Origin of the sequence: Erwinia sp. OLFS4 (assembly GCF_002752165.1) — a bacterium.
Taxonomy (GTDB): Bacteria; Pseudomonadota; Gammaproteobacteria; order Enterobacterales; family Enterobacteriaceae; genus Izhakiella.
In genome coordinates this window covers 1-57,531 of record NZ_MOMB01000055.1, presented here as the reverse complement: position 1 = coordinate 57,531, position 57,531 = coordinate 1, and the positions used below count along the sequence as shown (strand labels likewise).

Here is a 57,531-nt window from a genome sequence, read left to right as displayed (position 1 = left end):
CCCGCCAGCTGGATTAAGTGCTGGCGGTTGCGTAATACGTGTCCGTCATCGTCTCCGACATGCATTCCCAGGTTAAAAGAATCCCACGGTGGCAGGCTGAATCCCCCCTGCCGCATGGTACTACAGGCATGGACGGAGGCCGGTGCGTCCCACTGCGGAAAAAGTAAGCTCATAGCCAATCCAGCTGATCTTTGAACGCCTCAGTATCTGCCTTCAGTGCGTCAATCAGATCAACCATATCCTGAGGTATCGGGGCATGCCACTCCATTTCAATACCGCTAACAGGGTGGTAGAGGCGCAGCATCGTTGCATGCAGCGCCTGACGGTCAAACTGCCGCAACGTAGTGATAAAAGCGTCAGATGCTCCTTTTGGCGGCCGTGGCCGACCACCGTATAGCGGATCACCCACCAGAGGATGATTAATATGCGCCATATGCACACGAATCTGATGGGTGCGGCCAGTTTCAAGACGCAGACGTAAGCGGGTATGTGCGCGGAAATGTTCCATAATGCGATAATGCGTGACCGCCGGTTTGCCCATCGGATGAACCGCCATATGGGTGCGTTTGCTGGCATGACGGCTAATCGGCTGTTCAACCGTCCCCCCTGCCGTCATGTTACCTATTGCCACCGCTTCATATTCGCGAGTGATTTCGCGTAATTGTAATGATTCCACCAGATGGGTTTGTGCAGGCACACTTTTAGCAACCACCATTAATCCGGTAGTGTCTTTGTCAAGCCGGTGAACAATGCCAGCACGCGGAACCTCAGCAATCTGCGGGTAGTGATATAACAACGCGTTCAGTACCGTACCATCGGGATTACCGGCGCCAGGATGCACCACAAGATCGCGGGGTTTATTAATTACCAGAATATCATCATCTTCATAGACAATGTTAAGCGCGATATTTTGCGGCTGCCAGCGTGTTTCTTCTTCTATCGCCGCATCAATTTCAATATGCTCGCCGCCAAGCACCTTCACTTTTGGTGTGTCGGCAACCGTGCCATTTACCCGGATGCGGCCATCCAGAATCCACTCTTTTATGCGTGAACGTGAATAATCAGGGAACAATTCGGCCAAAGCCTGATCTAAGCGTTGTCCAAGTTGTGATTCGGATACCGTTGCGGTGAGTTGTACTTGTTGTGCCATAAACAGCTTCTTCGTTAACGTTGGGTTTTCACGGCATTGCCGTTAATATATTGTGCTATCGTACTTGGTCACTTCCGGAAGCTTAACGGATAGCTTCCGCAATAACACTCTGAGGATAATCAAATCGTCATGACGCGTATGAAATATCTGGTGGTTGCAGCCACGCTTAGCCTGGCACTTGCCGGCTGTTCCGGCTCCAAAGAGACGGTGCCAGACAGCCCGCCTGCTGAGATTTACGCCACGGCCCAGCAAAAGCTGCAGGACGGTAACTTTAAAGGCGCCATTACGCAACTGGAAGCTCTTGATAACCGCTATCCGTTTGGTCCTTATTCCCAGCAGGTGCAGCTGGATCTCATTTACGCATATTACAAAAACGGCGATCTCCCGCTGGCACAAGCCGCTATCGACCGCTTTATGCGTCTGAATCCCACGCATCCCAATATTGACTACGTTATTTACATGCGTGGTCTGACCGACATGGCAATGGATAACAGCGCCCTGCAGAACTTCTTTGGTATCGATCGTTCCGATCGCGATCCGGAGCATGCCCATGCCGCATTCCGTGATTTCACGCAGTTGCTACGCGGTTATCCAGGTAGCCTGTATGCCAATGACGCCAGAATGCGTTTGGTTTCGCTGAAAGATCGTCTGGCGAAATATGAGTTATCCGTGGCACGATTCTACACTAAGCGCGGCGCTTATGTCGCCGTCGTTAACCGCGTAGAACAGATGCTGAAAGATTACCCGGATACTAAAGCAACGCAATCTGCGTTGCCGTTGATGGAAAACGCCTATCGCCAGATGCAGCTTAACGGCGAAGCAGACAAAGTCGCGAAGCTGATTGCAGCCAACCGCACCCGCTAATGCGGTCTGTGCCAGCAAAAAGGCAGCCCGCGGGCTGCCTTTTTGCTGCTTAATACACCGGTTTTTCATATAAAAAACAGCTTATCCCGTCAACTATGTCAGTGCGGGACATGAAGTTCAAGGGCTAAAACCGGGTTAACCGAGCCTTTTCACATATTTCATTTCCTTGACAAAAAGTGACCTCATTTTTTGATCAAGATCAAACATTTGCCTGTTTCTGGCGCTATTCTGGCTTTACCCGGACGGAAATGACAGAGAGGTAAGTACAATGATTCTGAACATTACCAGTAAACAAATGGAGATTACTGAAGCTATCCGCCACCATGTCGAGGAGCGCCTGGCTAAACTGGAAAAATGGCAAACGCAGCTGATCAATCCACACATTGTTTTGTCGAAAGAATCTAACGAATTTGTTGCAGATGCCACTATTAATACCCCCAACGGCCCGTTGGTTGCCAGTGCCAAACATACCGACATGTACTCTGCCATTAACGATCTCATCAACAAGCTGGAAAAACAGCTGAATAAAGTGCAGCACAAAGGTGAAGCCAGACGCGCTTATAGCAGCGTTAAGGATCTGAGTCTGAGCGAATAGCTTGTTTACCGTCATGCAACGCGCCTGCGGGCGCGTTTTTTATTGACAGCTGTTTTTTAACAAGGTTATTGTTCCCTACCGTCACCACAAAAAACGTCAGACACATGCAACTTAACCTGTTCTTCTTCGCATTGTTTTTTACCTTCCCCTGAACGGGAGGCCTTTCGTCGTGAAAGTAACAATGCGAAGACGAATAATAAAGCCTCCCACCAGGGAGGCTTTTTTTTGAACAGCTGGAAGGTAACTAAACGCTATGAGCACAGAAAAACCCTTACTGTCATTACGCGATAAAATCACTGCGCTGGATGAAAAATTACTGGCACTCCTTGCCGAACGACGCGCACTGTCGGTTGAAGTGGCAAATGCCAAAATGCTTACTCAGCGTCCGGTACGCGACATCGCCCGGGAACGTGAACTGCTGGAAAAGCTGATTGAAAAAGGAAAACGACAGGGTCTGGATGCACATTACATTACCCAGATTTTTCAGCAGATTATTGAAGATTCGGTGCTTACTCAACAGACTCTGTTACAACAACACCTTAATCAGACAGGTACGAGCAGCGCACGTATTGCGTTCCTCGGTCCGAAAGGTTCCTGGTCGCATATTGCGGCCCGTAAATATGCTGCACGCCATTTTGAACAGATCGCAGAATGCGGATGTCTTAAATTTAATAAAATTATTCAACAAGTTGAAACTGGTCACGCCGATTATGCCGTTGTGCCGATTGAAAACACCAGTTCCGGATCAATTAATGATGTTTACGATCTGCTGCAAAATACCAGCCTGTCCATTGTTGGTGAACTGACGCTTCCCATAGACCACTGTGTGCTGGTCTCTGGTGCCACCGACTTGCAACAGATTTCAACCATCTACAGCCATCCCCAGCCCTTTCAGCAATGCAGCCAGTTTATTAGACGTTTTCCGCAATGGAAAATTGAGTATACGGAAAGTACCGCAGCGGCAATGGAAAAAGTCGCCAGTATCAACAGCCCGCAGGTAGCAGCACTTGGCAGTGAAGCTGGCGGTGCGCTATATGGCCTGCAAGTGCTGGAACGTGATCTGGCAAATCAGCAGCAGAATATCACCCGTTTTATTATTCTCGCGCGCAAAGCAGTAGAAGTGACCTCGCAGGTGCCGGCTAAAACCACACTGCTGCTGGCGACCGGTCAGCAGGCCGGGGCGCTGGTTGAAGCGCTGCTGGTGCTGCGTAACCATAATCTGATTATGAGTAAGCTGGAAAGCCGGCCAATCCATGGCAATCCGTGGGAGGAAATGTTTTACATTGATGTGCAGGAAAACCAGCGCTCAGAGGCCATGAAAAAAGCGCTGCATGAGCTGCATGCTATTACGCGCTTTTTGAAAGTCCTCGGCTGCTATCCCAGCGAGAACGTTGTACCGGTAGACCGGGGATAATTCGCCGCGGTGCGGACGCAGAAAGCGCACTTTTATCACTGGCGGCTGTCATTAGCCGCTCGTAACATCGCCCTGCTTTCCATCATGAAACGGGGCGCATAATCGCCAAACCAGCGGGCAACTTTGCGGAAACTGTGAATAAAAGCCTGCTTATCGCCTTTTTCAAGCAATGCAATCGCCTCGCCAAAACGCAGATAATAACGCTTTATCAGCGCCAGATTGTTTTCAGACGACATAATAATATCGGCATAAAGCTGGGGGTCCTGGGCGAATAATCGGCCGACCATCGCCAGTTCCAGACGATAAATCGGTGATGACAGAGCCAGCAGCTGTTCCAGTTCAACATTCTCTTCCGCAAGATGCAGGCCATATGCAAAAGTTGCAAAATGGCGCAGTGCCTGGATAAAGGTCATATGCTGATCGTGTTCACTGGCGCTGATACGATGCAGACGCGCGCCCCATACCTGAATCTGTTCAAGAAACCACTGATACGCTTGCGGTTGACGTCCGTCACACCAGACGACAACCTGCTTTGCCAGGCTGCTGGTATCCGGGCCAAACATTGGATGCAACCCCAGTACCGGTCCAGCGTGGGCGGCCAGCATCGCCTGCAACGGCCCATTTTTAACAGAAGCAATATCCACCAGGATACAATCTTTGGCTAACGGCGGTAACTGAGCAATCACTTGCTCGGTCAGATGAATAGGCACGCTGACAATAACCATGCCGGCCTGCCTTAACAGGCTATCTGCGTCATCCCACTGATCTTTATCGAGGATGGCAACCTGGTAACCTGACAACGTGAGCAATTTCTCAAATAATCGCCCCATTTGTCCTTTGCCACCGACAATAACCACCCGACGCAGCGCCGGATTCATGGTTTTAAACCCTTTGTCATTTTCGCTGGCGTAGGATTCACGCATGACGCGTCTGAGCACATCCTCAATCAGGTCAGGGGGAACACCCAGTCTCGCGGCTTCCTGACGACGTGAAGCCAGCATTGTCGCTTCACGTTCCGGCGCATAAATAGGCAGCCCGGCCTTGCTTTTCACTTCACCGACTTCCGCAACCAGCGCCAGGCGCTTTGCCAGCAAGTCCAGCAAAGCCTTGTCAACCTCATCGATCCGATCGCGCAGTGCGGTTAATTCAGCCACCATTTTTATGCCTCTTATGCCAGACGTGCCGTCAGGACACCTTGTAAATCCTGGTGAATTGCTCGCAGTAGTGATTCGGTTGTCTGCCAGTTAATGCAGGCATCCGTCACCGAAACACCATATTTCATGTCACAACGTGCTTGTTCAGACGACTGATTACCTTCATTAAGATGACTTTCCAGCATCAGTCCCATAATCGAACGATTACCATCTTTGATCTGCGCGACGGCAGATTCTGCTACGCCGGGCTGACGACGATAGTCTTTATAAGAATTACCGTGACTGCAATCTATCATTAAGGCCGGACGCAATCCTGCCTGTAACATCTCTTTTTCGCACTGCGTAACCTCCTGCGGACCATAGTTAGGGGATTTCCCGCCGCGTAAAATCACATGACCGTCAGGGTTCCCCTGGGTTTGCAGCAGGCAAACCTGACCAGACTGGTTTATTCCAACAAAACGGTGCGGCATGGCGGCAGCACGCATTGCGTTAATCGCTGTTCCCAGACTGCCGTCAGTACCATTTTTAAAACCAACCGGCATTGAAAGACCGGAGGCCATTTCTCTGTGGGTTTGTGATTCTGTTGTACGCGCGCCGATGGCCGACCAGCTGAACAGATCGCCAAGGTACTGCGGGCTATTAGGATCCAGGGCTTCGGTGGCCAGCGGCAGACCCATACTGACCAGATTAAGCAGAAGCTGGCGTGCTATGTGCAAACCGGCTTCCATATCAAAAGAGTTATCCATGTAAGGATCGTTAATTAACCCTTTCCAGCCTACGGTAGTGCGGGGTTTTTCAAAATAAACGCGCATGACAATATACAGCTGATCCTGCAGCTGATCAGCGAGCGTTTTTAACTGGCGGGCATAATCAAGAGCAGCGTCTGTGTCATGAATAGAACAGGGCCCACACACGACCAGCAGACGATGATCGCGCCCGGCAATGATATCAGCAATAGTCTGGCGCGAAGCGGTGATCTGCGCTTCAAGTCCGGCACTGAGCGGAAACTTATTTTTTAGCTGCTCAGGTGTGATTAAAATTTGTTCTTCAGCAATATGGATATTATTCACTGCGTCTTTCTGCATGATTGCGGCCCTGTCATTAGGTGTTATGCCTTTACCCTTGCCCCCGATGGGATAAAGAAATGTACCACAATTGATACAATATCGGCCAGATATATGTACATAAAAATGGCCACTTTTATAGAAGCAGATAAATTATAAATTAATTTCATTAAAAATCATAATGATAATTGAGTACACAAAAAATGATGGTGTAAAATTTATTTTACAGTTATGGTTTTGCTATTTTTCGCCCGCCCCTGCGCCTGTCCAGAATCGGATCGCCTCAGCGGGCGGCTGAGGCGAAAGAGGTATCTGGCGCCGCGTAACAATGCCAGAGAATTACTGGCCTGATTGTCTGCGGTTACCGATAAAAAAAGGGGCCAGCTTAAGCTAGCCCCTTTTTGATTATTAACATTGAGATGTCGCTTACGCGCGCTCTTAGTTAAGACGCTCTTTAATACGAGCAGCCTTACCAGTACGCTCACGCAGGTAATACAATTTGGCTTTACGCACGGCACCACGGCGTTTAACGCTGATGCTGTCGATGACCGGTGAGTGCGTCTGGAATACACGCTCAACACCTTCGCCATTAGAAATTTTGCGAACAGTGAATGCAGAATGCAGACCGCGGTTACGAATTGCAATAACCACGCCCTCGAATGCCTGCAGACGTTTTTTAGAACCTTCAACAACCCATACTTTCACTTCCACGGTATCACCCGGACGGAAAGAAGGTACGTCCTGCTTCATCTGCTCTTGTTCAATTTGCTTAATAATGTTGCTCATAATTTAATCTCATATCCTGGGTAAACTGATATTCAGGTTGGATCAGGCTTCGCCTGTTCGTCCCTCTCATCGTTATGCTGTTGCTGATGTTCACGCTGGAACTGTTGCAACAACCTTGCTTGCTCTTCAGTCAGAGCCAGGTTTTCCAGAAGTTCAGGTCTTCTCAGCCAGGTTCGGCCCAGCGACTGTTTCAGGCGCCAGCGACGGATATCCGCATGGTTTCCCGACAATAATACCGGCGGTACCTCCATGCCTTCCAGCACTTCAGGGCGGGTATAATGCGGACAATCTAATAACCCCTCAGAAAAGGAATCCTCTTCTGCTGACGCTTGTTTTCCCAGGACCCCCGGAATAAACCGGGAAACCGAGTCAATTAACGTCATCGCGGGAAGTTCGCCGCCGCTGAGCACATAATCACCGACTGACCATTCTTCGTCAATTTCGGCGTGAATAATGCGCTCGTCAATACCCTCATAGCGACCACAAACCAGAATAATCTTCTGATTCGCCGCCAGTTCGCATACGCCGGACTGATCCAGCTTGCGCCCCTGAGGTGACAGGTAGATCACCTTAACACCTTCCCCTGCCGCCGCTTTCGCTGCATGAATTGCATCCCTTAAGGGTTGCACCATCATCAACATTCCCGGACCGCCGCCATATGGACGGTCGTCCACAGTACGATGCCGGTCATGCGTAAAGTCACGAGGACTCCAGCTTTGAATGCTAAGCAGGCCATTTTTTACTGCCCGGCCAGTTACCCCGTAATCCGTAATCGCGCGAAACATTTCGGGAAAAAGGCTGATAACACCAATCCACATTGTCTGCGCCGCTTTACCATTGAATCCGGAGGTCAAAAACCAGGATCCCAATCTACTTCAATAGAACCAGTAGCGAGATCGACTTTCCTGATAACCTGTTCATCAAGAAACGGAATTAACCGCTCTTTTGCACCAAACGCATCTTTGAGATTTGCCTTCACCACCAGAACGTCGTTAGAACCGGTTTCCATCAAATCAACGACCTGACCCAGTTCATAACCTTTTAGCGTCACTACCTTGCAACCAATCAGGTCTTTCCAGTAGTAATCACCCTGTTCCAGTGAGGGCAACACCGTTGCGTCAACGACAATTTCACAATTGGTCAGCAGCGCTGCTGCATCACGATCGTCAATGCCCTTGACCTTAATGATGATCTCCTGACTGTGGCGTTTCCAGCTTTCCAGCTCGACTTGCTGCCACTTACCCGCACGCTGAATGAACCAGGGCTGGTAATCAAAAATGCTTTCGGCGTCTTCGGTGGAAGAAAACACTTTGAGCCAACCACGAATGCCGAATGCGGCTCCCATTTTGCCCATTACGATGGGCTCTTCAGGAGACAAATCGGTTTGTTGCTTGCTCATTACTACCACCGTAACAGATTAAGCTGCTTTCTTTGCTTCTTTGACCAGCACGTGAACGCGGTCAGAAAGCGTAGCGCCCTGGCCAACCCAGTGCTCAATACGGTCCAGATCCAGACGCAGTGTTTCAGCCTGACCGGAAGCGATCGGGTTGAAAAAACCTACGCGCTCGATGAAACGACCGTTGCGAGCATTGCGGCTGTCAGTAACGACTACCTGATAAAACGGACGCTTTTTAGCGCCGTGACGTGCCAAACGAATTGTTACCATAACATCCTCTTCAGTTAATAAAACAACCGGGCCCCATCGAGGAACGGGGCCCGGGTGTCATATAAAAAGCCCGAAAATTTTACTCATTTTGGCGAAAAAAGCAATCTCTACGCTTTGCTTTTTCACGCCAGAACGGATTATGCTTAACGTCCGGGGAATCCCGGGGGCATCATGCCCTTCATGTTACGCATCATTTTCGCCATACCGCCTTTTTTCATTTTCTTCATCATGCGCTGCATATCATCAAACTGTTTTAGCATGCGGTTAACATCCTGCACCTGCATACCGGAACCGGTAGCAATACGGCGCTTGCGCGATCCTTTAATAATCTCCGGCTTTGCGCGCTCTTTGTTGGTCATGGAATTAATCATTGCTTCCATACGCACCAGCACTTTGTCGTCCATTTGCGACTTAACCGTATCCGGCAGCTGCCCCATACCTGGCAACTTACCCATCAGGCTGGCCATACCGCCCATATTGCGCATCTGCTTAAGCTGTTCGAGAAAATCATTCAGATCAAACCCGTCACCTTTTTTCAGCTTACTTGCCAGTTTCGCGGCTTGATCGCGATCCACTTTACTTTCGATATCTTCAATCAGCGACAGGACATCGCCCATTCCAAGAATACGTGAGGCAATGCGATCAGGATAAAAAGGTTCAAGCGCCTCGGTTTTTTCTCCAACCCCCATGAATTTGATAGGTTTGCCAGTGATATGGCGAATTGACAGCGCCGCACCACCGCGCGCATCACCATCAACCTTGGTCAGAATAACACCCGTAAGCGGCAGCGCTTCATTAAATGCCCTGGCCGTATTCGCCGCGTCCTGGCCGGTCATGGCATCAACAACAAACAGCGTTTCAACCGGATTTATAGCGTGATGAATTTGTTTGATTTCATCCATCATCGCTGCATCAACATGCAGCCGACCAGCGGTATCAACCAGCAGGATGTCGTAGAATTTCAGCCGGGCCTGCTGCAACGCATCCGTTACGATAGCAACCGGTTTCTGATTGAGGTCTGAAGGAAAGAAATCGACTTCAACCTGTTGTGCCAGCGTTTCTAACTGTTTGATTGCAGCGGGACGATAAACGTCCGCGGAAACCACCAGCACTTTCTTTTTATGCTTTTCACGCAGGAATTTACCAAGTTTACCCACGCTGGTGGTTTTACCCGCCCCTTGCAAACCCGCCATCAGCACCACTGCCGGCGGCTGAGCATTGAGGGCGAGGCTATTATTTTCGGTCCCCATCGCCGCTTCAAGCTCGTTGCGGACGATTTTGACAAACTCCTGTCCCGGGGTCAGGCTTTTATTGACCTCATGACCCACCGCGCGCTCTTTCACCCGATTAATGAACTCACGCACCACAGGTAAAGCGACATCAGCTTCAAGCAGCGCCATACGCACTTCACGCAGCGTCTCTTTAATATTTTCTTCAGTCAGACGGCCACGGCCGCTGATATTGCGCAACGTTTGCGACAATCGATCGGTTAAATTATCAAACATTGTCTCTCGCTCAGTATATGCAGAATAGGCGCTATAGCGACATAATGACGGATTATAACATGAAGGCATGGCAATCTCAGCCATCTGCATTGAGATCGTTTGGAGCCAGACGGTGCTGGCGCTATACTGTTTTTTTCGTTATCTGGCGAGTACCTGACAACTTTTATGTTCGTATTTGCGATTGTGGCGCTGTTTGCCTACTCAACCAGCCTGGCATTAATTATTCCCACGCTGTTGCGTAAAAACAGTGGCTGGCGACGACTGGCTATTATCTCAGCGATTCTGGCGCTGATTTGTCATGCAGTGGCGCTGGAACAGCGTATCTTTGCTTTTGGCAATGGTCAGAACCTTAGCCTGCTGAATATTGGCTCGCTGGTGAGCCTGTTGATTTGCGCCATCATGACTATTGTGGCATCGCGCAATCGCGGCTGGCTTTTATTGCCTATTGTCTACAGCTTTGCGCTGATAAACCTGGCTTTTGCCACCTTTGTTCCCAATGCATTTATCACCCATCTGGAAACAACCCCCGGCATGATGGTCCATATTGGCCTTGCGCTTTTTGCCTACGCTACGCTGATTATTGCTGCGCTTTATGCGTTGCAACTGGCCTGGATTGACTACCAGCTAAAAAACAAGCGTCTGGCGTTCAGCAGCGATATTCCACCGCTGATGAGTATCGAGCGTAAAATGTTCCATATCACTCAGGTCGGGGTGGTTCTGCTGACGCTGGTACTGTGCACCGGCCTGTTTTATATGCACAACCTGTTCAACCGGGAAAATGTTGATAAAGCCGTGCTCTCTATCCTCGCCTGGTTTGTCTACGTGGTATTACTATGGGGTCATTATCATGAAGGATGGCGCGGTCGCCGCGTTGTCTGGTTCAATTGCAGTGGTGCATTTCTGCTCACCATGGCTTATTTTGGCAGCCGTATGCTACAACACTTCCTGACATCCTGATGATCGACAGCATGGAATTATAGCCTTGGAACATATTTCGACGACCACACTGATTATCACGCTGGTAGTGATGGTTATTGTGTCCGCCTGGTTTGCCGGTTCGGAAACCGGCATGATGACACTGAATCGCTATAAGCTGCGTCACCGGGCAAAGAATGGTAATCGCGCCGCACGCCGCGTTGAAAAATTACTGCGCCGGCCGGACCGTCTGATAAGTCTGGTGCTGATTGGTAATAACCTGGTAAATATTCTGGCTTCTTCACTGGCCACCATTGTCGGCATGAGACTGTATGGCGATCTGGGTGTTGCTATTGCCACCGGCATTCTGACTTTTGTGGTTCTGGTATTTGCTGAAGTCTTACCTAAAACCATTGCGGCACTCTACCCCGAAAGAGTCGCCTACCCCAGCAGCTGGCTGTTGGGACCCTTACAAAAGCTGATGCTCCCGCTGGTCTGGCTGTTAAACACCATTGCCCGATGGTTAATGCGCATGGTCGGCATTAAAGCCGAAGGCGCAATCAGTGCCGCCCTCAGCAAAGACGAGCTGCGTACTATCGTCCATGAATCCCGCTCTCTGATGTCGCGGCGCAATCAGGATATGCTGCTGTCGGTGCTCGATCTTGATAAGGTCACGGTTGAAGATGTGATGGTGCCGCGCAGCGAAATTGTCGGCATTAATATTAATGATGAGTGGAAATCAATACTTCGCCAGCTGACTCATTCACCTCACGGCCGTATCGTGCTTTACCGTGACAGCCTGGATGACACTATCAGCATGCTGCGCGTCCGTGAAGCCTGGCGTATGATGACGGAAAAAAAAGAATTCACCAAAGAGTTAATGCTGCGTGCCGCCGATGAAATTTATTATGTCCCTGACGGCACCGCGTTAAGCGTCCAGCTGGTGAAGTTTCAGCGAAATAAAGAGAAAGTCGGCCTGGTGGTTGATGAATACGGTGATATTAAAGGGCTGGTCACCATCGAAGATATTCTGGAAGAAATTGTCGGTGATTTTACCACCTCAATGTCACCGACGCTGGCTGAAGAGGTGATGCCACAAAACGATGGCTCAGTATTAATTGAAGGTGGCGCTAACATCCGCGAACTGAATAAAGCGTTTAACTGGACGCTGCCGGAGAATGAAGCCCGTACCGTTAACGGTATGCTGCTGGAAGCGCTGGAAGAGATCCCGCAGGCAGGTACCACAGTCCAGGTAAAAAATTACGCCATTAATATCCTCGACGTACAGGATAACATGGTCAGACAGGTGCGTATTACGCCACAAAAACCCCTGCAGCAATCCGTTGGCTCCTGAAAACGCACGGCAAACAAAAAGGACTCCGCAGAGTCCTTTTTAACGTGTGTGCGAAAAACTAAATATGCAGCTCTTTCAGTTTTTCCTTTGGCAGCGCCAGCTCTTCGTTATGGTTCACGCCGACGTCATGACTGAGAATATGGTTTGCAATATCCTTTGCCTCATCGAGTGAGTGCATTTTATAGGTGCCGCACTGAAACTCGTTCAGCTCCGGAATCTTATTCTGGTCCGTCACTTTAAGCACGTCGGCCATTGCGGCTTTCCACGCGCTGGCAACCTGCTGCTCATCCGGCGTACCTATCAGGCTCATATAGAAACCGGTACGGCAACCCATCGGAGAGATATCAATGATTTCAACACCGTTACCGTTAAGGTGATTGCGCATGAAACCAGCAAACAAATGTTCCAGCGTGTGAATACCGCGTTCTGGCAAAACTTCTTTATTGGGCTTGCAAAAACGCAGATCAAAAACGGTAATGGTGTCGCCATGAGGCGTTTTCATGGTCTTTGCGACACGCACAGCGGGTGCGGCCATGATGGTATGGTCAACGGTAAAACTGTCCAGCAATGGCATGTGATCACCTCAGCTAAAAATTATTTACGGGACGGTGAACTTTTCTCATCACCGTCGGTCTGACTCTATGAAAGACGCGCATTTGTTATCATCATCTCATCCCTGTCAACAGAGATGTTAGTTTGGCCACGATTTCGTGGCCTTTTCTTTTTTTACTTTCTGCTTTTCAGATAGTCTTCAAAACTCAGTGTATCACTGGCTTCCATTTCTTTCTGCTTCATGCGCGAATTTGTCGCTTGCTGACTGAACATATCCGGGGTAAGAATTTCCAGCGCCTCTTCCGTCAGCATATGGCGATATTGCTCTGCCAGCGCCAGCCCGGTACCAACAATCCCGTTATCTTTCATTGCATGCAGAATGCGCGCGGAATAAGTCAGTTGCGGATCGTCAAAACTGGCAACCAGCACATCACACACCTGCTGATAAACATCGTTGCCCTGCTGGCTGTCGAGAATCCGGGCTATCGCGCGGAAATCGTCGAACAACGCCTTACCCATTGCCGCAAGCGGGCGCTGATTATCGTCACAGCCGATGCTCATCAACAAGCCCGGCTTGCGCCCTTCAAGGATAACCCGGTTCCAGTTTTTACGGCTGCAAAGCAATTCTTCCTTGCTCATATCTGGCGCATCGGCCAGCGCACACCAGATTAAAAACAGGTCAAGAAAACGCACCTGACTGGCATCAATCCCAATCGGTGAAAAGGGATTGATGTCCAGCGAGCGGACTTCAATATACTCAATGCCAGCGCGGGTTAGCGCATCAGAAGGCGCTTCACCCGAGCGGGTGACGCGTTTCGGTCGTACCGGCGCATAAAGCTCATTTTCAATCTGCAAAACGTTATCATTAAGCTGCAACCAGTTGCCCTGTTTATCCTTCACCCCAATGGCGGCAAACTCTTCTGAAGGTGTCTGAATGGCACGCTTCAGTCCCTCGACATAACCCTGCAGATTATTAAAAGTTATATTGAGATTATTCTGTGATTTATTGGTATAGCCTAAATCGCTCAGGCGCAGTGAGGTTGCATATGGCAGATAGAGCATCCCCTTGTGTTTCTCAAACGGCAGGGTACTGGCTTTGCCTTGTAAAAAAGACGGGCATATCGCCGGTGAAGCGCCGAACAGATAGGGAATTACCCAGCCAAAGCGATAGTAATTACGAATAACCCGTAAATAACCGGCAGAAATGGCCTCTTTGCCGCTGTCAGCATCTTTAACGTCGGCCCATGCCTGCCAGAAACGGACTGGCAAAGAAAAATTGTAATGTACGCCGGAAATAATCTGCATTAGCGCACCATAGCGATGCTGTAATCCGGAACGGTAAAGGGTTTTCATCCGGCCAAGGTTAGAACGACCATACTGAGCCAGTTCAATGTGCTGTCCCTGTTCAATCAGGCAGGGCATACTTAATGGCCACATGCGTTCTTCGCCCAGTTCACGGGCAACATGGCGATGGATATCCCGTAAAAAAGTCAGTAAATGCTCAACGTCACCGTCAACCGGGGTAATAAACTCCAGCAGCGTCTCGGCAAAATCTGTCGTAATCCAGTCATGTGTCAGCGCGGCGCCCAGGTTTTCAGGGTGCCCGGTTACAGCAAGATGCCCATCGGCCTGCACACGTAAAGTTTCACGTTCAATACCCCGGCCAATGCCCTTCAATGCTTCCGGGTGTGCTTTCAGCCAGGAAAGCGCCTGTGATACGTCCGGGATCAACGCGACCTCCTGCTCAGTGACTAAGTTATTTTTATTACGCATAATGTTAACTGCAGCATCAGAGTTTAGCGAATCCATGCAATTGTCCTACGCTCTCATCTCATTCCTGCGGCCATGATTGCCGGCATTATTTCGTTGCCGGTTCCCACTGCCGGCTGGCACAGCGAAAATAGCCACAGCCCGCAATATATTCAGGTCGCCCTGTTGTAATACACAGGGTTACATCAGACGCACATCCACAACGTCCATGCCAGCCGCGTGCGCCGCCTGGACGCCGAAATCGGCATCTTCAAAGACGATGCAACGATCTGCGGCCACGCCCATCAGCCGGGCACAACGTAAAAAGGTATCCGGTTCAGGTTTATGTTTTGTCACGTCATCCGCACCGACAATAACATCGAAGTAATCATGTAACCCCAGTCGATGTAGCAAAGCGTCAGCCATCGCATGCTCGCTACCGGTACCTACCGCCATAGGACGACGACCCTTATAGCGCTTAACCACCTCCACCAGAGGTAAAGGTTGTACCGTTTCCAGCAGCATGCTTTTAACTATATCGGTTTTCTCACGTGCCAGCAGGTGAGGATCCTGTGCCAGGTTATGCCAGGAGAGAATCGCTTGGGCAACACGCCAGCTGGGGGAACCGTTTAAACCAGCCGTCGCCTGTTCATCAAAACGGATACCGTAACGTGCCAGCACAACCTGCCATGCTTTACGGTGAGCTGGCTCCGTGTCAAGGAGGGTGCCGTCCATATCAAATATCAGGCCTGCGTAGTGATCATACATCATACTCTGCCCATCGCTTAAACGAGTGCATACTTTAACTTACTTAGCCGGTATTGTCGCCGTTGCTATGGATCAGCAAATGCCTTATACAGCAAGTGGGAATTGACCTGTCTGTTCAACAGCGCTGCCTGCATAAATAAATGCAAACGTCAGCCTGAACGGGATGGATAAAATAAAGCAGGAATTTACCGTAAAATTATCGGAAAGGCGGACAGAACTGTCTGATTTTTTGCAGGATATTGATGTTAGCGGCAAGCGGTCTATAGGCTAACCGGCAAGTATTCAGTGGCGCATCCGGGAGGATTCGAACCTCCGACCGCTCGGTTCGTAGCCGAGTACTCTATCCAGCTGAGCTACGGATGCATTATAACATTGATAACAACAGCATCAGTTACTGAGAAAGTATCCTGAGGGTGTCTTCAGGCAGATGATAGTGAGCCGCGCAGTGATTCGCAAAGACGGTACCTGGCAAAATATGGCGCATCCGGGAGGATTCGAACCTCCGACCGCTCGGTTCGTAGCCGAGTACTCTATCCAGCTGAGCTACGGATGCACAACGTTTTGACTTTTTGCAGGGTATGCTTACTGCCAGAGAGTGGCGCATCCGGGAGGATTCGAACCTCCGACCGCTCGGTTCGTAGCCGAGTACTCTATCCAGCTGAGCTACGGATGCATCAAATGGCGGTGAGGGAGGGATTCGAACCCTCGATGCAGCTTTTGACCGCATACTCCCTTAGCAGGGGAGCGCCTTCAGCCTCTCGGCCACCTCACCACACTTACTCTGAAACGTTTCGCTTCAGAACCAGAAAGCGTTCATCGGCGTTGCGTGGCGCACATATTACTTTCCCGGACTTATAAGTCAAACATTTTTTCCCCCGCCAGGTTTGATTGCACAAAAGCCACGCAATCAGAATATTTTCCCGGCAAAAACAGAGAAGAATCAACATAAAACTCACCGAAGACAGCAGGTTTATCCGCCGCGTGTGCGGAAAAAAAAGAGGTGACACCGGCAGGGAAAAAAGCAGAAATGAATAATAATAAAGCAGCGCCTCGCATCAACTTGCGAGGCGCAGAATAGGTTAGTAACTCGTTTGCTGACTCTTCTCAGCCTGAATACGCTGATAGATCTCTTCGCGGTGAACAGACACTTCTTTCGGCGCATTGACCCCAATGCGCACCTGGTTACCTTTAACGCCCAGGACCGTTACAGTCACCTCATCGCCAATCATGAGGGTTTCACCAACTCGACGAGTTAGAATAAGCATTCTTTGCTCCTTGAAAGATTAATAGAGTCGGGTTTACCGTCTCCCGGCATTATCCATCAAATAACGCTTAATGTAGCTTATGACAAATACACCAAAAGTGCATCCTCTCACTAATACATTCTGCTGATACATAGTTTAGCCGAAATACGCAACAACCACCTGACTTTGTTTACGGGCACATAACGGGCAACAGGCTGTAGTAAGCGCCCTGTTACGTCCCCCCAGTACGTTTTTTTATAGTGTTACATTTTTGCTTTAACCCAGGATTCAACGCTGGCAAGAGCCCCTGCCAGTGCCTGAACGTCGTTGCCTCCGGCCTGTGCCATATCGGGCCGCCCGCCACCTTTACCCCCCACCTTCTGAGCTAATTCGGAAATCAGCTCACCGGCTTTAATTTGTCCGGTTAAATCCCTGGTCACACCGGCAATCAGTGACACTTTACCTTCCGACACGGTCGCCAGCACAACGACCGCGGACTTCAACTGATTTTTCAGATCATCAACCATGGTACGCAACATTTTCGGCTCGGTACCGTCCAGCTGAGTCACTAACAATTTAATGCCATTAAGATCAATTGCTTTACTGCTCAGTGACGCGCTTTCATGCGCAGCCTGCTGATCTTTCAACTGCTGTAATTCTTTTTCCAGCGAACGAGCATGCTCAATCACCGCCCTGACCTTATCAGTCAGGTTGCTGTTATTCGCTTTTAACAGCTGAGCCACATCCTGTAGCTGATCGCTTTGCGAATGAACCTGCTTCATCGCCCCTTCGCCGGTTACCGCTTCAATACGTCGTACCCCGGCCGCCGTACCCTGTTCACTGAGAATACGGAACAGACCAATATCACCGGTCCGGCTGGCATGGGTTCCGCCGCAAAGCTCGGTGGAAAAATCACCCATGCTCAGTACCCGCACGCGCTCGTCATATTTCTCGCCAAACAGTGCCATTGCACCCTGCGCTTTAGCATCTTCAAGCGCCATAATATGGGTTGTCACCGCATGGTTAAGGCGGATATGTTCGTTAACCATATCTTCCACCCGGCGGATTTCTTCCGGTTTCATCGCTTCGAAATGAGAAAAATCAAAACGCAAATATTTGTCGTTTACCAGCGAGCCTTTTTGCGCCACATGATCTCCCAGCACGCGCCGTAAAGCCGCATGCAGTAAATGCGTCGCCGAATGATTAAGACGAATACGCCCACGACGCGCTGCATCAACCTGCGCATTCACGCGATCGCCAATCTTCAGATGGCCACTGGTCAGCGTGCCAATATGGCCCGATGCCTGAGCATATTTCTGCGTATCAGTGACGGTAAAACGGGCATTGCCAGCCTGCAGAACGCCGCTATCACCAACCTGTCCGCCAGATTCGCCATAAAATGGCGTCTGGTCAAGGATAATTACACCCTGCTGGCCAGCGGCGATCTGCTGGGTTGCCTGCCCGTCAACAAAGATAGCCTTCACGCAGGCATCAGCCTCAAGCTGTTCATAGCCATTAAAACGGGTGGATTCATCAATCCGGATCACACTGCTGTAATCGGTGGAGAAACCGCTGGCTTCACGGGCGCGCTGACGCTGCTGCGCCATAGCGCGCTCAAACCCTTGTTCATCAATTTTCAGATCACGCTCACGGCATACATCAGCGGTCAAATCCACCGGGAAACCAAAGGTATCATACAAGCGGAAAACCGTTTCACCATCCAGGGTGTCCCCTTCCAGCTTTGTCAGTTCTTCATCCAGCAGCGCCAGACCACGCTCCAGGGTTTTTGCAAACTGCTCTTCTTCGCTGCGCAGCACTTGCTCAACCTGCGCTTGCTGACGTCTGAGGTCATCACCGGCGCTGTCCATCACATCGATTAGCGGCGCAACCAGCTTCCAGAAAAATGTGCCTTTTGCCCCCAGCATATTACCGTGACGTACCGCGCGGCGAATAATACGCCGCAATACGTAACCGCGGTTCTCATTTGATGGGATAACACCATCGGCAACCAGAAACGCACATGATCGGATATGGTCGGCAACCACACGCAGCGATTTATTGGCTAAATCGGTTGTTCCGGTCACCTCAGCAACGGCCTTAATTAACTTGCTGAACAGATCAATTTCATAGTTAGAGTTAACGTGCTGTAAAACGGCAGAAATACGCTCAAGCCCCATACCGGTATCAACGGAAGGCTTAGGTAACGGCTGCATAGTGCCGTCGGCCTGGCGATTAAACTGCATAAACACGATGTTCCAGATTTCGATATAACGATCGCCATCTTCTTCCGGACTACCGGGAGGGCCACCCCAGATGTGGTCGCCATGATCGTAGAAAATCTCTGAACAAGGGCCACAAGGACCGGTATCGCCCATCTGCCAGAAGTTATCTGATGCATAAGCGGCGCCTTTATTATCGCCAATACGAATAATGCGCTCCGCGGACACGCCAATCTCATTCGCCCAGATATCATACGCTTCATCGTCGGTCTCATAGACCGTCACCCATAGCCGTTCTTTGGGCAGATTGAACCATTGTGGCGCGGTCAGCAGCTCCCAGGCAAAGGCAATCGCTTCCTGCTTAAAATAATCACCAAAGCTAAAATTACCCAGCATTTCAAAGAAGGTATGATGACGTGCGGTATAGCCTACATTTTCCAGATCGTTATGCTTGCCGCCGGCCCGAACACAGCGTTGCGAAGTGGTGGCGCGTGAATAAGCGCGTTTATCCTGGCCAAGAAAAACGTCTTTAAACTGGTTCATCCCTGCGTTGGTAAAAAGCAGAGTGGGATCGTTATGGGGAACCAGGGAGCTGCTCGCTACCACCTGATGGCCTTTGCCATGAAAAAAGTCGAGAAACGCCTGACGAATCTCCGCAGTGCTCTTGCTCATAGATATCCTGAAATCACGCTAATATCGTGTTCGTGGGCCATTTTGTACCAGAATTGGACTACCCGCACCGCCAGCACGAACAAAAAGTGGTGAATAAGATAAATTTTCTTCCGTGGGAAGTAAAATTTCTTCATGGTCAATTATCAAAATTTCTAAAAATCTCCTGGATATCGTCCATCAGAAAGCCTCTTGTCAGCAGATATCGCTGAACTCTGGCCTTTTCCTTCCACGCTTGCGGCAAGGGCTGCCCAAAACGCCGACCGGCCAGTTCTGCCGCCAGGCTTATCCAGTCAATTCCACAGGCAGCCAGCATCTCATCAATGAGCTGGCGGTCAATACCTTTTTGCTGTAATTCAACACGAATACGTTGCGGACCGTATCCCTTGTGGCTCCGACTGGTGACAAAGCGTTCGGCAAAGCGCCGGTCATTGAGAAAATCATGCTGATGGCACCAGGCAATCACCTGTTCAATTTCTTCATCAGTCGGCCCCTGTTCACTATCCTGCCGGCCATTGAACTGCGTGCGCTGTCCAGCCATGACCATTTTTCGCCGCAGTTCGGCTTCACTATGATCGCGCATTGCCAGCACCCGCATTGCTCTTTCCGTTAAGCGGCCTAATCGCCTTTTGACATCATTTTCGGTCATGATCACTTTCTGCCGTTGATATAAGGCCAGGCAATACCTTTCGTTTTTTCAGCATAACGTTTCTGCCAGGAAATTAACAAAGTTCTGGCGGGTTGCTGGATTATGCCGCACGTTACTGGGTGAAGGACACCTGGCAGGATGTGAGGGGTAAAAAGAAAAACGGGTAAGGATGGCCCTTACCCGCGGTTTATATCACTGACGATCGGCGGTCAACATAAACTACGCCCGCAGTCAGCAGATCAAAAATCTTCCTGCGTCTCCCCTGCGGTATTCTCTTCATAATCTTCCGCAGCAAAATCCGCTTTATGATTCTGATTATTCAGCAACAGTTCACGCAATCTTGTTTCAATATCCGCGGCAATAGCCGGATTCTCTTTCAGGAAATTGATAGCGTTTGCTTTACCCTGACCAATCTTGTCACCGTTGTAGCTATACCAGGCACCGGCTTTTTCAATAAATTTATGCTTAACGCCCAGGTCAACCACTTCTCCCAGCACGTTGATGCCTTCGCCGTACATGATCTGGAACTCAGCTTGTTTGAAAGGTGCGGCAACCTTATTTTTAACGACTTTAACGCGGGTTTCGCTACCCACGACCTCATCGCCCTCTTTGATGGCGCCAATACGGCGGATATCGAGACGTACTGAAGCATAAAATTTCAGTGCATTACCACCGGTGGTCGTTTCCGGGTTACCAAACATAACGCCAATCTTCATACGGATCTGGTTGATGAAGATAAGCAGCGTATTAGACTGCTTAAGATTCCCCGCCAGCTTGCGCATTGCCTGGCTCATCATACGGGCGGCCAGTCCCATATGCGAGTCGCCAATTTCCCCTTCAATTTCGGCTTTCGGCGTCAGCGCCGCCACTGAGTCAACAATGATAACGTCAACCGCACCGGAGCGCGCCAGCGCATCACAAATTTCCAGAGCCTGCTCGCCGGTATCCGGCTGAGAGCACAGCAGATTATCAATATCCACGCCCAGCTTTTTAGCGTAAACCGGGTCCAGTGCGTGCTCCGCATCAATAAACGCACAGGTTTTTCCTTTGCGCTGTGCAGCGGCAATAACCTGCAGTGTCAGAGTGGTTTTACCGGATGATTCAGGGCCATAAATTTCAACAATACGCCCCATTGGCAAACCGCCAGCGCCCAGCGCGATATCCAGAGACAATGAGCCGGTTGAAATGGTCTCAACATCCATAGAGCGATCTTCACCCAGACGCATGATGGAGCCTTTACCAAACTGTTTTTCAATCTGGCCCAGCGCCGCCGCCAGGGCTTTTTGTTTGTTTTCATCAATAGCCATTTCAACTCCTAATCATGCAGGGTAAAGCGCACATCACGTGGCTTTGCGTCTGTAAAACTAAACTGACAGTGATTATACTGTATAGTCATACAGTATCAAGCTTATTTTCGAGAAATCGTTTATGCAGCGTTTCCAACGCCCAGGCCGTTGCCAGCAGGCGTACCTGCAGACGATCGCCGGCAAAACACTGACACCATGCTTCGCTTTGTCCGTGGCGGCTGGCAAAACCAAACCAGACGGTGCCCACCGGTTTTTGTCGGGTACCGCCATCCGGTCCGGCGATGCCACTGACCGAGATCGCATAGCTGGCATCAGACACACGTAAGGCGCCCTGAGCCATTTCGAGCACCACGGCTTCACTGACGGCACCATGGGCCGTAAGCGTAGCTGGCTGCACGCCAAGCAGCTTACTTTTTGCCGCATTGCTGTAGGTAACAAAGCCATACTCAAACCAGGCCGAACTGCCTGGAATATCAGTCAGAACCCGGGCAATGCCGCCACCGGTACAGGATTCTGCGGTCGTCAGGCTGGCGCGCTGCTGACGAAGCCGATTTCCTATTTCGGCACTGAGTTTGCGCAGTTGCTGGTCGGTCATTTCCTTCTCCAGGTTTACGGTCATCTGGCAAAAGCGTAACACGCTTTTGCCAGGAAAATAGCGTTCGCTGGCCAGTTTTGCGAGGCCCATCGACGCCCGGCGCTGAACGTCACTCAGCGCCGTTGTGCCACGATAAATAACCGGGGAAACGCTAATAAACAACTGCCATCGTGACGCGCAGGGTAGGCAACACGCAGCCGCGTCAGATAACTGTCCAGAAAACGCACTTGCTGTCCGCCAGACAGCGTAACAAGAAAAGGCCGTAACCCTGTGGCTTTCAGCCAGTCAATTATCGCTGACGGGGAGGGCATCAGGTGATAATAGGTGGTATGCCAGAGGTCAACCTGACAACCGCTGGCAGACAATAAATCGTAATAGTCAGCAGCACAAAGTAAACGCTTTCGCTCACTGGCGGCCGGGGAGATAAGCGCGCGCCACTCGGCTAATCCTGCAACTTCACGCATCAGGCGATGGCTGGGTTCGTCGAGATTATCCGGCATCTGCACGGCCAGCACCCCTGCCGGGGGCAGCTGATTTACCAGTGCCGGCAACAGCTTGTGGTGATCGGCAACCCATTGCAAAGAGGCATTAGCAAAAATCAGGTTCTGTGGCTGAGGTGCCTGCCAACCACTGATATCAGCCTGAGTGAACCGGCACTGTGGCAGACGAGCCTTTGCCTGGTCAAGCATGGCAGGAGAAGTATCAACACCGGTAACCGTTGCCTGTGTCCAGGTATTGCATAACAGTTCGGTGCTGTTACCCGGCCCGCAGCCGAGGTCACTAATAAAAGCAGCGTCACTCAGGCAAACACGGGCTAACAATTCTTCTGCCGGGCGGGTGCGTTCGGCTTCAAAGCGCCGGTATAGCTGCGGGTCCCAGTCTTTCATTATTTTCCCCTGTCAAACAGGCAAGCTGGCTCGCGATCAGCCGGCGTTGCGCGCAGCGCGAACTGCCAGTCCGAGTTGCCATACCGCCATGGCATAATGGGTATTGTGATTATAACGGGTAATAACATAGAAATTGGGCAGACCAAACCAGTACTGATAATAATCCCCCATATCCAGCTTAATCAGACTCACCTGCTTAACATCACCTAATGAACCTTGCGGCGTCAGGCCTGCAGCAATCAGAGATGCCGGCAGATAACGTGTATTAAAACCGCTGACAAGTCGCGGCACCTGACCCGATGCGGCGATGGCCACCGCACCACCCGGCTGCCAGCCATGGGCGCTAAAATAGTGAGCCACGCTGCCAATAGCATCAATCGGGTCCCACAAATTCACATGGCCATCATGATTAAAATCAACCGCATATTGTTGATAGGAGGACGGCATAAACTGACCGTATCCCATGGCACCGGCGAAAGAACCACGCAGATCGAGCACGTTATCCCCTTCTTTTCGCGCCATCAGCAGAAAGGTTTCCAGCTCGCTGGCAAAATATTTACCGCGTCGGGGGTAATCGAACGCCAGCGTAGCCAGCGCATCAACAATACGGGTTTTTCCCATGACCCTACCCCAGCGGGTTTCAACGCCGATAATACCGACAATAATCTCTGGCGGCACGCCATAAGTCTGCCAGGCGCGGTCAAGTGCCTCCTGATACTGATTCCAGAACTGCACGCCATTTTGCACATTGTCCGGCGTGATAAACTTTTTACGGTAGCGTAGCCACGCACCGTTTGGTCCAGGAGGCCCCTGATAAGAAGGCGCCTGACGCTCCATATAATCCAGCACCCAGTCCAGACGTCTGGTGGCTGACAGCGTACCTTCCAGCTGAACGCGATCAAAAACGTGTTCATTAACCATTTTAGTGACAAAGGCTTGCGCCGCAGAGTTTCCGGCAAAGTCACCGCTAAGTAGCGAAACACCATTATCCTGAACAGACCCTGTGCCCCCGCTAAAAGGATTACCGTGATCCGGAGAGGTAACCTGTTGCGGCGCACTGCTGCAGGCTGCAAGCAGTAAGGTAATCAGGAGCGGGGTAAGCAACGAGCGCATCAAATGTCCCTGTGCAGGCAAGAAAAACTGGCCAACATAGTAAAACACCAGAATGGTTAAAGGAAAGCCGGCTATGTTGAACTTTACAACCCGGCGCGGGCTGGCAACCCATCATAGCCAGGCCCTGAACTATGCCTGAATAACACGCTGTCGCTGTTCACCCAGCCCTTCAATACCCAGATGCATCTGCTGTCCGGCACGCAGAAACACCGGAGGCTTCATGCCCAGCACCACTCCCGGCGGGTGCCGGTGGAAATGACATCACCCGGCTGCAGACTCATAAAATGACTCAGATAGCTAACAATGTGCTGTACGCTAAAAATCATCGTACGGGTATTACCATGCTGATAACGCTGGCCATCGACGTCCAGCCACAAGGTAAGATTCTGCGGGTCAGCAATTTCATCCGCAGTAACCAGCCAGGGTCCCATCGGGCCAAAGGTATCGCAACCTTTACCTTTATCCCAGGTGCCGCCTCGCTCGCTCTGAAACTCCCGTTCTGAAATGTCATTAATCACACAATACCCTGCCACATGCTGCATGGCATTTTCCAGCGGGATATAGCTGCCCCCTAGCCCGATGACTACGCCAAGTTCAACCTCCCAGTCCGTTTTCAGTGAACCTCGCGGTAAGATGACATCATCATTGGGGCCAATGATAGCACTGGTCCATTTAGCAAATACGACCGGTTCGGCAGGCATCTGCGCACCGGTTTCCGCAGCATGATCGGCATAATTAAGACCGATACAAATAAATTTACCCGGACGGGCAACGCAGGGGCCAGTACGTGGGTTACCTTCAACTTTCGGCAAATCGTTGAGATTCAGCTGCCCTAATAAAGCCAGTGAAGCGGGCTGCAGGGTTTCACCATTAATATCAGCAACCACCGAGGAGAGATCGCGAATCTGCCCCTCATCATCCAGAATGCCGGGTTTTTCTTTGCCGGCCAGGCCATAACGCAGCAGCTTCATTTTCTCTCCGGGTGGTTATCAGGCGGGTAAAATAAAACGATGGCTATTCAAGCCCCGTTACCTACTATAACCGGTAGTGAAAAAAAGCACAGTGACCTGACGGTGTTAAATCGCCTTAGCTGCTTTTCTTAACAAATTCAGATTTCAGTTTCATCGGGCCAAAGCCGTCAATTTTACAGTCGATATTATGATCGCCTTCCACCAGCCGTATCCCTTTCACCCGGGTACCTATTTTCAGTACCGATGAACTGCCTTTCACTTTGAGATCCTTAATCACCGTCACGCTGTCGCCGTCAGCCAGTAAATTGCCATTGGCATCACGCACTTCAGGCGTGTCATCGCTGGCGATATCAACAGGCGACCAGACGTGCCCGCATTCAGGGCAATTAAGCTGTTCGCCATCCTGCCAGGCATAGGGAGAGACACATTTGGGACAGGGTGGTAATTCTGACATAACTTAGTTCCTCAATAACCTTATGAAAATCAGGGACGGCAGTGTAGCGGATTTTTCACCAGGTGATAATCGCTGGTATGAATTATTCCCTTCAGGCCAGCAGCCTGCCGCAAAAACAACGTTTCATCGCAGGCAAGACCTGTTTTCAGTTAAAGCCCGGCACGGCTTCCACAATGCGTTGAAAATCGCGTGCAACGCCCACTTGCACTGGGATTGAAGATCGGCTTCTGGCAGGCTGAGAAATCATTTTCCTCCCGGAGTTATGATGGAACATAACCTGATAACCTGGCTGTTGCTTAGCGTAACAGGGTTAAGTGCCGGCAGTTTTTTTAACGTTGTTATTTATCGTCTGCCACAAAGAATGCTGTCTGCGACAACACCACTCAGCCTGACGTCACCACGCTCCCACTGTCCCCATTGTAAAAATGCGCTGACGCCAGCAGAGCTAATTCCTGTGTTCAGCTGGCTGGCGCTGCGAGGACGCTGTCGTCACTGTCACGCCCGCATCAGCTGGCGTTATCCGGCAGTGGAATTAGTAAGCTGGCTAATCGCCATACTGGCAGGCTGGTTATATCAACCAGAGCTGATACCGATGCTGCCTGCACTGTTTTTTAGCTGGACGCTACTGGTTCTCAGCATGATTGACTTCGGCCATCAGCTACTACCAGATATTTTAACGCTGCCGCTGCTCTGGGGCGGCCTGCTAAATGCCGCGCTAACCTCTGCATCACCATCGGCAAAAGAGGCGATTATCGGAGCAATAGCAGGCTATCTGCTGTTTCGTCTGCTGGCCGGGTTGTGGTTTTTATGGCGTCAGGAAATCGCCTTAGGTGGTGGGGATAGTAAACTACTGGCGGCGCTGGGCGCCTGGCTGGGATGGCAACATCTCCCGGCGATACTGTTAATCGCCAGCAGCAGTGCCCTGCTTTGGCTGCTGGTAATCGTAGCGCTAACCGGGCAAAAACCACAGCGTATAGCGCTGGGGCCATGGCTTGCGCTGGCGGGAATAGCGTTATTCAGCATGCAGCAGTATCATCCTTTTTGCCATGCCGCTACAGGGTGACCAGGTCAGTTCCTGTGAAATCGATACGGTGCCAGCTGGCTAAGATTAGCCGCTGGCACCCTCTTTCACCTCAGAATGCTTCCCAGTGTTGCGTTGCAGGCCCCTGAGCAATTAACGGTGTCGTCGAAGTTGTCAGGCCAGGGGTCATCTCCTGCATAGTGGCGGTGCGATTTAAATCGGCCGCGGCAATATGGAAGACTGACACCGCCTGCCTCAACTGAGCGGCCTGGATTTCCAGCGTCGATGCCGCGCCGGCAGACTCTTCGACCAGCGCGGCATTTTGCTGTGTAACGCTATCCATCTGGGAAACCGCAAGACTTATCTGTTCGATTCCGCGCCGCTGTTCATCGGAAGCCGTGGCAATCTCCTCCATAATGCTGGTCACCCGGTTAACTGCCACCACAATTTCTTCCATCGCATGGCCCGCGTCACTGACCTGTTTCGATCCCGAATCCACACGGCTGGCGGATTTATCAATCAGCGCTTTAATTTCTTTCGCGGCCGTCGCGCTCCTGCCGGCCAGCGACCGGACTTCTCCCGCCACTACGGCAAATCCGCGCCCTTGCTCGCCGGCACGCGCGGCTTCTACCGCCGCATTGAGCGCCAGAATATTAGTCTGGAAAGCAATTTCGTCGATGACCGCCGTAATCCGGGAAATCTGCTGCGAGCTATCGGATATTTCCTGCATGGTGGCAACAACGCCGCTGACCACTGTACCGCCCTTTTCTGCGGTGGTTGAAGCTATATGGGCAAGATCGGCCGCCTGCCGGGCGTTATCACTATTAAATTTCACCGCTGCCGACAGCTGCTCCATACTGGCTGCCGTTTGTTCCAGCGAGGCGGCCTGTTCTTCGGTGCGGGAAGAGAGATCGTTACCGCCGGCAGAAATCTCGCTTGCCTCGCTATAAATGGCATCAGCACTCTCACGTACCGCCCCCACGGTGGTGATTAAAGCACGCTGCATTGCGCTTAACCTATTCAGCAGATGTCCCATTTCACTGCGGCCACCATCTTCAATAGGTGAAGTAAGATCGCCCTGAGTAATGGCGTTAATATGTGTAGTAATAAGCCGCAGGGGTACGAAAAGGATCTGCCGGATACCGCTGTAGATGGTCACAACAAGTATAACCAGCACCACCGCAATAGTTGCCAGCAACAATTTCATCTGGCTATAGTTTTTGTGGTTTTGCTGAGAAGCGAGTTTTTGTAGCTGATAGTTCTTTTCCCGCCAGGCGTTCCAGCAAGCGATCAGATCGTCCTGCGCTTCCTGTGCCCCAAGATTGGTATAAACGGAATAATGACCTTCACGCAGGAAGGCGACGGAATTTTTCAGCACATCATACAGTGCCTGATAAGTCTGCCTGAGCTTCCCTTCTGCTGCCGCATCATGCTGGTTATCATTGACGTATGCCTGCCAGGCCTGAAAATCGTGCGCTGACTGTGCAAGAGAAACACTGGCTTTTTGCAGTAAATCATTAAAATCAGCCTGAGATGCTGAGTCGGGATTGTTTTGATTCTCCAGAAAATGCACCGCTACCCGGGTAATCGCAACGCGGCTAATAATCAGCGAATGAACGCTGTCATTCAGCAACAATTGTTGCCGGCTAAGCTGTTCATTATTAATAAAATTAACCCTATCACTGTTAACGGCAGTATAATAAAGTCCCGCAATGGACAACCACAGCACGCCGGAGATAACCAGGATGACGGTTATCCCGGTAACAATTTTAGTGTTTTTAAACATACTCACGTCCAGTTGAGTCAATTTCAGCGCGTTATCGGCAATTTCAGTCCATTCTTTAGCAAATATTTGACTGGATTCCCGATCTCCTTCAGCTAAATATACTGATAGTTTACTGACAGTTATTTGCCATTGTGGCTACACAGACACAACCTGTATCGTTCTCCCTGATTCAGCAATAGCACCGTCACGATCTTCTCTGCCATTGACTTATTTACAATAAAACGTACATTTCAGGACATGAAAACGATACTCATTATTGTGCCGGATGGCGGAATGTTGTTTGAATCGGCCGGTATTGCTGACATTCTGATGCAGGCAAACCGGCTGCATAACGCTGAGCGAAACCAGCCACGCTATCAGGTCAGTCTGGCCAGCAGTCAACCCCATCGGGTGATTCAGGGACAGTCAGGTCTTAATCTGCTCGCCGACTATCGCCTGGCCGATCTCGATCCCGGCGAAGCGCGCGATACGATTATCATTACCGGGCGCGGCGATAACGAGCAGGAAGAGCGTGCTGTAGTCGACTGGATTCGTCTGGCTGCACCCTATACCCGCCGCCTGGTTTCCGTTTGCGGTGGCGCTATGCTGTTAGCGCAGACCGGTCTGCTCAATGGCCTGCATGCTACCACTCACTGGCGGCTACTGGACACCCTGCAAACCCGTTATCCCGAGGTCGAAGTACAAAGTGGCCCGCTGTATATTCAGGACGGTTCTGTCTGGACATCCGGGGGGGTCAGCAGCGGTTTTGATCTCACTCTGGCTCTGGTCGAAGAGGATTACGGATATAGCCTTGCCCGTGATGTGGCACAGGATCTGGTGATGTATCTGCGCCGCCCAGGCGGGCAGATGCAATTTAGCCGTTTTCAGCTGCATCAGACCACCAGTAACCGCGTTATTAACGCATTACTTCACTGGCTGGCAGACAATCTGAGCAGCGATCTGAGCGTGGAAAAACTGGCACAGCAAGTAGCTATGAGTCCGCGCAATTTTACCCGGGTTTTTACTCGCGAAACCGGATTGCCGCCGGCTCGTTACGTCGCCGAAACCCGCCTTGCTGCCGCCAGATACCAGCTGGAACAGTCCAGTGAAACAATAGAAAAAATTGCCGTAATCACTGGTTTCGGTAACAGTATTAATCTACGACGTATCTTTGAAAAACAGCTGCACCTGACCCCCGGAGAATACCGCCAGCGCTTTCATTGTCGCCAAATGGCTTAAAGTGATCCTTATTTGTCATTTACGCCAAATCGCTGACAACATACAGTGGTGCCATATTCAGCCTCACAGGAGACGGTTATGGTAACGGTAGGCATTAATGGGTTTGGCCGGATTGGCCGCAATGTATTGCGTGCGGCGCTGGTCAACCCGTCGATAAAAGTTGTCGCAATCAATGATCTGACAGACAGTCACACACTGGCACATTTGCTGAAATATGATTCCATCCTTGGCCCTCTGCCGATACCGGTGGAAGCGACTGAAGGCGCATTGCGGGTTGATGGGCAAATCATACGTATTTTTAGTGAAAGAAATCCGCAAAATATTCCCTGGTACAGCGTGGGAGCTGACATTGTTATCGAAGCAACCGGGTTATTTACCGACCGAGAACAAGCCGCGCTGCATATCACCCATGGCCGGGCTAAACGCGTGATTATTTCTGCACCTGGTAAAAACGAAGATCTGATGGTGGTAATGGGAGTGAACCATCAGCACTACGATCCACAACAACATCAGGTTGTCAGCAACGGTAGCTGTACCACCAACGGTCTGGCCCCTGCCGCACTGGTTTTACATCAGCATTTTGGTATTCGTCATGGTCTGATGAATACGACACACGCCTATACCAATAGCCAGGCACTGCATGATCAGCCAGAGAAAGATTTACGCGGCGCCCGGGCTGCTGCCCTGTCAATTGTGCCCTATTCCAGCGGAGCAGCCAAAGCGCTGGGTAAAGTTATCCCGTCGCTGGCAGGACGTTTGACCGGCTATTCACTGCGGGTACCTGTCCCGGTGGTTTCTATTGTCGATTTAACCGTTACCCTCGAAAGTGAGGTTAGCGTCGGGCAAGTGAATGACGCATTCCGTGAAGCCGCCGCCAGCGGAGCGTTAAAAGGAATACTGGGGTACAGCGATGAACCTTTAGTTTCCAGCGATTATCAGGGCGATCCCCGTTCATCTATTATCGATGGACTGTCAACGCTGGTTATTGGCGGAAATATGGTCAAAATTCTCGCCTGGTATGACAATGAATGGGGCTTTTCCAACCGACTGCTTGACCTTGCGCAGCTGATGGCACAAAAAGGACTATAAGTTCTCAGCACCCGCTCGCGGCAGGCCGCACCGGTCCCAGCACATCGGACCGGTGTCGCCGTACCACGCTGACAACCTGACCGCATTATGATGCTGCACATCCGTGATTAATAAGGTCGCCCGCAGCAGCATGCAATCAGTATGGCTTATCTCCTCAGTAGCATTTTACCGCCAGTAACTCGCCATAATAGTCAACCATTAACAACCATCAAAGCAATCCAAGACAATTCGGCGCCGCCTGCTGTTTTCCTGCAATAAAGACTCCGTTATCATGCGCGTTACCTGTTGAAAAAATACTATGTCATTTTTGCTGCTGGTCAGCCTCACTTGCCGGCGCCTACCCGCGACAATGGGCGTTTTAACCTGCGGTTACTTACCAGAGTGGATGACATGCGACGACATAACATGACATATCATGAGCGGCATACAGCACTCACTACAAGAAAATGGACAGCATAAACTGATGCGTACTCACGACAATTTAGACTCGCACACCCCCATGATGCAGCAGTACCTCAGGCTGAAGGCTGAACATCCTGATATTCTGCTGTTTTACCGCATGGGAGACTTTTACGAGCTGTTTTATGATGATGCCCGCCGCGCTTCACAGCTGCTGGATATTTCGCTGACCAAACGAGGTGCCTCGGCAGGTCAGCCGATTCCTATGGCTGGCGTCCCATATCATGCCGTTGAAAACTATCTTGCAAGGCTGATTCAGCTGGGTGAATCGGTGGCAATCTGTGAGCAAATTGGCGATCCGGCGCTGAGCAAAGGGCCGGTTGAGCGTAAAGTGGTGCGTATTGTCACCCCAGGCACCATCAGTGATGAAGCGCTATTGCAGGAACGGCAGGATAACCTGCTGGGGGCTATCTGGCAGAGTAATCAGGGTTTCGGTTACGCCACGCTGGATATCAGTTCAGGGCGTTTTCGTCTGGCAGAACCTGCTGATGAAGAAGCAATGGCGGCGGAGTTGCAGCGTACTAACCCGGCAGAATTACTCTATCCGGAAGATTTTTCCGCCAGAGAGCTGATTGATAGCCGCCGCGGACTACGGCGACGCCCGCTGTGGGAGTTTGAAATTGATACGGCGCGCCAGCAGCTGAATCTGCAATTTGGTACCCGCGACCTTACGGGTTTCGGCGTGGAAAATGCCGGCCTGGCTCTGCGCGCAGCCGGCTGCCTGCTGCAGTACGTCAAAGATACCCAGCGCACTTCTTTGCCCCATATCCGCAGCCTTACGATGGAAAGATTACAGGACGCGGTCATCATGGATGCAGCGACCCGACGTAATCTGGAGATTACCCAGAATCTTTCCGGCAACAGTGAAAATACCCTGGCGGCCGTGATCGATTGCACGGTAACGGCTATGGGTAGCCGGATGCTGAAGCGCTGGTTACATCAGCCGGTACGTGATATCACAACGCTGAATAATCGTCAGCAGAGCATTGGTGAACTGCAAAATCTCTATAGTGCACTGCAACCGCTATTGCGCCAGGTCGGTGATCTCGAACGCATTGTTGCCCGGTTGGCACTGCGCAGCGCACGTCCGCGCGATCTTGCCCGCATGCGTCATGCGTTTCAGCAACTGCCGCAGCTTAACCAGCTGCTGGATGCCTCTCAGGCCACCCATTTACAGACGCTAAAACGACAAATGGGTGAATTTACCGCCCTGTGCGAGCTGCTGGAACGGGCGATTATTGAAGCGCCACCAGTGCTGGTGCGCGATGGCGGGGTTATTGCGCCTGGTTATCATGCTGAACTGGATGAATGGCGGGCGCTGGCCGACGGCGCGACCGATTATCTTGAGCGGCTGGAAATCCGGGAACGTGAAAAACTGGGTATTGAAACCCTCAAAGTCGGTTATAACGCTATTCACGGCTATTATCTGCAAGTCAGCCGTGGTCAGAGTCATCTGGTGCCAATTCATTACGTCAGACGTCAGACGCTAAAAAATGCCGAACGCTATATCATCCCGGAGCTGAAAGAGTATGAAGACAAAGTTCTGACCTCAAAAAGCAAAGCGCTGGCATTGGAAAAACGGTTATACGATGAACTTTTTGACCTGCTGCTGCCACATCTGGAAGCGTTGCAGCTTAGCGCAGCGGCGCTGGCCGAGCTGGATGTGCTGAGCAACCTTGCTGAACGGGCCTGGACATTGAATTATGTGCGCCCAACGCTGACAGACACCCCAGGGATTATGATTACTGAAGGCCGTCATCCAGTGGTGGAGCAGGTACTCAAAGAACCATTTATCGCCAACCCGGTTCAGCTTTCCCCACAGCGACGCATGCTGATTATTACCGGTCCGAATATGGGCGGTAAAAGTACCTATATGCGTCAGACCGCATTAATTGCCCTGCTGGCCTATGTCGGCAGCTACGTCCCTGCCGCTGCCGCGACGATTGGACCGCTTGACCGCATCTTTACCCGTATTGGCGCGGCTGACGACCTGGCATCCGGCCGCTCAACCTTCATGGTAGAGATGACCGAAACGGCCAATATTCTGCATAATGCCAGCGAATGCAGTCTGGTCTTAATGGATGAAATCGGCCGCGGCACCTCAACTTATGACGGCTTGTCGCTGGCCTGGTCCTGTGCCGAGCAGCTGGCAAACCGAATCAAAGCCATGACGCTGTTTGCCACCCACTATTTTGAACTGACTACCCTGCCGGAAAAACTCAGCGGTGTGGTCAATGTTCATCTTGATGCAGTTGAACACGGCGATGACATTGCCTTTATGCACAGCGTACAGGAGGGGGCCGCCAGTAAAAGCTATGGACTGGCGGTGGCAGCGCTGGCCGGGGTACCGAAAGAAGTGATTAAACGGGCACGGCAGAAACTGCGTGAACTTGAAACGCTTTCCGGCAGCAGCGCTGCCGGAGCAACACAAGGCAGCCAGATGCCATTGTTAGTGGAAGAGACGTCACCCGCTCTTGAGGCACTGCAATCACTGGATCCGGATGCGCTGTCGCCGCGTCAGGCACTGGAGTGGGTATATCGCCTCAAATCGCTGCTGTGAGGCAGTCCGCCTGCGCCAGACAGAAAAAAAGGTGGCCTTAACGGCCACCTTTTTTCATCAATGGTGATTATTCGCGAAACAGCGCTTCAATATTGAGGCCCTGGGTTTGCAGAATTTCCCGCAGACGGCGCAGGCCTTCAACCTGAATCTGACGGACGCGTTCACGGGTCAGCCCGATCTCACGCCCAACGTCTTCCAGCGTTGCCGCTTCATAACCTAACAGGCCAAAACGACGGGCCAGCACTTCTCGTTGCTTGGCATTAAGTTCGAACAGCCACTTGACGATACTCTGTTTCATATCGTCATCCTGCGTGGTGTCTTCCGGACCGTTGTCTTTCTCATCGGCCAGGATATCAAGCAAGGCTTTTTCTGAATCGCCACCCAATGGGGTATCTACAGATGTGATACGTTCATTGAGACGCAGCATGCGGCTGACATCATCAACCGGTTTATCCAGCTGCTCGGCAATCTCTTCAGCGCTGGGTTCGTGATCAAGCTTATGCGACAGCTCACGGGCGGTTCGCAAATAAACATTCAGCTCTTTCACAATATGAATCGGCAGCCGTATAGTGCGGGTCTGGTTCATAATAGCCCGCTCAATGGTCTGACGAATCCACCAGGTCGCATAGGTTGAAAAACGGAATCCACGTTCCGGATCAAATTTTTCAACCGCGCGGATCAAGCCGAGATTCCCTTCTTCAATCAGATCCAGCAGCGCCAGGCCACGATTACTGTAACGACGGGCAATTTTCACTACCAGCCGCAGGTTACTTTCAATCATGCGCCGTCGTGAAGGAACGTCGCCGCGTAGCGCACGGCGGGCAAAGAACACTTCTTCTTCCGCCGTTAAAAGCGGTGAATAACCTATTTCACCGAGGTAAAGCTGGGTCGCATCTAAAACGCGTTGCGTCGCCCCTTGTGATAACAACTCTTCTTCAGCTAAATCATTATCACCGGACTCATTTTCAACAAGCGCCTTCTCGTCAAAAACCTCAGCTCCGTTTTCGTCGAATTCCGCATCTTCATGTAACTCGTTAACTTTCAGCGTATTCTGGCTCATAAGCGGCTCCTACCCGTGATACCTGGGGCAGAACACCAAGGTTCTGCCGGTTTATCGCTGCGGCAAATAACGCAACGGGTTAACGGATTTCCCCTTGTAACGAATTTCAAAATGCAATCTTACCGAACTGGTACCGGTGCTACCCATAGTAGCTATTTTTTGCCCCGCCTGAACTTGTTGTTGTTCCCGGACCAGCATTGTGTCGTTATGGGCGTAGGCACTCAGGTAGTCATCATTATGTTTGATGATGATCAGATTACCGTATCCACGCAGCGCGTTACCGGCATACACAACGCGCCCTGTGGCGGTTGCATAAACGGGTTGACCACGCGTACCAGCAATATCAATACCTTTATTGCCGCCTTCCGAAGCAGAGAAGTTATCAATAACTTTACCTTCGGTTGGCCAGCGCCAGGCACTGACCGGTGCGGACCCCGGTGCTGAACTACTGGCAGTGGGTGCAGTAACCGGCGCAGTTGTCGTTGCAACTTTAGCGCCGGCAGATGGCAACATTTTGCCACCCGTTGATTCACCTGAATCTTCAGAATACGTAATTACAGGTTGTCGTGCAACCGTCGTCGGTTTGGTTTGGGCAACCGCCGCAGGGGGAGTTATTCCCCCTGAAGAAGCATCAGCCGCGGTAATTTCGTTACCACCAGTGATGGTGCCGCCTTTACCGTTTCCAACCTGCAACTGCTGTCCAACCGTGAGACCGTAAGGCGCGGCGATATTATTCCGCTGTGCCAGATCGCGATAATCGTTACCGGTTATCCAGGCAATATAGAATAAAGTATCGCCATGTTGCACAGTATAGGTCTGTCCGCTATAGCTACCTTTCGGAATATTCCCATAAGAACGATTATAAACAATATGTCCATCTTTCATCTGCACATTGGCATCAGCAGCCGGCTGGCTGGCTGGGGCGCTCACCGCCGCGGACTGCACCGGCTGCATGTTCGCCGGCGGCGACTGAACCAGCATACCGCCGCCCTGCGCCGGTACGCTTTCACTGACACCCGGAGAGCCCGCACTACCGGTATTTTGCGGGCTGCTGACCGGGGCAGTGCCGCCTGCCATAGTGCTGTTGCTGCTGTCATTGACTGAGCTGATTGGCGCCTGCGTATTATCGCTGCTGCAGCCCACCAGGCCCAGACCTAACAACGAAATCACCGCAACACGACCTAAGGTAAAAACCGGGCTTCCAGTGCGCATTACTCCCCCATGGTGATAAGATGGTGATGATGAAACTGCGGCGCGTTATACAGGCCCGTTTCACAAAATAAGCAGAATAGTAACAATATCAATCTAAAGGCGCTATAAATCAGTTGTGACCAAATGATTTCGCGAGGTTTTATTTCAGGTCAGGCCAAATCACCCTGAATCAACGGCACAAAACGTACCGGCTCAATGGTATCTATCGTGTAATCATCACCACAGCGACGTATACGCTTAAGCACCTGCTGAGTTTCGCCTACCGGTAGTACCATAATGCCATTATCACTAAGCTGTGCCATCAGTGCACCGGGTATCTCTGGCGGGGCGGCGGTGACGATAATCGCATCAAAAGGTCCGCGCGACGGCCAGCCTTCCCAGCCATCACCGTGACGGGTTGAGATGTTATGTAAGTCCAGCTGTTTAAGACGGCGTTTTGCCTGCCACTGCAGCCCTTTAATACGTTCAACCGAAAAGACGCGATCAACCAGATGCGCCAGAATCGCCGTCTGGTAGCCAGAACCGGTCCCAATTTCCAGCACGCGCGAATGCGCGGTTAATTCCAGCAACGACGTCATTCGCGCAACCATATAGGGCTGCGAGATGGTTTGTCCTGAACCAATAGGCAGCGCCATATTATCCCAGGCTTTATGTTCAAAAGCTTCATCAACAAACTTTTCACGCGGTACCGTTTCAATAGCGTGCAACAGACGCTCATCAGTGATCCCTTGCTGACGCAGCTGTCCAAGAAGCGTATTGACGCGCTTACTGATCATCCGTAATTCACCCCGGCTTTTGCTAACCAGTCGCTGAGCTTATCCTGAGCAGCATGCGCAGTCAGGTCAACATGTAATGCGGTAACAGAGACAAACCCTTCATCCACCGCAGCAAAATCGGTATCGGGACCGGCATCGTGTTTTTCTCCCGGAGGCCCAATCCAGTAAAGAGGTTGCCCTCTGGGGTCCTGCTGTAAAATAACTTTATCGCTGGGATGCCGACTTCCGCAACGGGTAACACGAAATCCCCGGATGTCCGCCAGCGGGCGGTCCGGCACATTAACATTAAGAATACGCCCGGTGCGCAAAGGTTCCCTCATCAGGGCACGTAACAACTGGCAGGTAACCGCAGCGGCTGTATCGTAATGCCGCTGACCATGAAGGGAAACGGCTATCGCCGGTAAGCCGAGATGGCGCCCTTCCATGGCCGCTGCAACGGTGCCGGAATAAAGTACGTCATCGCCGAGATTTGGCCCGGCGTTAATGCCGGAAATAACTATATCTGGCGCCGGTTTCATCAGGGCATTCACGCCGAGAAAAACGCAATCGGTAGGCGTACCCCTTTGCACAGCAATGCCGCCATCCGGGTAAGTGAAAGTACGTAACGGCATCTCAAGGGTCAGCGAGTTAGATGCGCCGCTGCGGTTACGATCGGGAGCAACAATCTGCACATCGGCAAACTCACGCAATGCGGTAGCTAAGGTCTGAATTCCCGGCGCGTGATAGCCGTCATCGTTACTCAGTAATATCCGCATTATTGGCGCAACCTTTTGTTTTTATTAAATTCATTAAAAAACTCACCCAATTCTGCCCCGTGCAACCTTGCCGACGAAAATAGAGGCAGTGAATACTGGTTGGGTCGCATTATTCTAGCCTGGTGAATAGCGTAATTGTAGTGACAAAACGTCGCCGCCGGCTGCCAGACAAAACTCTGCGAGTCAGCGTATGCCACCCGCAATCTGCACAACCGCACAGAGAAACATCCGGCAAAGTGCAGCAGATGCAAATCAGCGTCGCGCAGAAAGAAAAATGGCTTGTCCCTGACAGTCCGCATTGGCGCGGTCAGCATGACTCTCTGACATCACAGGGCTAAAACTGCGCGGCGCAAGGGCACCCGGCGCGCAGTTATTCATCAATACCCGCATCATCTGCTGAAAGAACAATTTCGCGCAGCAGGCTGGTGGCAAAACTGCCGGCCGCGAGCCAGAATTGCAATTCAACGGTAGCATCATCCAACCAGTTCCAGCGCAGCGCCTGCGGCACCATCAGCATGGCGCGCCGTGCCGCATCAACCCGTTCTTTTTCCAGCAGTTGCAATAACAAAGCCCGATCTTGCAGGGCATGCTGTTCAAACGCCAGCGCCTGCTGCTGGCTGCCCCAATCACCCGCTCCCGCCAGGGGCGCAGTCAGGCGTAGCTCACCGGCAACAACACGCTGCTGTAACATCGCCAGCCCGTGGTCATCGGCAACGAACCAGCTGCCGCGACCACTGAGCTGTAGCGCATCACCGGGCATCACCGTTGTCAGGTTATGGTGCTGAGCCAGTCTGGCACTGACCACCTGATTAAATAACGCACTACGTGCTGCCGACAAATAAAAGCTACGTTTACTGCGTTCACGCACGGTGATTTCACCGGCAGCCCAGCGTGACGCCTGCAGCAGATTGTTTCCCCCCACACCAAAACGCTGTGAGCCAAAATAATTCGGTGCCCCTTCCGTCGCCACCCGCTGCAGTCGATCATCAACCGACTGACGGTGGGAAATTTGCCGCAGTACCAGACGAAAGGCATTTCCTTTCAGACCGCCGGTACGCACTTTACGCTGATGACGGGCAGACGCCAGCACCTCACAGCCAGCAAGGTTAAACGCACGCAGGTCAGGGGTGTGTTTACCGGGTATACGCAGACAAAACCATTGCTCGGTAACCGCCTGCCGGTCCTTCATACCGGCAAAGCTGACGTCACGCCCATGGACACTGGCAAACTTTGCCAGCGCATCGGCGACAAAACGGGTATTACAACCGCGTTTACGGATATGTACCAGCAGGTGTTCTCCTTCACCGTCCGGCTGGTATCCCAGGTCTTCGCTAACAACAAAATCGTCCGGTGTTGCCTTGATCACGCCGCTTGCCGTAGGCTGACCATGCAACCAGTGCAATGATTCCATTATTGCTGCGCCCTGAGTAACAACGCCACCGCCTCACAGGCTATGCCTTCACCCCGTCCGGTAAAACCGAGTTTTTCGGTGGTGGTCGCCTTGACGTTCACCGCGTCCATATGAATAGCCAGATCTTCGGCAATGTGAATACGCATCTGGGCAATATGTGGCAACATTTTGGGTGCCTGAGCAATAATCGTGACGTCAACGTTACCAACCTGCCAGCCTTTCTGCTGAATCTTATGCCAGGCCTGACGTAATAACTCGCGGCTATCAGCCCCTTTATAGGCGACATCGGTGTCCGGAAACAACTTGCCAATATCACCCAATGCCGCCGCGCCAAGCAGTGCGTCGGTTAGCGCATGCAGTGCAACGTCACCATCAGAGTGGGCCAGCAGACCATGTTCATAGGGAATACGCACACCGCCAATCACCAGCGGACCTTCTCCACCAAAAGCGTGGACATCAAAACCGTGACCGATGCGCATTATGCGTTCTCCTGAGTATGTAATTGACTAAGAAAAAAAGACGCCAGCGCCAGATCTTCCGGGCGGGTCACCTTAATATTATCGCTACGCCCGGCAATCAGTTCGGGATGATAGCCACAATATTCCAGCGCCGAGGCTTCATCGGTGATCGTTGCCCCTTCGCGTAACGCGCGCTGCAGACACTGACGCAGCAGTGCCAGCGGGAATAGCTGCGGAGTCAGAGCGTGCCATAACGCCTCACGTTCAACCGTGTGGGCAATGGCTTGCCGGCCGGATTCCGCGCGTTTCATGGTATCGCGTACCGGCGCGGCAAGGATCCCGCCTACGTTACTGCTGGCAGTAATTGCCAGTAAACGTGCCAGATCGTCGGGATGTAGACAGGGACGCGCTGCATCATGAACCAGTGCCCAGCGTGCGCCGCTGGCCGCCTGCAGACCAGCCAGCACCGAATCGGCACGCTGCTGACCACCGGTTACCGTCATAATACGTGGATGCTGACTCACCGGCAGCGTAGAAAAATGCAGGTCATCGGGGCTTAGCGCGACGATAACGCGCCCAATACGCGCGTGCGCCAGCAAAGGTGCCAGCGTATGTTCAATGATAGTTTGCTGTCCGATAGACAAGTACTGTTTTGGCGAGGAGCAGTGCATACGGCTGCCAATTCCGGCCGCCGGCACAACGGCAATAATATCCGGGGAGTTATCCGCACTGTTCATGGCGTTCAGGGTTGCGGGTTAACTGAACCGGAACGGGCCGCGCGTCGGTTCTGATCCGGTACCAGGCGATAAAAGGTTTCACCCGGTTTAATCATCCCCAGCTCATCGCGCGCACGCTCTTCAATGGCCTCTGAACCGCCATTAAGATCGTCAATTTCCGCGAATAAACGATCGTTGCGTGTTTTCAGCTGGGCATTACTCGCCTGCTGCTGTGCAACATCATCTTTAACGCGCGAATAATCATGAATACCGTTTTTGCCAAGCCAGAGCGAATATTGCAGCCAACCAAGCAAAACCAGCAGTAAAAGTGTCAGTTTTCCCATGCCCATCCCCTGAAAAACGGCCCAATCATCCCACAACTTGCTGTCAGACTCCACACTGCCAGCAAAAATGGCGGTAATTTTGCCGGTTGCTTTCACTTTTCAGAACAATCACGCCAGGGACAGGAGCTGTTTTCGTGTGGCAGACGGCATTAGCCACAGCGTACACACCGGGAGAACCGGGAGAACCGGCTACCAGCCGGTAAGAAAAGTAAACAACATCCAGAACAGACAGATAACTGAGATGGCGGTGATCACCGCCATCCAGAATATTTTTCCACGCAACAGGAAACTGATAACCATGCCAATCAGCACTGAAACCGGCAGCAAAGCCAGAAAAAAAGGCCAGGTATACAGAAAAAAGAACAGCACGTTAGCCCCATACAGCAGGAACGGCAGCGCCAGCGCAAACCAGTACGACGCGAAACCAATGGCGCCGCCAGGAAAGGACCAGGACGGCTCGTCCTGGTCACCTGCATTTTTGTGGGTCAGCATAGGGGTAACGTTTTGCATAAATATCCTGTTGACGCTTGTTTCAGTCCGCTCCAGGGCGTTTATCCGCGCTATCTCAGGATTTGATAATATCGTGCTTACGTAACAGATCTAATAATTGTGCGGTTAATATTGTTACCAATTGTTCACCATCAAGATGAATTGCTGGCTGGGTTGGTGCTTCGTATTCGCTGTCAATCCCCGTAAAGTTTTTCAGTTCGCCGGCCCGGGCTTTTTTATATAACCCCTTGGGATCGCGGCGTTCACAAGTCGCCAGAGGGGTATCAACATAAATTTCAATAAAACGATCGTCCCCCAGCATACTGCGCACCATTTGCCGTTCAGCACGGTGCGGGGAGATAAAGGCCGTTAATACAACCAGCCCGGCATCCACCATCAGCTTAGCCACTTCCCCCACCCGACGGATGTTTTCTTTACGCTCACTCTCGCTAAACCCCAGGTCGCGACACAAACCGTGACGTACGTTATCCCCATCCAGCAGATAGGTACTGACCCCCAGACGGAATAACGCCTGTTCCAGAGCGCCTGCCAGCGTCGATTTACCCGACCCGGACAGACCCGTAAACCACAACACCACCCCTTTATGACCATGCTTTGTTTCGCGATCAGCACGCCCCACCGGGTGGGCGTGCCAGATAACATTCTCGTCATGCGCGGCCATTATTTACCACCGAGCAGATCGCGGGCGCCCCAGTGGGGGAAATAACGCCGCACCAGCGCATTGAGTTCCAGCTCAAAATCCTCGTATTTGGTATCGTGCTGACCAGCCGTGTCCTGGGGTTCACGGATCATCCCCGCCCCCACCGTGACGTTACTCAGACGGTCGATAAAAATCATTCCGCCGCATACCGGATTTTGCTGGTAGCTATCCAGTGCCAGTGGCTCATCAAACGTCACCTCAATCAGACCAATACCATTCAGCGGCAGCTGTTCCACGCTTCGCTGGGTCAGACTATTAATCTCGACCTGATACTGAATATTTTCCACCCGGGCACGGGTTTTTTTGCCGGCAATTTTAACGTCATAACGCTGTCCCGGCACCAGCGCCTGTTCTGCCATCCAGACCACGTCAACTGACGCCCCCTGCACTGGCTTCAGGGTCGCCCCGGCGTCCACCAGCAGGTCACCACGGCTGATATCAATCTCATCGTCCAGCACCAGCGTTATCGCTTCACCCGCCTGAGCCTGGTCCAGATCGCCATCAAAAGTGACAATGCGGGCAATGGATGATTCAATGCCGGACGGCAGTACCTTAACACGCTGACCTACCGTAACCTGCCCGGAGGCCAGGGTGCCGGCATAGCCGCGAAAATCCAGGTTTGGCCGGCTAACGTACTGCACCGGAAAACGCATTGGCTGATGATCGACTCGTCGGTTGACCTCGACGGTTTCCAGTACATCAAGTAGCGTCGGGCCGCTGTACCACGGCATAGACTGGCTCACACTGGCAACATTTTCGCCTTCAAGCGCAGAAATCGGCACAAAGCGGATATCAATATCCCCCGGCAGCTGAGCGGCAAAATCGAGATAATCTTGTTTGATTTGCTCAAAACGAGCCTGATTATAATCAACAAGATCCATTTTATTCACTGCCACCAGCAAATGCTTAATCCCCAGCAGAGTAGTGATAAAGCTATGACGACGGGTCTGATCCAGCTCGCCTTTGCGGGCATCAATCAGTAAAATCGCCAGTTCGCAGGTTGACGCACCTGTCGCCATGTTACGGGTATACTGCTCATGGCCGGGGGTGTCGGCGATGATAAACTTACGCTTTTCGGTGGAGAAGTAGCGGTAAGCAACGTCAATGGTGATTCCCTGTTCACGTTCCGCTTGTAAGCCATCCACCAGCAGCGCCAGATCCAGCCGTTCACCCTGGGTACCATGGCGTTTACTGTCGTTATGCAGTGAAGAAAGCTGATCTTCATAAATCTGCCGGGTGTCATGCAGCAAACGTCCGATTAGCGTACTTTTACCGTCATCAACGCTGCCGCAGGTTAAAAAACGCAGCAAGCTTTTATGTTGCTGTGCATGCAGCCAGGCTTCTACGCCACCCTGTTCCGCGATCTGTTGTGCAATTACCGTATTCATTGGTGATTCCTCAGAAATAGCCCTGGCGTTTCTTCAGCTCCATAGAGCCGGCCTGATCACGGTCTATTACCCGCCCCTGACGTTCGCTGGTGGTGGATATCAACATCTCTTCAATAATTTCCGCAAGGGTCGACGCCTGTGACTCCACGGCGCCGGTGAGTGGCCAGCAGCCCAGGGTACGAAAGCGCACCATCCGCTTTTTGATCATCTCACCCGGTTGCAAATTAATACGATCGTCATCCACCACCATCAGCATGCCATCGCGCTCCAGCACCGGCCGTTCAGCCGCCAGATAAAGCGGAACGATTTCAATATTTTCCAGGAATATATATTGCCAGATATCCAGTTCCGTCCAGTTAGAGAGGGGAAAAACCCGGATACTTTCCCCTTTATTAATCTGGCCGTTGTAGTTGTGCCATAGCTCAGGCCGCTGATTTTTCGGGTCCCAGCGATGAAAACGATCGCGAAAAGAGTAGATACGTTCTTTGGCGCGTGATTTTTCTTCGTCGCGACGGGCTCCGCCAAATGCCGCATCAAACCCATACTTATTCAGTGCCTGCTTCAGCCCTTCGGTTTTCATTATGTCGGTATGCTTGGCACTGCCGTGGACGAACGGATTGATTCCCATCGCCACCCCTTCCGGATTGCGGTGGACAATAAGCTCGGCGCCCAGCTGCTTAACCATACGATCGCGAAAAGCGTACATTTCGCGGAATTTCCAGCCGGTATCAACATGCAGCAACGGAAACGGCAACGTTCCCGGATAAAAAGCTTTGCGCGCCAGGTGAAGCATGACCGATGAATCTTTACCAATAGAGTACATCATCACCGGATTGCTAAATTCTGCCGCCACTTCACGGAGGATATGGATACTTTCCGCTTCAAGTTGCCGCAGGTGAGTGAGCCGTTTTTGATCCATAACTGTTCCTTAAGCCAAAGTAACCACCGGCGCATCGGGCGCGGCCGGTGGTGCTGAATGTTGAAACCAGGCCAGCTGCGCATGCAGATTGACCACTTCACCAATCACCAGCAGTGCTGGCGTTGGCACGCTCTGTGCCAGTTGAGCCAGTTCGCCAAGGGTACCGGTCAGTACCTGCTGGTCCGGGCGGGTGCCACGGCTGATCACCGCAACCGGCGTCCTGGCCTGACGTCCATGGGCAATCAGCTGCGCGCTGATATCTGCAGCCTTAAAGGTTCCCATGTAAATGGCCAGCGTCTGACGTGAACGCGCAAGCGAAGGCCAGTCAACGGCATCGTGATCGTCACGGCCATGACCGGTAATAAAAAGAACGCTTTGTGCATAATCACGATGCGTCAGCGGAATGCCAGCATAGGCGGTTGCACCCGCCGCTGCCGTGACGCCGGGAACAACCTGAAAAGGGATACCGGCCTGTACCGCTGCCTGCAGTTCTTCACCGCCGCGGCCAAAAATAAACGGGTCGCCCCCCTTCAGCCGCACCACGCGTTTCCCCTGACGCGCCAGCGTTATCAGCAGTTGATTGATTTCCTGCTGAATCACATCGTGCGCACCGGCACGTTTGCCTACACAAATGCGCTCGGCATCGCGCCGCACCAGATCAAGTACCCCGTCACTGACCAGATGATCATACAGCACCACATCAGCCTGTTGCATAACCTGCAACGCCCGCAGGGTAAGCAGACCGGCATCGCCCGGCCCGGCCCCTACCAGCACAATTTCACCCTGTGGCGTGCCCTCTTCCTCCAGCTGCGCGTCCAGCGTTTGTCGCGCGGCGGCCAGATTTCCCGTAGCCACCTGACTGGCAAATAAACCGTTAAACGCTCGCTCCCAGTAACGGCGGCGCTCAGAGATTACCGTAAAGCGTTGTTTGACCTTATCGCGCCACTCGCCGGCCAGCGTAGCCATCTGACCAAGGCTTGCCGGTAACAGCGCTTCCAGCTTCTCGCGTAATAAACGCGCTAATACCGGCGCACAGCCGGCTGAAGAAATCGCCACCATCAGCGGAGAACGGTCAATGATCGAAGGAAAAATGAAGCTGCATTTTGCCTGGTCATCGACCACATTAACCAGCAGATGACGGGCGGTTGCGCTGGCACTGACCTGACTATTCAGGGCGTTGTCATCGGTTGCGGCAATCACCAGCACCACTTCATTGAGCTGGGCGATTTCAAACTGGCGATCCAGCCAGACTATCGCCTGCTGTTGTGCCAGTTCAGCCAGTTCCTCTGTGAGATGCTGTGCCACTACCCGCACCCGGGCGCCGGCACGACGTAACAGTTCTATCTTACGCGCGGCAACCTCACCGCCACCCACCACCAGGACCGGTTTTTGCCGTAAGTCTGCAAACAGGGGTAAATAATCCACAATGTTCCCGTCAGAAACACATAAAGTTAATGCGACTATAGGTCACAAGCTTTATGCTTTTGAAATTACGAATAGGAATGAGAAGGTACCAGATGGAATAACGCGGCAATTATGTTCAGATCAATTTCTGCATTACAAAGCAAAAACAATGACTTTATCACCCAGGGTGACGCTGGCTTATCCGTTTTAACCACCGATTTTCCAGCCACTTCCCCGTAATGATGATGGCGCGATGGTGGCCATTGTCAGCCGTCAGTTAAGCCGGGGAGGCAAACGCCCTGATAACCGGACCGACAGCTAACGCGCATCTTCCTCAGGCGTCACCTCCCGATGCGCATAGCAACGATCCCCATCGGCGTCAGGCTATTCGTGTAGTCCGCATTCGCGCTTAAGACCAAAAAAACGCGTCTCTTCTTCTCTCATCCCCGGTTCAAGCTTGCGAGTGGTGTGAGTATCGCCCACCGAAACATAACCCTGATCCCACAGCGGGTGATAACTGAGACCATGCTGTTTAAGGTACTGATACACCTGCCGGTTATCCCAGTCGATGATCGGTAACACCTTAAATCTGCCGTGTTTCACCGCCAGAACCGGCAAATTGGCCCGGCTGTCGGACTGGTCACGACGTAGTCCGGCAAACCAGCTACTCACCTGTAAGGTTTCCAGCGCCCGGTTCATCGGTTCAACCTTATTGATTTGGTTGTAGCGCTCTATGCCTTCAGCACCCTGTTCCCACAGCTTACCGTAGCGGGCTTCCTGCCAGGCCGGTGATTGCGGCGCCCGGAATATCTGCAGGTTCAGATTGAGCTTTTCCGTCAGGGCATCAATAAACTGGTAAGTTTCGGCGAACAGATAGCCGGTATCGATAAGTATCACCGGAATATCGGGTTTCAGTCGGGTCACCAGATGCAGGCTGACGGCGGCCTGGATACCAAAGCTGGAAGAAAGCACAAACGCCCCCGGCAAATGCGCCAGCGCCCAGGCGATACGGGCTTCCGCTGTCATACTTTCCAGATCGTTATTGATCTGCGCCAGCGCCATCACGCGCTCAACTTTTGGTAATGCATTTAACTGTGCGAGATCGAGTACAGACATCTCAACCCTCCATTATTCCCAGAAGTCGCGTGCCGGATCTTCCACCGCCCTGATAATGCCGGCGCGAATAGTAAAATCGCCAAAACCTTCCTCATCCTGGCGCTCTTTTGCCCAGCGGCCCACCAGTTCATCAATAATCGTCAGAATCTCTTCGGCGTCGATATTTTCCCGATACATCCGCGGGATGCGGGTGCCAATCCGGTTGCCACCAATGTGCAGGTTATAGCGGCCAGGGGCTTTACCCACCAGGCCAATTTCTGCCAGCAGCGCACGACCACAACCATTCGGACAACCGGTCACCCGCAAGACAATGTGCTCATCCGCCAGATTGTGCCGGTGCATCAGAGCTTCCACCCGCGAGACAAATGCGGGCAGAAAGCGTTCCGCCTCGGCCATAGCCAGTGGACAGGTGGGGAATGCCACGCAGGCCATTGAATTTTCACGCTGAGGCGTTACGCTGTCCAGCAGGGCATGTTTTCGCGCAATTGCTTCAATTTTATCTTTCTCCGCCGCCGGCACGCCGGCCACAATCAGGTTCTGATTGGCCGTAAGACGAAAATCCCCCTGATGAACCCGGGCAATTTCGGCAATACCGGATTTTAACGGACGGTCGGGATAATCCAGCAGCCGGCCATTTTCAATAAACAGCGTCAGATGCCATTTTTTATCAATGCCTTTCACCCAGCCAAAGCGATCGCCACGGCTGGTAAACGCATAAGGGCGGATAGGTTCAAAGGTCAGACCCGCCCGATTTTCCACCTCGGCCTTGAAGGTTTCAACACCGACCCTTTCAAGGGTGTATTTGGTTTTCGCATTTTTACGATCGGTGCGGTTACCCCAGTCACGCTGCGTACTCACCACCGCAGCCGCAACATCCTGCGTCTTCTCCAGCGGCAGATAACCAATTTCACTGGCAGTGCGTGCATAGGTGGCTTTGTTGCCATGATCAATCGACAAACCGCCCCCCAGTAACAGGTTAAATCCCACCAGCCGGCCATTTTCTGCAATGGCGATAAAATTCATATCATTTGCATGTAAATCGACATCGTTATGCGGCGGGACAACCACGGTGGTTTTAAACTTACGCGGCAAATAAGTTTCACCCAGAATCGGTTCTTCATCGGTGGTGGCGACTTTCTCCTGATCCCACCAGATTTCGGCATACGCGCGCGTACGGGGCAATAAATGTTCCGAAAGTTTTTTCGCCCACTCATACGCTTCCTGATGAAGCGCAGACTCAACCGGATTCGAAGTACACAGAACATTACGGTTGACATCATTGGCGGTTGCCAGGGCGTCCAGACCCACTTCATGCAGCATCTGGTGCGCCGGCTTAACATTTTTTTTCAGAATGCCATGAAACTGAAAGGTCTGGCGGTTAGTGAGGCGAATACTGCCATACAGCGTGTTGTCACTGGCAAACTTATCGATGGCCAGCCACTGATCGGGGGTGATGATCCCGCCAGGCAGCCGGCAGCGCAACATCATGGCATGACGCGGCTCCAGTTTCTGCTCAGCCCGTTCAGCACGAATATCGCGATCGTCTTGCTGGTACATACCGTGAAAACGAATCAGCAGGAAATTGTCGCCGTTAAATCCCCCGGTCAGACCATCGTTCAGATCGTCGGAAATGGTGCCGCGCAGATAGTTGCTCTCTTTTTTCAGGCGTTCGGCGTCGACCAGTTTACCTTCAACCACCAGAGGGCCTGGATGTTTTTCACTCATCGTATTCATCTCTCAATACACGTCACGCTGATAACGGCGTTCAATGCGTAGCTCACTTAAAAACTCATCGGCCGTGTCGCTATCCATGTTCCCTTCAGCGGCCACGACGTCCAGCAGGGCCTGCTCCACATCTTTCGCCATGCGGTTAGCATCACCACAGACATAAATGTGCGCTCCCTGTTCTATCCAGCGCCAGAGTTCAGCACCATTTTTACGAATCAAATCCTGGACATAGACTTTATGCGCCTGATCGCGTGACCAGGCCAGATCGATGCGGGTCAGTAAGCCATCTTTCACATAGCGCTGCCATTCGACCTGATAAAGAAAATCCTCAGTAAAGTGCGGATTGCCAAAAAACAGCCAGTTTTTACCGCTGGCACCTTCATTATCACGCTGTTGCATAAATGCGCGAAAGGGCGCAATGCCGGTTCCTGGCCCAATCATAATCACCGGAGTGTCGGGATTCGCCGGTAAACGGAAATTGTCATTGTGTTCAATGAAAATCCGCACTTCACCCTCTTCTGCAACGCGGTCAGCGAGGAAACTGGAAGCGCCGCCGGCTCTGGCACGCCCCGCAATTTCATAACGTACCGCACCTACCGTAATATGTACCTCACTTTCACACTCTGCCTGTGAAGATGCAATCGAGTACAGGCGGGGCGTCAGCGGACGTAGCAAGGCGGTCAGCTGCCCGGCATTGAGTTCCGTTGGCGCTTCACGCACCATGTCAACAATCGGCATACGCTGGGCATACTGTTGCAGGCTGGCCTTGTCTGCTACCCGTTCAAGCAGTGCGGCATTGCGGGAAAGCGTGGCGTATTGCGCCACTATCTGCGGCGTGTTGACCGTCAGTTCAAAATGCTTTTGCAGCGCGTCACGAAGACTCAGCGTCGTGCCGGCCAGCTCAACCGGTTCGTCGCCTTTGAGCCACAGCAATGCCAGTAACTCTTCTACCAACGCCGGGTCGTTTTCATACCAGACCCCAAGCGCGTCACCCGGCTGATAACGCAAACCGGAATCACCCAGATCAATCTCAATATGACGAACGTCTTTATCTGAATGACGACCGGTAATTTTCTGATTGACCGCCAGACTGGCCACCAGCGGGGCTTCTTTGCTATAGGGGGTACTGTCCAGCTGATTAACGCTCCCGACGGCGGCGGCTGCCGCTGTCACCGGGCTGTTTTGCGGCAAACGCGTACGCAGAATGTCAACCATCTGCTTACGCCAGTCGGCGGCTTGTTGTGCATACTCAACGTCGGCATCAACGCGCTCAGTCAGGCGCTGTCCCCCCAGCTCTGCCAGACGCTGGTCAAAATCTTTACCGGCTTTGCTAAAAAACTGGTAAGACGTATCACCCAGGCCAAACACCGCAAAGGCGGTGTCATTCAGCTTCGGCGCTTTTTTTGACATCAGAAACTTATGCAACGCCACCGCCTCTTCCGGTGGTTCTCCTTCGCCCTGCGTCGAAGTGACGATAACCAGCCACTTCTCCTGCGCAATCTGCTTGAACTTATAGTCACCAGCATTCACCAGATTGACATCGAGACTGGCGGCCTGTAAATCGTCACGCAGTTGTTCTGCCAGCCGACGGGCATTGCCAGTCTGCGAGGCAGAAAGCAGCGTAATCACCGGGCGTTGCGCCGTCACAGACAGCGACGACTCAACGGCGGTCACACTGGTGCCCGGCGCCTGATTTACCCGTCCCCAGAAATAACCAGATATCCAGGCCAGCTGAGTGGCACTGAGATCGCTGGTAGCTGCCTGCAACCTGGCCATTTGCTCAGGATTAAGCGGTAGGATCGGGTCCGAAGGGGATTGAGACGTCATACGGCGTTTTCCATAATCTATACGTATATTAAACAGTAGGGTAACGGCAGCTATAATAAGCCCTAAAGAAAGGTTGGAAATAATAAATAACCAAAATAACTAAACAATTTTTCAGATAAGGGTTAGTGCTAAATCAGATTAACTAATTCATTTAAATACAAATAGCTAGCGTTCCGGCCGACAGTTCGTCCATACCAGAGACGAAAAAGTCAGCGCATTTGGCTGCGAAAAAAATAATTATCAGGTAGACTCCGGCGTTTTTGTTTTCAGAGATTTAAGGTTATGAGCATTACCCTATTCAAAGACTTTCAGTTTGAGGCGGCACATCGTCTGCCCCACGTGCCGGAAGGCCACAAGTGCGGTCGCCTGCACGGACACTCTTTTATGGTCAGACTTGAAGTCACTGGCGAAGTCGACCCTTACACCGGCTGGCTGATGGATTACGCCGAACTGAAAACCGCCTTTAAGCCAATCTATGATCAGCTTGATCACTTTTATCTTAACGACATTCCTGGACTGGAAAACCCCACCAGCGAAGTACTGGCACAGTGGATTTGGCAACAGGTAAAGCCCGGATTGCCACAGCTAAGCGCCGTGATGGTCAAAGAAACCTGTACCGCCGGCTGCGTCTGGCGCGGTGAGTAAGTCGGTCGCTGACGGACAACCGGTGATGCTGCTCTGCCAGCAACAGCATTGTCGCCAGGACTTTCCCGCCCTGCTGACCTTTTTTGCCACGGCCCCACCGGCGCTGTCCGGCCAGCCCGTGGCTGACCTGTCATTTGACGGTAATAAAACCTGACTACCCTGACGGCTCCTTCATTAAAGATCGTGAGAATCATAATGAATATGCTGAAAAAAATCGCGTTAGTCGTTCTGTTTACCAGCGCCGCATGCCAGGCTACCATGCTCAATATTCTCGACTTTCCCCAGCCGGACAACGTACCCGACGAATTTTACGCCGTTACTGAAATTCCGGCCGGCGGGATGATTAAATACGAAACCGACAGTAAAACCGGCTTTATCGTAGCGGACCGCTTTCAGGCCATGCCGGTGGCTTATCCGGCAAATTATGGCTCACTAACGCAATCACTGGGTGGCGACGGCGATCCCCTTGACGTCATCTTTTATACCCGCGCCCCAATGGCACCGGGCACACTGATTAAGCTGCGGCCGATTGGAGTGCTAAAGATGATCGATGGCGGTGAAGTGGATGACAAAATTGTCGCGGTACCGGCCAGCAAAATTGATTCAACCTATGATGATATCCACCAGGTCAGTGATCTTCCTGGCATTGAGCAGCAGCGACTGGAAGCCTTCTTTCGCGTCTATAAACAGCTGCCAGATGGCCGTAAAAAGGTGGAGCTGAATGGCTATAAGCCGGCTGATGCAGCGAGAGCAGAAATCAAACAAGCCTTTGAGGCCTACAAAACCAAAATCGCCACCGCAGGCGCAAACGGCCAGTGATACTTATCTGCCCGGACGCCGGCCAGCCCGGCGTTTGCGGCAATCAGGCAATGTTAAGATATTTATGGGTCTGCATCGATAGCCGCCAGTTACGGGCAATACAGGTGGAGATACACAGAGCCGTGGCGTCCGCTTTCTGACTGACAGGCTGTAACGCCACCACCCGCGCTTTATCATCCTTCAGCGTTAATAACAGCAGATCAAGGGCAGCAATATCTCGCTGACGGGCAACCGGATGTTTAATCTCGTCGGCCCGGATCAGTGCCTGGCTGATGACATCATAGCCCCCACGCATATTCACTTTCGGCGAAACGGTTACCCAGCACCGGGCGCTGCACTTCACCTCATGGGTGCCGCTGGTTTCAATCTGGCAGCTAAATCCAGCCTGCTCAAGTGCCTGAGTCAGCGCGCGTAAATCATGAATGCAGGGTTCGCCACCGGTGATCACCACATGACGTGCGGTCCAGCCTTTGTCAGCAATCACCTGTAACAAGGTGCTTTCATCGGCGTTGCCCCAGGCATCACTCTCTGCGGTTTTAGTAATAATCTGCTGCAGTGAAGTTTCCCGCTCAGCCAGCTTATCCCAGGTGTGTTTAGTATCACACCAGCTGCAGCCGACCGGACAACCCTGCAGGCGAATAAAAATGGCGGGTACCCCAGTGTAATAACCTTCACCTTGCAACGTCTGGAACATTTCATTTATCGGGTAGTACATGCTGCTCTCAGGCAAATTATTCAGGGGGCAAATTATGTCAGATATGTCACAAAGCCGGAACCACAACGAAATGATTTCATTTGAGCACGGCAAAAAAATCCGTAACCCAATACTGCGTTACGGATTCTATTTTTTCAGGCGCAACCCGAAGGGTTCACGCGTAACGCTGCGCCGCGCGTTATACCGCGCGGCGCAACCAGGCTTATGCCTGACCTTTTACTTCTTTCAGCCCGTTGAACGGCGCTTTGCTACCCAGCGCTTCTTCAATACGGATCAGCTGGTTGTATTTTGCAACGCGATCTGAACGACTCATCGAACCGGTTTTGATCTGACCTGCAGCGGTACCCACGGCCAGATCTGCGATAGTCGCATCTTCAGTTTCACCTGAACGGTGTGAAATCACTGCGGTGTAGCCAGCATCTTTGGCCATTTTAATTGCCGCCAGTGTTTCAGTCAGTGAACCGATCTGGTTGAACTTAATCAGGATTGAGTTAGCAATGCCTTTCTCAATGCCTTCTTTAAGAATTTTAGTGTTAGTCACGAACAGGTCGTCACCCACCAACTGAATTTTATCGCCCAGCACTTTGGTCTGGTAGGCAAAACCGTTCCAGTCTGACTCATCCAGACCGTCTTCAATAGAAACGATCGGATACTGTTTGGTCAGATCTTCCAAAAAGTGGGTGAACTCTTCAGAAGTGAAGGCTTTATTACCTTCCCCGGCCAGCACATATTTGCCATCTTTATAAAACTCAGAGGCCGCACAGTCCATTGCCAGAGTAATATCTTTACCCAGCTCATAGCCGGCTGCTTTCACCGCTTCAGCAATAACCGCCAGCGCTTCAGCGTTAGAACCCAGGTTCGGGGCATAGCCACCTTCATCACCCACCGCCGTGTTCATGCCTTTAGCTTTCAGCACTTTCGCCAGGTGATGGAACACTTCTGACCCCATACGGATGGCTTCTTTTACGCTTTTTGCGCCGACCGGTTGGATCATGAATTCCTGGATATCGACGTTGTTATCGGCATGTTCACCACCGTTGATAATATTCATCATCGGCAGTGGCATTGAGAATTTACCCGGTGTGCCGTTCAGCTCAGCAATGTGCTCATACAACGGCATGCCTTTAGATGCTGCAGCCGCTTTTGCTGCCGCCAGTGATACGGCGAGGATAGCATTGGCACCAAATTTCGATTTGTTTTCGGTTGCGTCCAGATCGATCATGATTTTATCGATGCTGGCCTGATCTTTCGCATCTTTGCCGGTCACTGCTTCTGCAATCGGACCATTAACCGCTGCAACGGCTTTCGTTACGCCTTTGCCCAGGAAACGAGATTTGTCACCGTCACGCAGTTCCAGTGCTTCGCGCGAACCGGTTGATGCGCCTGATGGCGCGGCGGCCAGACCGACAAACCCGCCTTCCAGATGCACTTCAGCTTCAACTGTCGGATTACCACGGGAGTCGATAATTTCGCGACCGATGACTTTTACGATTTTGGACATTAGTTTTTCCTCAGTACAAGTTAAGCAAAACCCTGCTATTTCCCGCAACAATGCGGCCTTTCACGGGAAACCAGCTTTAAGACAAACAACGCGCGAAAATTCGCGCGTTGATGAAATCTGACTTACTTTACCTGACGCTTCTGATAGTCACCTGCCGCCTTCACAAAACCGGCAAAAAGCGGATGGCCATCACGAGGTGTCGAGGTAAATTCCGGATGGAACTGGCAGGCGACAAACCACGGGTGATCCGGATTTTCGATAATTTCCACCAGCTGATCGTCTCCGGAACGGCCGGCAATACGTAAGCCTGCGGCCTGAATCGGCTTCAGCAACAGGTTATTGACTTCATAGCGGTGGCGATGGCGTTCAGTAATGACGTCTTCACCGTACAGCTGACGCACGGTACTGTCATCGCTGAGCTGGCACTGCTGGCTTCCCAGTCGCATCGTCCCACCCAGATCGCTCTGCTCGCTACGCACTTCCAGATTACCGTTTTCGTCACGCCATTCGGTAATCAGCGCCACTACCGGATATTTGCAGTCCGGTACAAATTCGGTGGAGTTAGCCTGTTCCATACCGGCACAATGACGAGCGTATTCAATCAGCGCCACCTGCATCCCGAGGCATATACCCAGATACGGGACGTGGTTTTCACGTGCATAGCGGGCGGTCATCACCATCCCTTCAACGCCGCGATAACCAAAACCACCCGGTACCAGAATGGCATCGAGGCCTTTTAACACCTCATCACCACGGGTTTCAACATCCTGCGAATCAATCAGCTTAATGTTAACCGTAGTGCGGTTTTTCAGACCACCATGCTTAAGCGCTTCGATAACCGATTTGTAAGCATCCGGCAACTCAACATATTTCCCCACCATCCCGATAGTGACTTCGCCACCCGGGTTGGCTTCTTCATAAATCACCTGTTCCCATTCAGCCAGGTTGGCTTCGGGCACCTTGAGTCCAAACCGTTTACAAATATAGTCGTCCAGCCCCTGCGATTTCAACAGGCCAGGAATCTTATATATAGAGTCAACATCTTTCAGCGAGATGACGGCTTTTTCCGGCACGTTACAGAAAAGCGCAATTTTCGCCCGTTCGTTGGCCGGCACTGAGCGATCGGAACGGCAAATCAGGACATCAGGCTGAATACCGATTGACAGCAGTTCTTTAACCGAATGCTGCGTCGGCTTGGTTTTTACTTCTCCCGCGGCAGCCATATAAGGCACCAGCGTCAGATGCATATAAAGGGTATGTTCACGCCCGACGTCCACGGCCATCTGACGGATTGCTTCCAGAAACGGCAGGGATTCAATATCACCCACAGTACCGCCAATTTCCACCAGCACCACATCGTGGCCCTCTCCCCCTTCAATAATGCGCTCTTTAATTGCATTAGTGATATGCGGGATTACCTGAATGGTTGCGCCAAGATAGTCACCACGACGCTCTTTGCGTAACACATCAGAATAGATACGTCCGGTAGTAAAATTATTACGGCGACTCATTCTGGTACGAATAAAACGCTCATAGTGGCCAAGATCCAGATCTGTTTCCGCACCATCGTCAGTGACGAAGACTTCACCATGCTGGGTCGGACTCATCGTGCCGGGATCGACATTGATGTAAGGGTCCAGTTTCATAATGGTCACGTTGAGACCACGCGCTTCCAGAATCGCGGCGAGGGAGGCTGCGGCAATGCCTTTACCCAGAGAGGAAACGACCCCGCCGGTCACAAAAATATAATTCGTTGTCATGCTGAACCTGAACGTTTAGGTTTAAAGACGGTGGAATAACCAGGACGGGAAAACAGTATACCCGAATCCGCCAACCGTCACAATGCATCCTTCTCTGCCACAGCGCCTGATGCCAGTTTGTTCCCTTAAGCGTAGAACAAGCGGGCGCCGGAAGAATTGATTTGCGTCAGATCTCAAGCTGAATCGTATCAGCTTTGTGCACGTTTTTCTGCCTTTTTCACCTGTTGCCAGGCGGCTTCCATCTCTTCAAGGCTGGCATCAGGCAGGGTTTTTCCCTCGGCCGCAATCAGGGTTTCCACCTGACGAAAGCGCGCTTCAAACTTTTTGCTGGCGTTTTGCAGCGCCACCTCAGCTTTGATTCCCAGATGACGGGAAAGATTAACGCTGGCAAACAGCATATCCCCCATCTCTTCTTCCAGTTTCTGACGATCAACCAGCGCCTGTTTCGCTTCAAACATCACTTCGTCAATCTCTTCATACACTTTGTCCAGTACCGGCCCCAGCGTTTTCCAGTCAAAGCCGACGTGACTGCAACGCTGCTGAATTTTCTGCGCACGCATCAGAGCCGGCAATGCCTGCGGGATATCATCCAGCGCTGAATGCTGAGCTTTTTCTGCCCGTTCACTGGCTTTGATCTGCTCCCAGTTGTGCATAACCTGACTGGCATTTGCGGCGTGGCTCTCCGCAAAAATATGCGGATGACGGCGTTCCAGTTTGTTACTGATGCGCTGGCAGATATCGTCAAAGTTAAAACGCCCTTCTTCTTCTGCCATCCGGGCATAAAACACGACCTGATACAGCAGATCGCCCAGCTCATCACAGAGCGCGTCATAGTCTGAACGCGCAATCGCATCCAGCACTTCGTAAGTCTCTTCGAGGGTATAAGGCGCAATGGACGTAAAGGTCTGCTGACGATCCCATGGACAGCCATGTTGTGGGTCGCGCAGCGTTTTCATTATGTTAAGCAGTCTTTCCAGCGCTGACATAGCCCCTTCCTCATGAAAATTGTCATCAGCAAAACGGTAACACAAATAGCCGCTTAACGTCACCGGCAGCACGCCTGCGCAGTTGCGGGGCTAAAAGCTACTGGTAATAGTGACAATCAGTTCTTTCCATGAACGACATTCAAGCGCTTTCTTAAGATTAGCCGGCTCCAGTAACAACACGATAATATTGTCAAAAATGTCGTAAAAAATGGCTCTTTCGGCTTTATTAATCGAAAATATCAGCGCCATATTGACCATATTGTCTCCCCAGGGAAATGGCTTTTCACTGATCGCCACACAGAGTCCGGTTTTGATCGCATCCATTTTCATTGAATGGGGCACTGCAATACTGCCAAAGGTGGTCGGGTAGCTGTGTTCACGCTGAAAGACGTCCTGAATGAAATGGTCGTCAACGTAGCCCTGACGATTAAGTGCCTGGGCCATAAACTCGATGGCTTCGTTTTCATTGCTGAACGCAGGGTTATGAAAGAACAGCGTCTCATCAGAGATTTTTTGCAGGTTTTCCTGTAAACGGACGCGCTTTTTCTTTTGCTTTACCCGCTCAATTTTGTACTGCAAGGCGGACACATCGCGGTCGGTGAGAAACGGATTGATTAACACCCACTCCACCATGCTTTTGGGAATTTGCAGCGTCGATATCAGAAAATCGGGCTGCGGTAGTGAGGTAAATTCCTGCCATGAGGTGACAATAGCGCGGATACTCAGCTGCTGACCAAACATCTCATTCAGCTGCGCCATCAGGCTATTGGTGTGATTATGATACTGCGGTACCAGCAGCACACAGCTGACTTTTTTGGTGATGCCTCTAATTGGTTGAATCTGATGTATAATGCGGGCTTTTGAGGTTCTCTTATGGCCAGCGTTAACGTTCATTGTCCCCGTTGTCAGTCTGTTCAGGTTTACCGCCATGGTCAGAACCCTAAAGGCTATGACAGATTTCGCTGCCGTGACTGCCACCGCGTGTTTCAACTCACTTACGCTTA

At 51.8% G+C, this 57,531-nt stretch carries 55 protein-coding genes, 4 tRNA genes, 1 pseudogene and 1 other annotated feature (1 of these 61 only partly in view); of the genes and pseudogenes, 13 read left to right on the top strand and 47 right to left on the bottom strand.

Annotation, left to right across the window (positions count from 1 at the left end; all coding sequences use genetic code 11):
* Positions 1-173, bottom strand: partial view of a purine nucleoside phosphorylase YfiH gene (yfiH, locus tag BL249_RS13945; protein WP_099705662.1) — the beginning only. 553 nt of this gene lie to the left of the window's left edge; the window shows 173 of its 726 coding nt (coding positions 1-173); the start codon lies at positions 171-173; its stop codon lies beyond the left edge, outside the window.
* Positions 170-1,150, bottom strand: a complete 981-nt coding sequence (rluD, locus tag BL249_RS13940; RefSeq protein ID WP_099705661.1) for a 23S rRNA pseudouridine(1911/1915/1917) synthase RluD — start codon at positions 1,148-1,150, stop codon at positions 170-172. Before rluD ends, yfiH begins: the two co-directional genes overlap by 4 nt.
* 129 nt (positions 1,151-1,279) lie before the next feature.
* Between rluD and bamD the strand changes: the two genes are divergently transcribed.
* The 3 genes from bamD (at position 1,280) to pheA (ending at position 4,023) form a co-directional block, all read left to right on the top strand.
* Positions 1,280-2,014 (top strand): outer membrane protein assembly factor BamD, encoded by a 735-nt coding sequence (bamD, locus tag BL249_RS13935; protein ID WP_099705660.1) that lies wholly within the window; start codon positions 1,280-1,282, stop codon positions 2,012-2,014.
* Between the two features lie 268 nt (positions 2,015-2,282).
* A complete protein-coding gene (raiA, locus tag BL249_RS13930) occupies positions 2,283-2,609 on the top strand; it encodes a ribosome-associated translation inhibitor RaiA (protein WP_099705659.1) in 327 nt (108 codons plus the stop codon).
* Between the two features lie 103 nt (positions 2,610-2,712).
* Positions 2,713-2,837: a sequence feature (Phe leader region), on the top strand.
* Between the two features lie 25 nt (positions 2,838-2,862).
* A complete protein-coding gene (gene pheA, locus BL249_RS13925; RefSeq protein ID WP_099705658.1) occupies positions 2,863-4,023 on the top strand; it encodes a bifunctional chorismate mutase/prephenate dehydratase in 1,161 nt (386 codons plus the stop codon).
* 35 nt (positions 4,024-4,058) lie between these two features.
* Here pheA and tyrA read toward each other — a convergent pair whose 3' ends face one another.
* The 7 genes from tyrA to ffh form a co-directional block, all read right to left on the bottom strand.
* Entirely contained in the window at positions 4,059-5,180 is a 1,122-nt protein-coding gene (gene tyrA, locus BL249_RS13920) for a bifunctional chorismate mutase/prephenate dehydrogenase (RefSeq protein ID WP_099705657.1), read from the bottom strand.
* An 11-nt stretch (positions 5,181-5,191) separates the two neighbouring features.
* Complete coding sequence (locus tag BL249_RS13915) at positions 5,192-6,262, bottom strand: 3-deoxy-7-phosphoheptulonate synthase (RefSeq protein WP_099705656.1); 1,071 nt, start codon at positions 6,260-6,262, stop codon at positions 5,192-5,194.
* Between the two features lie 417 nt (positions 6,263-6,679).
* Positions 6,680-7,027 (bottom strand): 50S ribosomal protein L19, encoded by a 348-nt coding sequence (gene rplS, locus BL249_RS13910; protein ID WP_099705655.1) that lies wholly within the window; start codon positions 7,025-7,027, stop codon positions 6,680-6,682.
* A 32-nt stretch (positions 7,028-7,059) separates the two neighbouring features.
* Positions 7,060-7,845 carry a tRNA (guanosine(37)-N1)-methyltransferase TrmD gene (trmD, locus tag BL249_RS13905; RefSeq protein WP_099705671.1) on the bottom strand — a complete coding sequence of 262 codons (786 nt, stop codon included), beginning with the start codon at positions 7,843-7,845 and terminating at the stop codon, positions 7,060-7,062.
* Positions 7,846-7,877: 32 nt separating this feature from the next.
* The gene (gene rimM, locus BL249_RS13900) at positions 7,878-8,426 is read right to left on the bottom strand and encodes a ribosome maturation factor RimM (protein WP_099705654.1); all 549 of its coding nucleotides are present in this window, start codon (positions 8,424-8,426) and stop codon (positions 7,878-7,880) included.
* 18 nt (positions 8,427-8,444) lie between these two features.
* Positions 8,445-8,693, bottom strand: coding sequence for a 30S ribosomal protein S16 (rpsP, locus tag BL249_RS13895; RefSeq protein ID WP_099705653.1), 249 nt, complete (start codon positions 8,691-8,693; stop codon positions 8,445-8,447).
* Between the two features lie 143 nt (positions 8,694-8,836).
* A complete protein-coding gene (gene ffh / locus BL249_RS13890; RefSeq protein WP_099705652.1) occupies positions 8,837-10,198 on the bottom strand; it encodes a signal recognition particle protein in 1,362 nt (453 codons plus the stop codon).
* A gap of 165 nt (positions 10,199-10,363) precedes the next feature.
* Between ffh and BL249_RS13885 the strand changes: the two genes are divergently transcribed.
* Together BL249_RS13885 and BL249_RS13880 are read left to right on the top strand one after the other, a co-directional pair.
* Positions 10,364-11,155 carry a cytochrome C assembly family protein gene (locus BL249_RS13885; protein ID WP_099705670.1) on the top strand — a complete coding sequence of 264 codons (792 nt, stop codon included), beginning with the start codon at positions 10,364-10,366 and terminating at the stop codon, positions 11,153-11,155.
* A 25-nt stretch (positions 11,156-11,180) separates the two neighbouring features.
* A complete protein-coding gene (locus tag BL249_RS13880; protein WP_099705651.1) occupies positions 11,181-12,467 on the top strand; it encodes an HlyC/CorC family transporter in 1,287 nt (428 codons plus the stop codon).
* 58 nt (positions 12,468-12,525) lie between these two features.
* On the opposite strand, the gene luxS is transcribed toward BL249_RS13880, so the two are convergent.
* The 16 genes and pseudogenes from luxS to BL249_RS13795 all read right to left on the bottom strand — a co-directional run bounded on the left by luxS (position 12,526) and on the right by BL249_RS13795 (position 25,644).
* The gene (luxS, locus tag BL249_RS13875; RefSeq protein ID WP_099705650.1) at positions 12,526-13,041 is read right to left on the bottom strand and encodes an S-ribosylhomocysteine lyase; all 516 of its coding nucleotides are present in this window, start codon (positions 13,039-13,041) and stop codon (positions 12,526-12,528) included.
* A 152-nt stretch (positions 13,042-13,193) separates the two neighbouring features.
* Positions 13,194-14,792, bottom strand: a complete 1,599-nt coding sequence (gene gshA / locus BL249_RS13870) for a glutamate--cysteine ligase (protein ID WP_099705669.1) — start codon at positions 14,790-14,792, stop codon at positions 13,194-13,196.
* Between the two features lie 177 nt (positions 14,793-14,969).
* On the bottom strand, positions 14,970-15,536 hold the full coding sequence (gene yqaB, locus BL249_RS13865) for a fructose-1-phosphate/6-phosphogluconate phosphatase (RefSeq protein WP_099705668.1): 567 nt from the start codon (positions 15,534-15,536) through the stop codon (positions 14,970-14,972).
* A 286-nt stretch (positions 15,537-15,822) separates the two neighbouring features.
* A tRNA-Arg gene (locus BL249_RS13860) sits at positions 15,823-15,899 on the bottom strand.
* 113 nt (positions 15,900-16,012) lie between these two features.
* Positions 16,013-16,089 (bottom strand) — tRNA-Arg (locus BL249_RS13855).
* A gap of 43 nt (positions 16,090-16,132) precedes the next feature.
* Positions 16,133-16,209, bottom strand: a tRNA-Arg gene (locus BL249_RS13850).
* A gap of 6 nt (positions 16,210-16,215) precedes the next feature.
* Positions 16,216-16,308, bottom strand: a tRNA-Ser gene (locus BL249_RS13845).
* Positions 16,309-16,615: 307 nt separating this feature from the next.
* Entirely contained in the window at positions 16,616-16,801 is a 186-nt protein-coding gene (csrA, locus tag BL249_RS13835) for a carbon storage regulator CsrA (RefSeq protein ID WP_013574027.1), read from the bottom strand.
* A 242-nt stretch (positions 16,802-17,043) separates the two neighbouring features.
* Positions 17,044-19,671 carry an alanine--tRNA ligase gene (alaS, locus tag BL249_RS13830; protein ID WP_099705648.1) on the bottom strand — a complete coding sequence of 876 codons (2,628 nt, stop codon included), beginning with the start codon at positions 19,669-19,671 and terminating at the stop codon, positions 17,044-17,046.
* A 136-nt stretch (positions 19,672-19,807) separates the two neighbouring features.
* Positions 19,808-20,317 carry a regulatory protein RecX gene (locus tag BL249_RS13825; RefSeq protein WP_099705647.1) on the bottom strand — a complete coding sequence of 170 codons (510 nt, stop codon included), beginning with the start codon at positions 20,315-20,317 and terminating at the stop codon, positions 19,808-19,810.
* A 239-nt stretch (positions 20,318-20,556) separates the two neighbouring features.
* Positions 20,557-21,624, bottom strand: a complete 1,068-nt coding sequence (gene recA / locus BL249_RS13820) for a recombinase RecA (RefSeq protein WP_099705646.1) — start codon at positions 21,622-21,624, stop codon at positions 20,557-20,559.
* Between the two features lie 85 nt (positions 21,625-21,709).
* A complete protein-coding gene (pncC, locus tag BL249_RS13815) occupies positions 21,710-22,219 on the bottom strand; it encodes a nicotinamide-nucleotide amidase (protein WP_099705667.1) in 510 nt (169 codons plus the stop codon).
* A 113-nt stretch (positions 22,220-22,332) separates the two neighbouring features.
* Positions 22,333-23,106: a trans-aconitate 2-methyltransferase gene (gene tam / locus BL249_RS13810; RefSeq protein WP_099705645.1), complete on the bottom strand. Its 774-nt coding sequence runs from the start codon at positions 23,104-23,106 to the stop codon at positions 22,333-22,335.
* Positions 23,107-23,142: 36 nt separating this feature from the next.
* The gene (mltB, locus tag BL249_RS13805) at positions 23,143-24,219 is read right to left on the bottom strand and encodes a lytic murein transglycosylase B (protein WP_099705644.1); all 1,077 of its coding nucleotides are present in this window, start codon (positions 24,217-24,219) and stop codon (positions 23,143-23,145) included.
* A 129-nt stretch (positions 24,220-24,348) separates the two neighbouring features.
* Positions 24,349-25,190, bottom strand: a pseudogene (locus BL249_RS13800) (fumarylacetoacetate hydrolase family protein).
* 115 nt (positions 25,191-25,305) lie between these two features.
* Positions 25,306-25,644, bottom strand: a complete 339-nt coding sequence (locus BL249_RS13795) for a zinc ribbon domain-containing protein YjdM (protein ID WP_099705643.1) — start codon at positions 25,642-25,644, stop codon at positions 25,306-25,308.
* A gap of 262 nt (positions 25,645-25,906) precedes the next feature.
* On the opposite strand from BL249_RS13795, the gene BL249_RS13790 reads away from it, so the two are divergent.
* Positions 25,907-26,707: a prepilin peptidase gene (locus BL249_RS13790; RefSeq protein WP_099705642.1), complete on the top strand. Its 801-nt coding sequence runs from the start codon at positions 25,907-25,909 to the stop codon at positions 26,705-26,707.
* Between the two features lie 70 nt (positions 26,708-26,777).
* Here BL249_RS13790 and BL249_RS19395 read toward each other — a convergent pair whose 3' ends face one another.
* On the bottom strand, positions 26,778-28,451 hold the full coding sequence (locus BL249_RS19395; RefSeq protein ID WP_099705641.1) for a methyl-accepting chemotaxis protein: 1,674 nt from the start codon (positions 28,449-28,451) through the stop codon (positions 26,778-26,780).
* A 237-nt stretch (positions 28,452-28,688) separates the two neighbouring features.
* Between BL249_RS19395 and BL249_RS13780 the strand changes: the two genes are divergently transcribed.
* The 3 genes from BL249_RS13780 to mutS all read left to right on the top strand — a co-directional run bounded on the left by BL249_RS13780 (position 28,689) and on the right by mutS (position 33,777).
* Positions 28,689-29,669 carry a GlxA family transcriptional regulator gene (locus BL249_RS13780; protein ID WP_099705640.1) on the top strand — a complete coding sequence of 327 codons (981 nt, stop codon included), beginning with the start codon at positions 28,689-28,691 and terminating at the stop codon, positions 29,667-29,669.
* 78 nt (positions 29,670-29,747) lie between these two features.
* Complete coding sequence (gene gap, locus BL249_RS13775; RefSeq protein WP_099705639.1) at positions 29,748-30,758, top strand: type I glyceraldehyde-3-phosphate dehydrogenase; 1,011 nt, start codon at positions 29,748-29,750, stop codon at positions 30,756-30,758.
* 463 nt (positions 30,759-31,221) lie between these two features.
* The gene (gene mutS / locus BL249_RS13770) at positions 31,222-33,777 is read left to right on the top strand and encodes a DNA mismatch repair protein MutS (RefSeq protein ID WP_099705666.1); all 2,556 of its coding nucleotides are present in this window, start codon (positions 31,222-31,224) and stop codon (positions 33,775-33,777) included.
* Positions 33,778-33,844: 67 nt separating this feature from the next.
* On the opposite strand, the gene rpoS is transcribed toward mutS, so the two are convergent.
* The 16 genes from rpoS to cysJ form a co-directional block, all read right to left on the bottom strand.
* Positions 33,845-34,837 (bottom strand): RNA polymerase sigma factor RpoS, encoded by a 993-nt coding sequence (gene rpoS / locus BL249_RS13765; protein WP_078003197.1) that lies wholly within the window; start codon positions 34,835-34,837, stop codon positions 33,845-33,847.
* A gap of 51 nt (positions 34,838-34,888) precedes the next feature.
* Positions 34,889-36,049 (bottom strand): murein hydrolase activator NlpD, encoded by a 1,161-nt coding sequence (gene nlpD, locus BL249_RS13760; RefSeq protein ID WP_099705638.1) that lies wholly within the window; start codon positions 36,047-36,049, stop codon positions 34,889-34,891.
* A 149-nt stretch (positions 36,050-36,198) separates the two neighbouring features.
* Positions 36,199-36,825 (bottom strand): protein-L-isoaspartate(D-aspartate) O-methyltransferase, encoded by a 627-nt coding sequence (locus BL249_RS13755; RefSeq protein WP_099705637.1) that lies wholly within the window; start codon positions 36,823-36,825, stop codon positions 36,199-36,201.
* Positions 36,822-37,580: a 5'/3'-nucleotidase SurE gene (gene surE, locus BL249_RS13750; RefSeq protein WP_099705636.1), complete on the bottom strand. Its 759-nt coding sequence runs from the start codon at positions 37,578-37,580 to the stop codon at positions 36,822-36,824. The genes BL249_RS13755 and surE overlap by 4 nt, the downstream gene beginning before the upstream one ends.
* Before the next feature lie 370 nt (positions 37,581-37,950).
* Positions 37,951-38,991 carry a tRNA pseudouridine(13) synthase TruD gene (truD, locus tag BL249_RS13745; protein WP_099705635.1) on the bottom strand — a complete coding sequence of 347 codons (1,041 nt, stop codon included), beginning with the start codon at positions 38,989-38,991 and terminating at the stop codon, positions 37,951-37,953.
* Positions 38,991-39,470 (bottom strand): 2-C-methyl-D-erythritol 2,4-cyclodiphosphate synthase, encoded by a 480-nt coding sequence (ispF, locus tag BL249_RS13740; RefSeq protein WP_099705634.1) that lies wholly within the window; start codon positions 39,468-39,470, stop codon positions 38,991-38,993. Before ispF ends, truD begins: the two co-directional genes overlap by 1 nt.
* Positions 39,470-40,186: a 2-C-methyl-D-erythritol 4-phosphate cytidylyltransferase gene (gene ispD / locus BL249_RS13735; RefSeq protein WP_099705633.1), complete on the bottom strand. Its 717-nt coding sequence runs from the start codon at positions 40,184-40,186 to the stop codon at positions 39,470-39,472. The genes ispF and ispD overlap by 1 nt, the downstream gene beginning before the upstream one ends.
* A gap of 5 nt (positions 40,187-40,191) precedes the next feature.
* On the bottom strand, positions 40,192-40,509 hold the full coding sequence (ftsB, locus tag BL249_RS13730; protein WP_099705665.1) for a cell division protein FtsB: 318 nt from the start codon (positions 40,507-40,509) through the stop codon (positions 40,192-40,194).
* 189 nt (positions 40,510-40,698) lie between these two features.
* A complete protein-coding gene (locus BL249_RS13725) occupies positions 40,699-41,019 on the bottom strand; it encodes a DUF3561 family protein (RefSeq protein WP_099705632.1) in 321 nt (106 codons plus the stop codon).
* Positions 41,020-41,074: 55 nt separating this feature from the next.
* Positions 41,075-41,680 carry an adenylyl-sulfate kinase gene (cysC, locus tag BL249_RS13720; RefSeq protein ID WP_099705631.1) on the bottom strand — a complete coding sequence of 202 codons (606 nt, stop codon included), beginning with the start codon at positions 41,678-41,680 and terminating at the stop codon, positions 41,075-41,077.
* The gene (gene cysN / locus BL249_RS13715) at positions 41,680-43,107 is read right to left on the bottom strand and encodes a sulfate adenylyltransferase subunit CysN (protein WP_099705630.1); all 1,428 of its coding nucleotides are present in this window, start codon (positions 43,105-43,107) and stop codon (positions 41,680-41,682) included. The genes cysC and cysN overlap by 1 nt, the downstream gene beginning before the upstream one ends.
* 10 nt (positions 43,108-43,117) lie before the next feature.
* A complete protein-coding gene (gene cysD / locus BL249_RS13710; protein ID WP_099705629.1) occupies positions 43,118-44,026 on the bottom strand; it encodes a sulfate adenylyltransferase subunit CysD in 909 nt (302 codons plus the stop codon).
* A 9-nt stretch (positions 44,027-44,035) separates the two neighbouring features.
* The gene (cysG, locus tag BL249_RS13705; protein ID WP_099705628.1) at positions 44,036-45,451 is read right to left on the bottom strand and encodes a siroheme synthase CysG; all 1,416 of its coding nucleotides are present in this window, start codon (positions 45,449-45,451) and stop codon (positions 44,036-44,038) included.
* A gap of 363 nt (positions 45,452-45,814) precedes the next feature.
* Positions 45,815-46,546, bottom strand: coding sequence for a phosphoadenosine phosphosulfate reductase (gene cysH, locus BL249_RS13700; RefSeq protein ID WP_099705627.1), 732 nt, complete (start codon positions 46,544-46,546; stop codon positions 45,815-45,817).
* A gap of 12 nt (positions 46,547-46,558) precedes the next feature.
* On the bottom strand, positions 46,559-48,271 hold the full coding sequence (cysI, locus tag BL249_RS13695; protein ID WP_099705626.1) for an assimilatory sulfite reductase (NADPH) hemoprotein subunit: 1,713 nt from the start codon (positions 48,269-48,271) through the stop codon (positions 46,559-46,561).
* Positions 48,272-48,283: 12 nt separating this feature from the next.
* Entirely contained in the window at positions 48,284-50,101 is a 1,818-nt protein-coding gene (gene cysJ, locus BL249_RS13690) for an NADPH-dependent assimilatory sulfite reductase flavoprotein subunit (RefSeq protein WP_099705625.1), read from the bottom strand.
* 282 nt (positions 50,102-50,383) lie between these two features.
* Here cysJ and queD point away from each other — a divergent pair, with 282 nt between their 5' ends.
* Genes queD through BL249_RS13680 form a run of 3 tightly spaced genes read left to right on the top strand, consistent with a single transcriptional unit; the run spans position 50,384 to position 51,565 of the window.
* Positions 50,384-50,746: a 6-carboxytetrahydropterin synthase QueD gene (queD, locus tag BL249_RS13685; RefSeq protein ID WP_099705624.1), complete on the top strand. Its 363-nt coding sequence runs from the start codon at positions 50,384-50,386 to the stop codon at positions 50,744-50,746.
* Positions 50,739-50,900 carry a hypothetical protein gene (locus BL249_RS19015; RefSeq protein ID WP_158233093.1) on the top strand — a complete coding sequence of 54 codons (162 nt, stop codon included), beginning with the start codon at positions 50,739-50,741 and terminating at the stop codon, positions 50,898-50,900. Before queD ends, BL249_RS19015 begins: the two co-directional genes overlap by 8 nt.
* Before the next feature lie 41 nt (positions 50,901-50,941).
* Positions 50,942-51,565 carry an inorganic diphosphatase gene (locus tag BL249_RS13680; protein ID WP_099705623.1) on the top strand — a complete coding sequence of 208 codons (624 nt, stop codon included), beginning with the start codon at positions 50,942-50,944 and terminating at the stop codon, positions 51,563-51,565.
* A 43-nt stretch (positions 51,566-51,608) separates the two neighbouring features.
* Here BL249_RS13680 and queE read toward each other — a convergent pair whose 3' ends face one another.
* The 5 genes from queE to BL249_RS19255 form a co-directional block, all read right to left on the bottom strand.
* Positions 51,609-52,280, bottom strand: coding sequence for a 7-carboxy-7-deazaguanine synthase QueE (gene queE / locus BL249_RS13675; RefSeq protein WP_099705622.1), 672 nt, complete (start codon positions 52,278-52,280; stop codon positions 51,609-51,611).
* Between the two features lie 202 nt (positions 52,281-52,482).
* Complete coding sequence (gene eno / locus BL249_RS13670) at positions 52,483-53,781, bottom strand: phosphopyruvate hydratase (RefSeq protein WP_099705621.1); 1,299 nt, start codon at positions 53,779-53,781, stop codon at positions 52,483-52,485.
* A 122-nt stretch (positions 53,782-53,903) separates the two neighbouring features.
* Entirely contained in the window at positions 53,904-55,541 is a 1,638-nt protein-coding gene (gene pyrG, locus BL249_RS13665; RefSeq protein ID WP_099705620.1) for a glutamine hydrolyzing CTP synthase, read from the bottom strand.
* A 188-nt stretch (positions 55,542-55,729) separates the two neighbouring features.
* A complete protein-coding gene (gene mazG / locus BL249_RS13660) occupies positions 55,730-56,527 on the bottom strand; it encodes a nucleoside triphosphate pyrophosphohydrolase (RefSeq protein ID WP_099705664.1) in 798 nt (265 codons plus the stop codon).
* A gap of 90 nt (positions 56,528-56,617) precedes the next feature.
* Complete coding sequence (locus BL249_RS19255; RefSeq protein ID WP_241898890.1) at positions 56,618-56,971, bottom strand: PTS sugar transporter subunit IIA; 354 nt, start codon at positions 56,969-56,971, stop codon at positions 56,618-56,620.
* Positions 56,972-57,400: 429 nt separating this feature from the next.
* Here BL249_RS19255 and BL249_RS18790 point away from each other — a divergent pair.
* Positions 57,401-57,531 (top strand): IS1 family transposase (locus BL249_RS18790; RefSeq protein WP_342633895.1); only part of this gene is annotated, 131 nt, incomplete at its 3' end.

What these genes read in the sequence shown, in the direction of transcription:
- rluD (WP_099705661.1), bottom strand. Translation starts at nt 1,150, where the DNA reads ATGGCACAACAAGTACAACTCACCGCAACGGTATCCGAATCACAACTT.
- bamD (WP_099705660.1), top strand. Translation starts at nt 1,280, where the DNA reads ATGACGCGTATGAAATATCTGGTGGTTGCAGCCACGCTTAGCCTGGCA.
- raiA (WP_099705659.1), top strand. Translation starts at nt 2,283, where the DNA reads ATGATTCTGAACATTACCAGTAAACAAATGGAGATTACTGAAGCTATC.
- pheA (WP_099705658.1), top strand. Translation starts at nt 2,863, where the DNA reads ATGAGCACAGAAAAACCCTTACTGTCATTACGCGATAAAATCACTGCG.
- tyrA (WP_099705657.1), bottom strand. Translation starts at nt 5,180, where the DNA reads ATGGTGGCTGAATTAACCGCACTGCGCGATCGGATCGATGAGGTTGAC.
- BL249_RS13915 (WP_099705656.1), bottom strand. Translation starts at nt 6,262, where the DNA reads ATGCAGAAAGACGCAGTGAATAATATCCATATTGCTGAAGAACAAATT.
- rplS (WP_099705655.1), bottom strand. Translation starts at nt 7,027, where the DNA reads ATGAGCAACATTATTAAGCAAATTGAACAAGAGCAGATGAAGCAGGAC.
- trmD (WP_099705671.1), bottom strand. Translation starts at nt 7,845, where the DNA reads ATGTGGATTGGTGTTATCAGCCTTTTTCCCGAAATGTTTCGCGCGATT.
- rimM (WP_099705654.1), bottom strand. Translation starts at nt 8,426, where the DNA reads ATGAGCAAGCAACAAACCGATTTGTCTCCTGAAGAGCCCATCGTAATG.
- rpsP (WP_099705653.1), bottom strand. Translation starts at nt 8,693, where the DNA reads ATGGTAACAATTCGTTTGGCACGTCACGGCGCTAAAAAGCGTCCGTTT.
- ffh (WP_099705652.1), bottom strand. Translation starts at nt 10,198, where the DNA reads ATGTTTGATAATTTAACCGATCGATTGTCGCAAACGTTGCGCAATATC.
- BL249_RS13885 (WP_099705670.1), top strand. Translation starts at nt 10,364, where the DNA reads ATGTTCGTATTTGCGATTGTGGCGCTGTTTGCCTACTCAACCAGCCTG.
- luxS (WP_099705650.1), bottom strand. Translation starts at nt 13,041, where the DNA reads ATGCCATTGCTGGACAGTTTTACCGTTGACCATACCATCATGGCCGCA.
- gshA (WP_099705669.1), bottom strand. Translation starts at nt 14,792, where the DNA reads ATGCGTAATAAAAATAACTTAGTCACTGAGCAGGAGGTCGCGTTGATC.
- yqaB (WP_099705668.1), bottom strand. Translation starts at nt 15,536, where the DNA reads ATGTATGATCACTACGCAGGCCTGATATTTGATATGGACGGCACCCTC.
- csrA (WP_013574027.1), bottom strand. Translation starts at nt 16,801, where the DNA reads ATGCTTATTCTAACTCGTCGAGTTGGTGAAACCCTCATGATTGGCGAT.
- alaS (WP_099705648.1), bottom strand. Translation starts at nt 19,671, where the DNA reads ATGAGCAAGAGCACTGCGGAGATTCGTCAGGCGTTTCTCGACTTTTTT.
- BL249_RS13825 (WP_099705647.1), bottom strand. Translation starts at nt 20,317, where the DNA reads ATGACCGAAAATGATGTCAAAAGGCGATTAGGCCGCTTAACGGAAAGA.
- recA (WP_099705646.1), bottom strand. Translation starts at nt 21,624, where the DNA reads ATGGCTATTGATGAAAACAAACAAAAAGCCCTGGCGGCGGCGCTGGGC.
- pncC (WP_099705667.1), bottom strand. Translation starts at nt 22,219, where the DNA reads ATGACCGACCAGCAACTGCGCAAACTCAGTGCCGAAATAGGAAATCGG.
- tam (WP_099705645.1), bottom strand. Translation starts at nt 23,106, where the DNA reads ATGAAAGACTGGGACCCGCAGCTATACCGGCGCTTTGAAGCCGAACGC.
- mltB (WP_099705644.1), bottom strand. Translation starts at nt 24,219, where the DNA reads ATGCGCTCGTTGCTTACCCCGCTCCTGATTACCTTACTGCTTGCAGCC.
- BL249_RS13795 (WP_099705643.1), bottom strand. Translation starts at nt 25,644, where the DNA reads ATGTCAGAATTACCACCCTGTCCCAAATGTGTCTCTCCCTATGCCTGG.
- BL249_RS13790 (WP_099705642.1), top strand. Translation starts at nt 25,907, where the DNA reads ATGATGGAACATAACCTGATAACCTGGCTGTTGCTTAGCGTAACAGGG.
- BL249_RS19395 (WP_099705641.1), bottom strand. Translation starts at nt 28,451, where the DNA reads ATGTTTAAAAACACTAAAATTGTTACCGGGATAACCGTCATCCTGGTT.
- BL249_RS13780 (WP_099705640.1), top strand. Translation starts at nt 28,689, where the DNA reads ATGAAAACGATACTCATTATTGTGCCGGATGGCGGAATGTTGTTTGAA.
- gap (WP_099705639.1), top strand. Translation starts at nt 29,748, where the DNA reads ATGGTAACGGTAGGCATTAATGGGTTTGGCCGGATTGGCCGCAATGTA.
- mutS (WP_099705666.1), top strand. Translation starts at nt 31,222, where the DNA reads ATGCGTACTCACGACAATTTAGACTCGCACACCCCCATGATGCAGCAG.
- rpoS (WP_078003197.1), bottom strand. Translation starts at nt 34,837, where the DNA reads ATGAGCCAGAATACGCTGAAAGTTAACGAGTTACATGAAGATGCGGAA.
- nlpD (WP_099705638.1), bottom strand. Translation starts at nt 36,049, where the DNA reads ATGCGCACTGGAAGCCCGGTTTTTACCTTAGGTCGTGTTGCGGTGATT.
- BL249_RS13755 (WP_099705637.1), bottom strand. Translation starts at nt 36,825, where the DNA reads ATGATCAGTAAGCGCGTCAATACGCTTCTTGGACAGCTGCGTCAGCAA.
- surE (WP_099705636.1), bottom strand. Translation starts at nt 37,580, where the DNA reads ATGCGGATATTACTGAGTAACGATGACGGCTATCACGCGCCGGGAATT.
- truD (WP_099705635.1), bottom strand. Translation starts at nt 38,991, where the DNA reads ATGGAATCATTGCACTGGTTGCATGGTCAGCCTACGGCAAGCGGCGTG.
- ispF (WP_099705634.1), bottom strand. Translation starts at nt 39,470, where the DNA reads ATGCGCATCGGTCACGGTTTTGATGTCCACGCTTTTGGTGGAGAAGGT.
- ispD (WP_099705633.1), bottom strand. Translation starts at nt 40,186, where the DNA reads ATGAACAGTGCGGATAACTCCCCGGATATTATTGCCGTTGTGCCGGCG.
- ftsB (WP_099705665.1), bottom strand. Translation starts at nt 40,509, where the DNA reads ATGGGAAAACTGACACTTTTACTGCTGGTTTTGCTTGGTTGGCTGCAA.
- BL249_RS13725 (WP_099705632.1), bottom strand. Translation starts at nt 41,019, where the DNA reads ATGCAAAACGTTACCCCTATGCTGACCCACAAAAATGCAGGTGACCAG.
- cysC (WP_099705631.1), bottom strand. Translation starts at nt 41,680, where the DNA reads ATGGCCGCGCATGACGAGAATGTTATCTGGCACGCCCACCCGGTGGGG.
- cysN (WP_099705630.1), bottom strand. Translation starts at nt 43,107, where the DNA reads ATGAATACGGTAATTGCACAACAGATCGCGGAACAGGGTGGCGTAGAA.
- cysD (WP_099705629.1), bottom strand. Translation starts at nt 44,026, where the DNA reads ATGGATCAAAAACGGCTCACTCACCTGCGGCAACTTGAAGCGGAAAGT.
- cysH (WP_099705627.1), bottom strand. Translation starts at nt 46,546, where the DNA reads ATGTCTGTACTCGATCTCGCACAGTTAAATGCATTACCAAAAGTTGAG.
- cysI (WP_099705626.1), bottom strand. Translation starts at nt 48,271, where the DNA reads ATGAGTGAAAAACATCCAGGCCCTCTGGTGGTTGAAGGTAAACTGGTC.
- cysJ (WP_099705625.1), bottom strand. Translation starts at nt 50,101, where the DNA reads ATGACGTCTCAATCCCCTTCGGACCCGATCCTACCGCTTAATCCTGAG.
- queD (WP_099705624.1), top strand. Translation starts at nt 50,384, where the DNA reads ATGAGCATTACCCTATTCAAAGACTTTCAGTTTGAGGCGGCACATCGT.
- BL249_RS13680 (WP_099705623.1), top strand. Translation starts at nt 50,942, where the DNA reads ATGAATATGCTGAAAAAAATCGCGTTAGTCGTTCTGTTTACCAGCGCC.
- queE (WP_099705622.1), bottom strand. Translation starts at nt 52,280, where the DNA reads ATGTACTACCCGATAAATGAAATGTTCCAGACGTTGCAAGGTGAAGGT.
- eno (WP_099705621.1), bottom strand. Translation starts at nt 53,781, where the DNA reads ATGTCCAAAATCGTAAAAGTCATCGGTCGCGAAATTATCGACTCCCGT.
- pyrG (WP_099705620.1), bottom strand. Translation starts at nt 55,541, where the DNA reads ATGACAACGAATTATATTTTTGTGACCGGCGGGGTCGTTTCCTCTCTG.
- mazG (WP_099705664.1), bottom strand. Translation starts at nt 56,527, where the DNA reads ATGTCAGCGCTGGAAAGACTGCTTAACATAATGAAAACGCTGCGCGAC.
- BL249_RS19255 (WP_241898890.1), bottom strand. Translation starts at nt 56,971, where the DNA reads ATGGCCCAGGCACTTAATCGTCAGGGCTACGTTGACGACCATTTCATT.